Source organism: Micrococcus sp. KRD012 (assembly GCF_017168555.1).
GTDB lineage: Bacteria > Actinomycetota > Actinomycetes > Actinomycetales > Micrococcaceae > Micrococcus > Micrococcus luteus.
In genome coordinates this window covers 141,584-192,960 of sequence record NZ_JABFBB010000003.1, presented here as the reverse complement: position 1 = coordinate 192,960, position 51,377 = coordinate 141,584, and the positions used below count along the sequence as shown (strand labels likewise).

Genomic DNA, 51,377 nt, shown 5'->3' with positions numbered 1-51,377 from the left:
GTGGTGGGGGCCAGGCTGGTGTCGCCGAGGTCGACGACCTGCTCGCCCCGGTCGAGGAGGCGGACTCCGCGGACGTGCCGCGGCGTCTGCGGTACTTCAACAGCGGGGTCCTCCGGGAGGTGCGGCGGCGCCTGTACCACGCCCGTCGCGCCCCTGCACGGGCGGTGTCCACACGGCTCGCCCGGTCGGTCACGGCGGTGGACCGCTGGGCCGTCCTAACCCGAGAACGCGTGCTGTCCCTGGTCGCGGCGGCCCGGGCGGGTCGCGGCGGTCCCGCGGCCGAGTCGGTGCCGACGGTGCCCGCCGACGTCCCCGACTCGGCAGAGGCGGAGGGCGCCGCTCTCACCCTCGCGGATCGGCGGCAGGCTTGGGCGGACCACGCGGATGCCCCCGCATTGACGGCTCTGATCAAGGCCCTCTACGACGACGGCGCCCTGCGTGAACCTGCGGAGCTCATCAGGTCCCACGCCGACCTCGTGGCCGAGGGGTCGGCGGGCCAGCGTCGGCTGGCGGTCACCATCACCGAGCAGGCCGCCCTTCTGGATGCCCTGCCCACGGTCCCGATGCGCGGCGCCTCTCCGGCCCACCGACCTGAACGCGGGCGCATCCTGTATTGCGCGCACGGCGTCCACCCGTACCAGTCCAACGGATACGCGATCCGCACCCGCGGCATCGTCGGGGGCCTGCTCGACGCCGGTCATGACGTGGTGGTGGCCGCCCGGCCCGGATTCCCCTGGGACGCGTCGGTGGTCCGCCGCGCGCCGAAGAAGCACGCGTTCGCCCAGCTCGTGGATGGGGTCGAGCACGTGTTCTCGTACGGGCCCTCGCTCCGCACACAGGGGCTAGCTGCGTACCTGGAGAGCGCGGTGGACTCCTACGGTGCGGTGATCTCCCGGCAGCGCCCGGAGCGTGTGCACGCGGCGTCGAACCACATCACCGCCCTGCCCGCGTTGATCGCCGCTCGCCTTGCCGGCATCCCGTTCACCTACGAGGTGCGCGGGTTCTGGGAGTACGGACTGCCGGCGGGGGAGGAGGGCGTGGACGAGCGGCGGGAGCTGGCCACTGCCCTGGAGGACCTCGTGATGGCCGAGGCGGACCACGTCTGCGTCCTCACGGAGGAGATGCGGGACGAGCTGGTCCGCCGCGGGGTGCCGGCAGACCGGATGACCGTCACGCCGAACGGGGTGGACCCGCAGCAGTTCCAGCCCCTCCCGGCGGTCGGTGACATGCACCGCAGTCTGGGGTTCGACGCGGACCGGGTCGTGATCGGCTACGTCGGCTCGTTCGTCGACTACGAGGGACTGGACGACCTGGTGGAGGCGTGCCTGCGACTGGCGCGTCGTCGAGACGACTTCCAGCTCGTCCTGGCGGGAGACGGACCGTCTCTGCCACGGATCCGCGAGACCCTGGCAGAACGGGGCGGGGAACTCGTCCACCACGTGCTGGGTCGGATCGACGCGGACCGCATCCCGGCGCTGCTCGACGAGGTGGACGTCATCGCCTGCCCGCGCACGTCCACCCCTGTGACGCGTCTCGTGAGCCCGCTCAAGCCGCTCGAGGCGGCCGCCGCTGGGATCCCCGTGGTGCTGTCCGACCTTCCCGTCTTGCAGAGCCTCGCGCGCGAGAGCGACGGCGCGGTGACCTTCCCAGCCGGGGATGTGGAGGCGCTCGCCGCCGCCCTGGAGAGTCTGATCGAGGATCCCGAGCGCCGGGCCGAGCTGGGCCGCATCGGGCGCCGGTGGGCCCGTACCCGTCGGCGGTGGGACGTCCTCGGCGCGGAGCTGGGAGACGCGATCCAGGCGGCCGGGTCGTCGGAGCCCCGGCGGCAGGCGGCGCGGCCCCTGGACCGGATCCGTCTCGGGCTCATCGCCGACACGTTCACCACCTCCACCCTGATGCTGCAGATGGACGTGACACCCCTGGATCGTGCCGGCTGGCGGGAGCAGCTGCGGACTCGGCAGCTGGACGCGGTGTTCGTCGAGTCCGCCTGGAGCGGCAATGACGGCCAGTGGACCCGGGGAGTGGGCCACTACTCGGATAAGGAGTCGGCCGATCTGCGCGCCCTCCTGGCGGAGTGTCGCTCCCTCGGTGTGCCCACGGTCTTCTGGAACAAGGAGGACCCGGTCCACTTCGCCCGGTTCATCGACAACGCCGCCCTGTTCGACCTCGTCCTCACCACCGACAACCGGTCCATTCCCCGCTATCAGGCGCGGGTCGAACGTGGCCGCCAGCAGGTCGCCTCCCTTCCGTTCTTCGCCCATCCGGCCCTCCACCACCCGGTGACGGACGAGCCCGCTGTGACGGACCGGCCCGTGATGTATGCGGGCTCGTACTACGGAGACCGATACAAGGACCGTTCCCGGGACCTGGAGATGCTCCTGTCGGCGGCCCGCCCACACGGCGTGACCATCTACGACCGCCAGGCTGACCTCCCCGACTCCCCGTACCGGTTCCCGGAGGAGCTGCGGCCGTTCGTGGAAGGAGGCCTGCCCTACAACGAGATGGTGCAGGCCTACCGCCGCTTCCCCGTCCACGTGAACGTCAACTCCGTGACACAGTCCGAGACCATGTTCTCCCGCCGGGTCGTGGAGATCGGCTGCTCGGGCGGTGTGGTGGCCTCCGGCCCGTCCGCCGCGGTCAACCACATGTTCCGCGGTCTGGTGCCCACCCTGGGTCGGAGGCGCAACGCCGAGGAGGCCTTCCAGGCCGTGACCGCGGACCCTGAACTCCGCAACATCCAGGGGTGGAACCTGCGGCGCCTCGTCCGGCGTTCCCACGTTCTGGAGCACCGGATGCTCGTCGTGCTGCGCCGCCTCGGACTCGACGTCCGCGCCGCCGACGTGCCCGAGGTGCACGTGCGTTTGTCGGGCGACCCCGCCGCGGCGCACTGGCCCTCCCTGGTCGACCAGACGGCGCGGCCGACGGCCGTGATCGCGGATGCCGTCCCGTCTCCGGCACGCCGGCTGCTGGAGGACGCTGGCATCGGCCTCGTCGATACGAACGGATGCGCAGGGGGCATCGAGGCCACATGGTCGGGAGACCCGCTGGATCGCGTCGTGCTCGAGGACCTGGTGGACGTCCTGCTCGACGCCGGGCACAGCAGCGCTGTGCTCGACACGTCCGCCGTCGCGGACCTCAGCGTGCCGCTGGCATGCGTGCTGCCCGAGGACGCCGTCTCCACGGGGCCGGCACCGGTCGCCGTGCGCCGCACGGACGGTGGTGGGGACGGCCGTCACGTGGTGGTCCGTCGCGGACTCTTCACGTCGGCATCGGGCGATGCTCCCGCGGTCGAGGCCTGCCGCGCGGCGACCGGACCGCTGCGGGTCGCAGTGGCGGGCCACGACCTCAAGTTCGCGGGAGAACTCCTGGACCGGCTCGCTGAGGACGGGCACGAGGTGCGTCTCGATCAGTGGGCGTCGCACCAGGACCATGATGAGGAGACCAGCCTCGCCCTGGTCGACTGGGCTGATGTCGTGATCTGCGAGTGGGGTCTCGGCAACGCGGTCTGGTACTCCCGTCACAAGCGTCCCGGCCAGGGCCTCATCGTCCGCGTGCACTCGCAGGAGCTGTTCCGGCCGAACTTCGCGCGCATGGCACTGTCCCAGGTGGACCGGTTCGTCTTCGTGGCCCCGCACATCCGGGACGCGGCGCGCCGCTTCCGTGGGGTCGGCGACCGGCCACACGAGGTGATCGCCAACATCGTTCGGGAGGGGTCTGAGGCGGAGCGGTCGCCGGAGTCGCGCTTCGTCCTCGGCCTGGTCGGCGTGGTCCCGCGGGGCAAGCGGCTGGACCGTGCCCTCGACGTGCTGGCCCGCCTTCGCGCGGAGGACGACCGCTACAGCCTGCGCATCAAGGGGCGCATGCCGAGCGACTATCCGTGGATGCTCGCCCGCGAGGACGAGATGGCCTACTACGAGCGGCAGTGGCGCCGCATCGAGACCGATCCGGCGCTCGCCGGGGCGGTGCATCTGGACGGCTTCTCGGCTGACCGAGACGAGCTCGATCGGTGGTACTCCGGGATCGGAGTCGCCCTGTCCGTCTCGGACTTCGAGTCCTTCCACTTCACCCTCGTCGACGGTGCCCAGAACGGTGCCGTACCGCTGGCGTTGGCGTGGCCGGGGGCCGATCGGCTCTTCCCGGAGACCTGGGTGCATGCGACGGTGCCGGAGATGGCCGCTGACATCCTCACCCTGCGGGAAGCCGACGCCTTCGAGGCGAGGGCCGCGGCGGCGCGCAGGGAGGTGGCCGAGCGATTCGATGGGGGCACCGCTCTGGAGCGCTGGTCCCGCATGGTGCGCGAAGTCGCCTCGGACGACACGCAGTGCTGACGGCGGGCCGGGCCCCGTGGCGGTTCTGCAGATCCGCACTGCGTGTCGCCTCGGCCTGCTTCCGGGCGGGCGCTGGGCCGCTGCGCTGGAACCTGCTCGCGGTCGACGGTGCGCGGATGTCCGGCCCTGTCGAGGGGGCGTCCGGCCTCGTGGTCCCCGCCGGTGCCGAGGTGGAGCACGGAGCCTCAGTGACGATGGCGGACTGCCGCTTCACCGAGGTCGTGGTGCAGGGCCCCGGCAGTCGCGTCGTCGCGGTGGGCACCACGGTCACCGGCCTTCTCCAGGTGGGGCAGCGGACGGACGTCCGTCTGCGCCGATGCCGTGTCGGGATGCTCGTCTCCCATGCGGGGCACACGCAGCTGCGGGCCACGGACCTCCGCGCGCGGCGGGTGGACGTTCGCAAGGGAGGGACCACCGCCCTCCTCCGTGGGGAGCTCGGTGCGGTACGCGTGCGGGACACCGGCGGCTCGGTGTCGCTGAAGGGGGTCGCGGCGACTTCGATCGCGGTCGCGGGCGCCCGTGCGGGCACTGTCCTCGCGATCGTCGGGTCGCGGGTGACGGGCGACATCCGCCTGGAGAACGCCGCTCATGCGGTCGTGGAGGACTCCGTGGTGTCAGGCGACGTCACCGTCGCCGACACCCGTGGCCGCCTGCAGGTGTCAGGGAACCGGCTGGGAGGGCGTCTGCGGTTCCAACGCAACGTCCGTCCGGTGCGCGTCCCGCGTCCGAACCTGGTCCTGCACAGGGCGGACGCGGGCAGCCGCTGAGGGCGTGCCGCGGTCGGACGGCGGCGGTCAGGCGCCGTCGAAGGCCGGGAGGCGCTCGCCGACACCCAGCAGCTGTGCGATGCCGGACACCGTCCGCGCTGCGGCGCGGCCATCGCCGTAGGGGTTCACGGCATTGGACATCGCCGCGTACGCGTCGTCGTCGGTGAGGAGCCGGTGGACCTCGGCCACGACGACGTCCTCGTCCGTGCCGATCAGCCGCACCGTGCCGGCCGACACCGCTTCGGGCCGCTCCGTGTTGTCACGCATCACGAGTACGGGCTTGCCCAGGGACGGCGCCTCCTCCTGGACGCCGCCGGAGTCGGTGACCACCACGTGAGCGACGGACAGCAGGTGCGTGAACTCGCCGTACGCCAGGGGCTCGGTCACCAGGACGTTCTCGAGGCCCTCCAGCGCGGGGAGGATGGCCTCCCGCACCACGGGGTTGCGGTGCGCAGGGAGGATGAAGATCGCGTCGTCGTGGTCGCGCGCCAGGCGGGCCAGCGCGCGCCCGACGCCGCGCATGGCATCGCCCTGGTTCTCCCGACGGTGCGTGGTCACCAGCACGATCCGCCGACCGGTGCCGACCGCCTGGGCCAGCGCCTCGTCCTCGAAGGGCACCCGGGCCTCGACGGCCTCCAGAAGTGCGTCGATGACCGTGTTGCCGGTGACGTAGACGTCCTCCGCGGCCACGGCCTCGCGGAGCAGGTTGTCCCGGCTGACGGAGGTGGGGGGGAGGTGCAGCGCCGCGATCTGGCTCGTGATCTTGCGGTTGGCTTCCTCGGGGAACGGGGAGGCGATGTCGAACGAACGGAGGCCGGCCTCGGCGTGCACCACGGGGATGCCGAGGTTGAAGGCGGCGACGGCGGCGGCCGTGGACGTGGTGGTGTCGCCCTGCACCACGACCGCGTCCGGGCGCTCGTCCTGAAGCACCGTGTCGAGGCCCTCGACGGTCCGGGCGAACACGCCGTTGAGGGTCTGGCGCGGACGGATGATGTTGAGGTCGTGGTCCGGGACGATTCCGAACAGCTCGTTGACCTGGTCGAGCATCTGCCGGTGCTGGCCGGTCACCGTCACCACACAGTGGAAGCGCTCGTCCTGCTGCAGCGCTTTCACGATCGGCGCGACCTTGATGGCCTCCGGGCGGGTTCCGTAGATGGGCATGACCGTCAGCACAGCGACTCCTCTGGGATCCTCGGACGTGTCCGCGCGGGGCACCGAGGGCCCGCACGGGGGAGTCTACCGGGGCTATGCCTACCGTCCAGTTGAGAATGGAGGCTCTCGAGGGCTCTGGCGCGATTGCTAGAGTGGTCAGTCGTCGCGTGTGCCCTCGCCGCGTATGTCCTGCATCAGGAGGCTGTCCCCATGGCTCGAAACGGTCCAGCGCTCGGGGCAGTTGCCGCACCCGTGGTCGTGGAGGGGTCGCAGCTGACGCCCGTCGGCGCACGCCCCTCGATCGGTGCGTATCTGCTGTCGATCTGGCGGCACCGCGCGTTCATCCTCTTCGACTCGCGATCTCGCATCGCCGGGGCCAACTCGACCAACGCCCTGGGCCGACTCTGGATGATCCTCAACCCCATCCTGGACGGCGCAGCCTACTATCTGGTGTTCGGTGTCCTTCTGGGCACGGGCCACGGGGTGCCGAACTTCGTTGCCTATCTGATCATCGGCGTGTTCTTCTTCCGCTATTCCTCGCAAGCGATCACGGCCGGCTCCAGGGCCATCTCAGGCAACCAGACAATCGTCCGCGCCTTCCGCTTCCCGAGGGCCACGCTGGTGGTGGCGGCCAACATCCGGGCGTTCCTGGAGTTCCTCCCCACGCTCGCAGTGATGATCGTGCTCGTCCTCGCGTTTCCGCCAGCCGAGGTGCTCACCTGGAGGTGGCTCCTGATCGTGCCCCTGCTGTTCGTGCAGTCGCTCTTCAACACGGGGCTTTCTCTCGTCCTGAGCCGCTACGTCGCCCACTGGCCGGACCTCGGCAACCTCATCGCCTTCGGGATGAGGATCTGGTTGTACCTCTCTGCGGTCTTCTTCGGCGTGGACAGGTTCGAGGGTCAGCCGACGATTCTCGCCGTCATGCATCTCAATCCGCTCTACTGCGTGCTGGACATCGCACGTCAGTCGATGCTGTACGGCACGGACGCGGACCCCGCCCGGTGGCTCGTCCTCGGCGTGTGGACGGCCATGTTGCTGGTGGTGGGCACGCTCGTGTTCTGGGCGGCTGAAGAGACCTACGGGGAGGACCAGTGAGCGAGTCCAGCGCGCCCCACCTGCCGCGCCGGTCCAGCCCCAGGCCCCGCCGTGCGCTGACGACCCGCCCCGATGGCAGCGGCCACGATGACGCACGCGGAGGGCCTGCTCCCCTCGGGACGGCCGGTGAGGACGTCGTGGCCGCCGACCGCGCTGCTGTCGTCCTTGACGAGGTCGGCATGACCTACACGGTCCGTTCGGCAGACACGCGGCGTGTCCACAGAGGTGGGCGTGCCTTGTTCGACGGGGCGCGGGGAGTCCGCACGGACCGAGTCGAGGCATTGAAGCCGTTGTCACTCGTCGTCGAGCGTGGTGAGTCCGTGGGGGTGATCGGCACCAACGGCTCGGGCAAGTCGACGCTCATGAAGCTGATCACCGGTCAGGCGCGTCCCACTCATGGGCGTGTCTATGCGACCAGTACCCCCGTGATGCTCGGCGTCAACGCGGCGCTGGTCCGGCAGGTGTCGGGTGAGGACAACATCCTCCTGGGGTGCCTGGCCATGGGCATGAGCCGGGCTGAAGCCGTGCAGCGGCGTGATCAGGTGGCACGTCTGTCCGGACTCGACGACGATGCGCTCCAACTGCCCTTGCGGGCCTACTCATCGGGGATGGCGTCCCGGCTGCAGTTCGCCATCGCCACGTCCGTCGACCCGGACATCCTCGTGATCGACGAGGCGTTGAACACCGGTGACGCCCAGTTCCGCGCAAGGACGAGGCGTCGCCTGGACGAGCTCCGCGCTCAGGCCGGTTGCGTCTTCTTGGTCAGTCATTCCCTGAACACCATCAAGGAGATGTGCTCGCGAGTCGTGTGGATCGAGCAGGGGCAGCTCACCATGGATGGCTCTCCCACGGTGGTCACGGGCAACTACGCGAGGTACACGCGCCATCGGTCCCGGGGTGAGGACACCGCGGCGGAGCGACTTCTGCAAGAGGCCCGCGATGCCGTGCGCCGGATCCGCGTCGACTGGGCAGGGGGGGAGCCGCCCTCGCGCCGGCACTGAGCCGGTCACGACTCAGTATCGGGATGCGCGTGGGCTCCAAGGTCGCTACGCGTGCTCGCGGGCGCCGGTCGCTGGCCCGGACACGTCCGGGTCGACCTTCGGCAGGGACCCGGTCCGCGGGCCGCCCGGGGCGACCGGCAAATTGGTCTCGGGGGCCCGCAGCCACACGAGTGCGGCCACCGCGATCACGGCGCCCGTCGCGACGAAGCCCCACCCGTAGCCGGCTGCGTCCACCACGAGGCCCACGAGCAGCGGGCCGAGGATGGCCCCCAGGTCACCGGACATCTGCGCCGCGGACATCACCGGACCGGCCTTGCGGTCCTGGCCCACGAGGTCCGCGACGGCGGCCTGCTGCGGGGCGTTCAGGGTGCCCGTTCCGGCGCCGGCCAGCGCGCAGGAGACGAGGAACAGCAGGGGCGACTCCAGCCAGCCGATCGCTCCGGTGAACACCGCCATCACGGCCAGGCCGACGAGGATCAGCGGCTTGCGCCCGTGGAGGTCGGAGAGCCGGGAGCTGAAGGTCACCGCGAGGACGTTGCCGGCCGCGAACACGGAGAGCGCCAGGCCGGCCATGAGCTGGCGGTTCTCCTCGGTGATGCCCCACCCCAGGAGCGCCGTCCCGGTGAAGGCGCTCGCGGCGAACAGCGGCGTGATGGCGTTGCGCACGCCGAAGGTCGCCCACCCGTTGGCGAACATCGAGGTCAGGGCCGCGCGGTAGGAGCGGTGGCCCAGCGCCTCGCGCAGGGGCATGACAGGCCGCGTCTCCCCGCGGGCCCGGTCCTGCAGGCGGGTGTCCCGGAGCATGACGAACACGATCCCGGCGGCGATCAGGAGCGAGGTCCCGTAGATCAGGAACGGGACTCGGAAGCCGAAGACGGCCAGCACGGAGCCGACGATCGGCCCCACGATGTTGCCGATCAGGAACGCCGACGCGTAGGCGCCCGAGACCCGCCCGCGAATGGTGGGCGGGGACTTGCTGGCCAGGAACGCCATGGCGGACACCGTGAACAGCGTGGAGCCCACGCCGCCGAGCGCGCGGTACAGCAGCAGCTGGGTGTAGTCCTGGGCGAAGGCGATCAGGAACATCGAGGCGGCCACGATCAGCACGCCCGCCATGTACACCGGCGTCTCGCCGAGCCGGTTGGTGAGCCGGCCGGAGACGGGCGCGAACAGCAGGCGGGTGAGGCCGAACGCGGAGACCACGGCGGCGACGGCGGTGGCCGGGCTGGCGAAGTCGGACGCGAACATCTCCGCGTACTGGGGCAGCAGGGGCGCGATGATGCCGAAGCCGATCGCGATCACGAACGCCGCCGCCACCATGACCTTGATCTCGCGCGGCACGGGCACGCGGACGGCGGGAGAGGGGGAGGGCATGGTCGACATCCTCCCACCTCAGGGCCCGCCCCGGTCGCCGCCCCGGTCCCCCCGCGGGCCGTTGTGGGAGACTGGGCACGTGGAAATCGTGCTCATCATCTCCCTGGTCCTGGCCCTGCTGCTCGGCGCCGTGCTGGTCGGTCTCCTCGACCGCCCCGTCGCCCCGCCGAAGGGCACCTACACCGAGCTGCGCGACGCCGACGATCCGGCACCCGCCCCGGGCGGCCTCGTGGCCGACCCGGCCGCCGCCGATGTCCCGGAGTCCCGTCCCGCACCCCGCCACGCCGCCGAGGCCCCGACGGTCGAGGAGGACGTCCAGGAGGCGGAGGTCATCGAGACCGCCCCGCAGCTGGACCGCCCCGAGGCCGCCGGCACCCGCCTGCAGCGCCTGCGCGCGCGCCTGCTGAAGTCCAACAACGTGCTCGGCCAGGGCCTGCTGGCTCTGCTCTCCCGTGACCGGATCGACGACGACGTCTGGGACGAGATCGAGGAGAACCTCCTCATGGCGGACCTGGGCACCGAGCCCACCATGGAGCTCGTGGACCGCCTCAAGGCCCGCGTCACGGTCGAGGGCACGCGTGACCCCGAGCAGGTGCGCACCCTGCTGCGCGAGGAGCTCGTGGCGATGGTGGACCCCTCGATGGACCGCCGTCTCGCCGCGACCCGCAAGGGCGACCGCCCCGCCGTGACCATGGTCGTGGGCGTCAACGGCGTCGGCAAGACCACCACCGTGGGCAAGCTCGCCCGCGTGCTCGTGGCGGAGGACCGCACCGTCGTGCTCGGCGCCGCGGACACCTTCCGCGCCGCCGCCGCCGAGCAGCTCGCGACGTGGGGTGCCCGCGTGGGCGTCGAGACCGTCCGCTCCGAGAAGGAGGGCGCCGACCCGGCATCCGTCGCCTTCGAGGCCGTGGAACGCGGCATCGCCGAGGGCGTCGACGTCGTGCTCGTGGACACCGCGGGCCGTCTGCAGAACAAGGCCAACCTCATGGACGAGCTCGGCAAAATCAAGCGCGTCATCGAGAAGCAGGCCGAGGTGGACGAGGTCCTGCTCGTCCTCGACGCCACCACCGGCCAGAACGGCCTGACCCAGGCGAAGGTGTTCGCCGAGGTCGTGGACGTCACCGGCATCGTGCTGACCAAGCTGGACGGCACCGCCAAGGGCGGCATCGTGATCGCCATCCAGCGCCAGCTCGGCGTGCCCGTCAAGCTGATCGGCCTCGGCGAGGGCCCCGACGACCTCGCGCCGTTCACCGCCGAGGGCTTCGTGGACGCGCTGCTGGCCGAGTGAGGCTCCCCGCCGGGGCTCGGCGTCCCGGCCCCGCACGACGACGGGCCGCCCCTGCCCCCGGGGGCGGCCCGTCGTCGTCGGTGGGGGGCACTTCACACGGTGACGGTCAAGGCCTGTCGGCCATCACCTCACAGGCCGGCGCATTGGCCCCACTTCTCCCAGGCCGTGTTGTTGCCGCCGGTCGGCTGATACTGGTTGTTGAAGCAGCTGAGGTAGGAATCGATGGTGTTGCCCTCGATGTACATCGTTCCGCGGTTGGCATCGGCCCAGATGGACCCGCCCACGATGTTGCGACCGATCAGGACATGACCGGAGTTGTACACATTGATATCCGACCCGACGTGCGAGGAGCGCACCATGATGCGGTTGCGCGTTGAGTCGGCCTGGGTCACTGCGCCTGCGATGCGTCCCCACGAGTGGGACACGGTGCCTCCCATCTTGTAGAAGGTGGCATCCTCGCGGACCTTCATCCGCGTGGTCGTCACCGTTCCACCTTCGGCCGCGTACATGGACGTGACGGTGGTGCCGTGCATGCGGATGAGCTTCTGACGGTCAGCGATGACGTCGCCGAAGGACCCGCCCGTGGCTCGCAGGGTTGCACCACGGTCCAGGTGCGTATAGGCGCCCGTGGTCGAGTCCTCGGTGATCAGGGTGGCGTTGGGCTCGACCCAGAGGAAATCACCGATCACCGTCGAGTCGACCAGTGTGCAGGTCGCACCGGACGGCACGGTGAGGTCGCCGGAGATGGTTCGCTCGGTGACGGTGCCGGTGCAGGTGGTGGCAGCCTGAGCGGCGGGGGCTGCGACGAGGCCGGTCAGGGCGACGGCGGCCGCGGCACCAAACGAGGCGATGGAGCGAGCAAGGGACTTCACTGAGGAATCCGATCTGTGTGGTGGGGCTGCCCAAGGGGACAGCGTGTCTCGATGAGCCACGCGATCATTATGCGTGGGATCGCGGCGACTGCCGAGGCTTTTCTGCAAGCGTTGGCGGCTCTGATTCGGCCTACGACGTACGTCCGGGGGGCGGCGCCGAAGCTACCATCGCAGGACTGGCGGAGCTCCAGTACTCTGACGATGGATGCACTGGCCGACCTGTTGTCGGTGCGTCGTCACTAATCGATAGGACCCCACACCATGGCATCCTTCTCTCGCCGCCTGACCTCGACTGTCGCCGCACTCGCCCTGTCCACCGCTGGAGTCGCCGCAGCCGCGCCGGCTCACGCCGTTGAGATGTGCACCGGAACCAAGACGAACTGGACCCCGGCCGCCGAAGTGGTCGTGCCCGCCGGTGCCACCTGCACGCTCGCCAATGCGAATCCGACCCAGGCCTATCGTTGGAATGCCTCGGATGTACAGGTGGGTCAGGGCGCGACCCTCATCGTCAGCGACGGACTCGTCGACGCGATCAACGCACAGACTCTCGGCTCACGTGTGGTCATTAAGAGCGGGGCCGTCGTTGGCGACGTCCGACTCGGGAAGCGGTCGACCCTCGAGGCCTACAACAGCGACCTGGAGACCGTCACCAGCCATGACGGCCATTCTCTCATCCGCATGAACGACGTCGATCTCTACGCCCTGAATGCCAGAGCGGGCGGGACAGTGACGACGACGCGTGCCCGTGCCGAATGGCGGTTCGACTTCGACGACATGGGAGGGACCACGACGCTGTCCCGCGCTTCGGCCGGTTACGTTGAGTTCACCAACGCGCGCGCGGGGAGCCGCTTCGAGATGCGCGGCAGCACCACGTCCTACCGGTCGGACAGCTCAGTCGAGGTGCGGGGCAACGCGCATGTCGTCCTCAACGGCAATGTCACCGAGGGAGGTGTCCAGGTGATCAGCAACCGCGGAAACTTGTTCGTGTCGGCCAACAGCATCGCCGGCACGCTGGACTGCTACAGCAACACCAATGTGCCCACCTACGCCACCAAGAATTACGCCCTGATCAAGACGGGACAGTGTCGGGGAATCTGACCCAGGGGTGACGAGAATCCTGTGCGCATCGTCACATTGACTCCGTCGGCGGGCTGCTCCTCCTGAGGGGCGGCCCGCCGTCATCCCTGGGGAGGGGCGGACCCGTGGCACGACTGCAACGGGCGTTCACGCGCCAGAAATACCTCCGCGCCGCGACGGGATACACGCCCCCGGCAGACTCGGCGTCAACGACGCCCCGGTGCCGGGTGGGAGTCCTGATTCCTTTCGGGATGCTTGGTGCGGCCCCGCTGTGGTTCGCCTGGTTCGGCTTCAACAGCGGCGCCGCTCCGATGTGGAGACCACCGGCATGATCTGGGTGAACACCCTAGACCACCCTAACCACCTCCGCCGCCGCGATGCCGGGCACGATGCTCGCCGAAGTCGTCCGCCACGGTCGGCCGACCTCGCCCGGCACGGCTGGGCAGGTGAACGGCGCGGACGGCTGGGCCGGTCGAGCAGCCCGGCCTCGCCTTCGGCGCGGTAGCGGGCCACCCAGGTGGCCACCGTGGGCCGGCTCACCCGGAACTCGGCGGCCACGTGCGCTTGTGGGATCCCGTCGTGCAGGTGGCGGTGGACCATCCTGAGACGGCCGGTGGGGGTCAGGGGTGCGTTAGCGTGAGTCATGAGCGGGTCTCTTCTGGCAGGTGGGTTGTTGAGGAACTTCCATCCTGCGGGAGGGGCCCGCTCGTCTCATCTCAGCCCGGGCCTCGTGCCAAGAACCTCATGACCCACAACAGCTAGTCTGGTCGGGCGCCGCCGTCGGCGGGACCTCCCCTGCGGGGCGGTCCGAGCCGGGGCGGCGCCTGACCCAGGCGAAGGTGTTCGCCGAGGTCGTGGACGTCACCGGCATCGTGCTGACCAAGCTGGACGGCACCGCCAAGGGCGGCATCGTGATCGCCATCCAGCGCCAGCTCGGCGTGCCCGTCAAGCTGATCGGCCTCGGCGAGGGCCCCGACGACCTCGCACCGTTCACCGCCGAGGGCTTCGTGGACGCGCTGCTGGCCGACTGACGTCCCGCACCCCGGTCCAGGGCCCTTCCCGACGACGTCGGGAGGGGCCCTTCGCTGTCACGGAGACGTCATCGACGTGTGGTCCGTCCCACTCCTCCGGTATCTTCCTTGCATCGGCCCCGATCGGGGCCGGGCAGCGACGCCGCGGGACGGGCGTTCGCCCCCGGCTCGCGGCCCGGACCGAAGGAGACCCCCATGGAGGAGTCGAACGTCCTGGACGCAGGGACAGTGTGGATGGTGACGAGCGCGGCGATGGTCCTGCTCATGACACCCGGACTGGCCATCTTCTACGGCGGCATGACCCGCGCGAAGTCCTCGCTCAACATGATCATGATGTCCTTCGTCTCGATGGGCCTCGTCGGCGTCGTCTGGGTCCTGTGGGTCCACGGGATGACCGGCGGCGACGGGTGGGCCGGCGTGGTGGGGAACCCCGCCGGTGACCTCGGACTGACCGGCACGATGGCCGAGGGCGGGCTCGTCGCGGCGGCCTACGGCGCCACCTTCGCGATCATCGCGGTCGCCCTCATCTCCGGCGCGGTGGCCGACCGCTTCAAGTTCGTCACGTGGTGCGTCTTCGTGCCCGTCTGGACCACCGTCGTCTACGCCCCCCTGGCCTACATGGTGTGGGGCGGCGGGCTCCTCTCCGCGGACGGCGCCATCGGCGCCCGCCTGGGGGAGGCCCTCGACTTCGCCGGCGGGCTCGTGGTGCACATCAGCGCCGGCGTGGCCGCCCTCGTGCTCGCGCTGCTGCTGGGCAAGCGCCACGGCTTCGGCGTGGACCCCGGCCACCGGCCGCACAACGTCCCGTTCACCATGCTCGGCGCGGCCCTGCTGTGGTTCGGCTGGTTCGGGTTCAACGGGGGCGCGGCGGGCGGTGTCGACGAGCTCGGACTGATCTGGGTGGACACCCTCGCCGCCGGCGCCGCCGGCATGCTCGGCTGGGTGTTCGTGGAGTGGCTGCGCCGCGGCCGGCCGACCTCGATCGGCACCGCCTCCGGGATCGTCGCGGGCCTGGTCGCCATCACGCCCGCGTGCGCCTATGTGAGCCCCCTGGGGGCCGTGGTGATCGGCCTGGTCTCCGGTGCGGCCAGCGCGCTCGCGGTCAACCTCAAGTACCGCCTCGGCTTCGACGATTCGCTCGACGTCGTCGGCGTGCACCTCACCGCCGGCATCCTGGGCACCGTGCTGATCGGCTTCTTCGCCCTGCCGGACGAGGGCCGGGCGGGCCTGTTCTACGGCGGAGACGCCGGTCTCCTGGTGGCCCAGACGGTGGCCGTGCTCGTCGCCGTGGTCTTCACCGCCGTGGTGACCACGGTCATCGCCCTGGTCCTGCGCGGGACCATGGGCCTGCGGGTGAGCAAGGAGGACGAGGAGCGGGGCGTCGATCTGACCCTGCACGACGAGTCGGCCTACGACGTCGGCTTCGGCGGGGTGCCCGTCCCCGCGGAGGCGCGGTGAGCCGCCGCGGACGGGTGAGGCCGGTCGGTTGCTAGGCTTGGCGGGCGCCGCGGTGGATGCCGCGGCGCCCGCGACCGACCGCGTCCGGATCAGTCGACCCCGCTTCGAAGGATCACACCCGCCGTGTTCAACTCCCTGTCCGACCGCCTCACAGCCACCTTCCGCAGCCTCAAGGGCAAGGGGCGGCTGAGCGAGGCGGACATCGACGCCACCGCACGCGAGATCCGCCGCGCCCTCCTGGACGCCGACGTCGCCGTGCCCGTGGTCCGCCAGTTCATCGCGCAGATCAAGGAGCGCGCCCTCAGCGCCGAGGTGGCCCAGGCCCTGAACCCGGGCCAGCAGGTCGTGAAGATCGTCAACGAGGAGCTCGTGGGCATCCTCGGCGGTGAGACCCGGCGCATCCAGCACGCCAAGACGGGCACCACCGTCATCATGCTCGTGGGCCTGCAGGGCGCCGGCAAGACGACCCTCGCCGGCAAGCTCGCCCACCTGCTCAAGTCCCAGGGCCACACCCCGCTGCTCGTGGCCTGCGACCTCCAGCGCCCGAACGCCGTGAAGCAGCTGCAGGTCGGCGGCGAGCGCGCCGGCGTCCCGGTCTACGCGCCGCACCCCGGCGTCTCCTCCGAGTTCGAGGCCGCCTCCGGCGACCCGGTGCAGGTGGCCCGCGACGGCGTCGCCGAGGCCAACACGAAGTACCACGACGTGGTCATCATCGACACCGCGGGCCGCCTCGGTGTGGACGCCGAGCTCATGCAGCAGGCCGCGGACATCCGCGCCGCCGTGGACCCGGACGAGGTGCTCTTCGTCATCGACGCGATGATCGGCCAGGACGCCGTCGCCACGGCCCAGGCGTTCAACGAGGGCGTCGGCTTCACCGGCGTCGTGCTCACCAAGCTCGACGGCGACGCGCGCGGCGGCGCCGCCCTGTCCGTCCGCCACGTGACCGGCAAGCCGATCATGTTCGCCTCCACGGGCGAGGGCCTGAAGGACTTCGAGGTCTTCCACCCGGACCGCATGGCCTCGCGCATCCTCGACATGGGCGACGTGCTCTCCCTGATCGAGCAGGCCGAGCAGAACTGGGACCGCAGCGAGGCCGAGAAGATGGCCCGCAAGTTCGCGGACCAGGAGGACTTCACCCTCGACGACTTCCTCGCCCAGATGCAGCAGCTCAAGAAGATGGGCTCGCTGAAGAAGATGCTCATGATGATGCCGGGCGCCCAGGGCATGCGGCAGCAGCTCGAGCAGTTCGACGAGTCGTCGATCGGCCGCGTCGAGGCGATCATCCACTCGATGACCCCGCACGAGCGCGTGGCCCCCAAGATCATCAACGGTTCGCGCCGTGCCCGCATCGCCCGCGGCTCGGGTGTGAGCGTGTCGGAGGTCAACGGCCTGCTCGAGCGCTTCGCCGAGGCGCAGAAGATGATGAAGCGCATGGCCGCCGGCGGTGGCATCCCGGGCATGCCCGGGATGCCGGGCGGCGCCTCCCGCAAGGCGAAGGGCAAGGGCAAGAACGCCAAGCGCGATCGCGTGAAGTCCGGCAACCCGGCCAAGGCCGCGGCCGAGCGCAAGGCGATCGAGGAGCGGCGCGCTCGCGCCGCCCAGGCACAGGCCGGGGCCGTGTTCGGCCGCGACGGCGCGGGGATGGACGGCTTCGACCCGTCCACCCTCAACCTGCCGGCGGGCTTCGAGAAGTACCTCAAGGACCGCTGAGTCGCCCGCTGCCCGGTCGCGGCGCGCCGGGTGTGCGCCGGCCCGCCCGATCTGGCAGAATGGCACGGTACTGAGCGTGAGCCCGGACGACCCTCTATCCTCCGCTGCGCTCCGTTCCGTGTGCCAGGTCGTCGACGCCCGCTGCCCCCACGCGGCGTCGTGCCCCGGCCCCCCAGATCCACTGAAGGAGAACCACACTCGTGGCTGTCAAGATTCGTCTGAAGCGGTTCGGCAAGATCCGCGCCCCGTTCTACCGCGTCGTCGTCATGGACTCGCGCACCCGCCGCGATGGCCGTGCCATCGAGGAGATCGGCAAGTACCACCCCACCGAGGAGCCCTCGTTCATCGAGATCGACTCGGAGCGCGCCCAGTACTGGCTCTCCGTCGGCGCCCAGCCGACCGAGCAGGTCGCCGCGCTGCTGAAGGTCACCGGTGACTGGCAGAAGTTCAAGGGCGAGTCGGGCGCCGAGGGCACCCTGAAGTCCAAGTCCGAGAAGGAGGCCTTCGTGGCCCCCGAGAAGGGCTCGGTCATCCTGCCGGAGGAGCCGAAGCAGGAGGAGGCCCCGGCCGAGTCCGAGCAGGCCGCCGAGGCTCCGGCCGAGGAGGCCGCGGAGGCTCCGGCCGAGGACGCCGAGAAGTCCGAGTGACCATGCTGACCGAGGCCCTCGAGCACCTGGTGCGCGGCATCGTGGACACGCCCGAGGCGGTCCGCGTGGACGCCCGCTCCCAGCGGCGCGGCGACATGCTGGAGGTCCGCGTGGCCCCCGAGGACCTGGGTCGCGTGATCGGCCGCCAGGGTCGCACCGCCACCGCGCTGCGCACCGTGCTGGACGGCCTGGCCGGCCACCCCGTCCGCGTGGACGTGGTGGAGACCGACCGCCGCTCCTGACGGCCCGTGACGCACGGCCCGCCCGCCCCTCACCGGGCCGGCGGGCCGTCGTCGTCTGCGGTCCCGCCCGTCCCACCCAGGAGAGCCCATGAGTCCCGCAGCCCAGGACGACCTCGTCCGCGTCGCCCGCATCGGCAAGCCGCACGGCATCCGCGGCGAGGTGACCGTGCAGGTCTTCACCGACGACCCGGACGCCCGCTTCGCCCCCGGCGAGCGCCTCGTGGTGCGCGACGGCGCCCCGGGCCTGCCGGCGGAGCTCACCGTCACCCGCGCCCGGTGGAACAAGCAGATCCTCGTGGTCGGCTTCGCCGAGTCGCCGGACCGCAACGTCGCCGAGACCCTGCGCGGCGCCCAGCTGTTCGCCGTTCCCGCCGCGCCCGAGGAGTCCGACGAGTGGTACGAGGAGGACCTCGTGGACCTCGAGGTGCGGGTCGAGGGCGAGCGCGTCGGCGTCGTCACGGCCCTGACCACCGGGGCGGTCCAGGATCTGCTGCACGTCGCGTTGGACGGCGTCGAGGAGGAGGCCCTGGTGCCCTTCGTCGAGGAGATCGTCCCGGAGATCGACTCCGAGGCCGGCGTGCTCGTGCTGACCCCGCCGCCGGGGCTGCTCGAGCTCGCCACCGGCGAGGACGACGACGCCGCTGACGGGCCCGCCGCGGCGCGCCCCGCCGATGCGGATCCGGAGGACTGAGCGGTGCGCTTCGACGTCGTCACGATCTTCCCCGAGTACCTCGCGGTGCTCGACGTCTCGCTGCTGGGCCGTGCCCGCCGCGAGGGCCTCGTGGACGTGCACGTCCACGACCTGCGCGACTTCACCTTCGACCGGCACCGCACCGTGGACGACACGCCCTACGGCGGCGGCGCCGGCATGGTGATGAAACCGGAGCCGTGGGCGCTCGCGCTCGAGCACGTGGCGGCCCAGGGGCCCGTGTCACCGGCCCCCGCCGAGTCGTCGTCGGCGGAGCCGGGGGACCGCCCCGTGCTGCTCGTGCCGACGCCCTCGGGGGAGCGCTTCACCCAGCGGTTCGCCCGGGAACTGGCGGGCCGGGAGCACGTGGCGATCGCGTGCGGCCGCTACGAGGGGATCGACGAGCGCGTCTTCGGCTGGGCCGAGGAGCTCTTCGAGGTGCGGCTGGTCTCGCTGGGCGACTACGTGCTCAACGGCGGCGAGGTCGCGGCGCTGGCGATGATCGAGGCCGTCGGCCGCCTCGTGCCGGGCGTCGTGGGCAACCCGGCCTCGCTCGTCGAGGAGTCCCACGAGGACGGCCTGCTGGAGTACCCGGTCTACACCAAGCCCGCGGACTGGCGGGGCCGTGCGGTGCCGCCCGTGCTGCTCTCGGGCGACCACGGCAAGGTCGCGGCCTGGCGTCGGGCCCAGCAGGAGGAGCGCACGCGCGAGCGGCGACCGGACCTGTGGGCGGCGTACGACTCCGAGGACTGACCCGCCGCGCCCGACGGGCCGGAGGGGCGTCGCGACGTCGTCGGCTGTGGCATAATGGGTCCTCGTGTCCGCCGGACGCCCGACCTGCCACAGGGGGCGCGCGTCAACGGATCGGACCCCGGGACCGCACCCCACGTGCGGAGCCCGGCCCTCGGCTCGGGACCCGGCCCCCTCGTCATGCGGACGTGGACGGGCCGTGCGCCCGCATACCACGCGGTTGACCTGTGGCATCCGCCAGGAGAGACGACATGCACATTCTCGACTCGTTCGACAAGAAGACGCTGCGCGACGACATCCCGGAGTTCGCCCCCGGCGACACCGTCAAGGTGCACGTGAACATCATCGAGGGCAAGACCGCCCGCGTCCAGGTGTTCCAGGGCTACGTCATGGGCCGTCAGGGCTACGGCGTGCGCGAGACCTTCCGCGTCCGCAAGGTGTCCTTCGGCATCGGCGTGGAGCGCGTGTTCCCGGTGCACTCCCCGGTCATCGACAAGATCGAGGTCGTCACCAAGGGCGACGTGCGCCGCGCGAAGCTGTACTACATGCGCGACCGCCACGGCAAGGCCGCCCGCATCCGCGAGAAGCGCGCCGACGCCAAGTGATCATCCCGGTCGGCCCCGCCGACCGGTGATCGACCCATGCGCACCTCGGAGCCCCGTGACCCCCGCCGGTCACGGGGCTCCGTCGCGTCCGGGGCCGGCTCCTCCTCGGGCCCGACGGCGGCCCCCGCCTCCGGCACGAGCCGCTGGTGGGCGTGGCTCGGCCTGACCGTGGTGGCCGCCGTCGTGGTGGCCGCGGTGCTGCGAGCCCTCACCGGCCCCGTCTACCTCATCCCCTCCGGGTCGATGGAGCCGACCCTGCAGCCCGGCGACCGCGTGCGGGTGGACGCCGCCGCGGCCGGCGGGCAGGGCCTGCACCACGGCGACGTGGTGGTGTTCGACGGCGCCGGCAGCCTGGCGCCGTACCGTTCGGCCGGATCGCTCGAGCGCGGCCTCGAGGACGTCGCCCGGTGGTGGGGCGTCGGCGCGGCCGAGGACGTCTTCGTCAAGCGCGTGCTGGCCCTGCCGGGGGACCGCCTCGAGTGCTGCGCCCCGGACGGCCGGCTGCTGCGCAACGGCGAGCCGCTGGACGAGCCGTATCTCGGCAGGCCCGTGACCGCAGACGAGCCGGCCGCGGCGGGGACCTGGTCCTTCGAGGTGCCCGACGGGCGCATGGTCGTCCTGGGCGACCACCGCGCCGCCTCCCGGGACTCCCGCGCACTGCTGGGCGCCCCCGGCGGCGGGCTGATCCCGCTCGAGCGGGTCGAGGGCCGGGCCGCGGAGATCGTGTGGCCCCTGTCCCGCCGCGGGACCGTGGACGCCCCCTCCGGGGACACGCCGTGACGGGGCGCCGCACCGCGCTGATCGCGGCCGCCGTGACCGTACTCGCCTGCGTGCTGGCGTGGGCCTTCCTGGCGCGCATGTACGCCATCCCGTCCTCGTCCATGGAGCCCGGGCTGCGGGCCGGCGACCGCGTGGTCGCCACGCTGCTCACCCCGGATCCGTTCCCGGTGCGCCGCGGTGACGTGGTGGTGTTCGAAGACACGAAGGGCTGGCTGCCCGGGGGCGGCCACGTGATCAAGCGGGCCGTCGGGCTGCCGGGGGACATCGTCTCCTGGACACCCGGCGAGGAGACGCTGCGCGTGAACGGGGTGCCCGTGGAGGAGCCGTACCTCGCGCCGGGGGAGACGCCCGCGCAGGAGGCGTTCGAGGTGACCGTGCCTGCGGGGCGACTGTGGGTGCTCGGTGACCATCGCTCGGCGTCGGCGGACTCCCGCGCGCACCGCGCCGGGCCCGGGGGCGGGTTCGTGGCCCTCGACGACGTGGTGGGCCGCGCCCGGTTCGTGGTCTGGCCGCTGGACCGGATCGGCGGCGCCGGCACCGACCCCGACGCGTTCGCCACCGTGCCGGACGCGCCCGCGCCGGAGGCTCGCACGTGACCGCCCGCCGGGGCGGTGGCCGGCCGACGGTGCGCGCCGGCCTGGACGTCGAGGCGGGGCTGGCCGCGCCGGCCCTCGCCGCGCGGGGAGCGGACCGGGTGCTGGTGGCGGGCATGGACGAGGTGGGCCGGGGCGCGCTGGCCGGGCCCGTCGTCGTCGGGGTGTGCGCCGCGTGGCTGCCCGCCGCCGGGCAGATCCCTCCGGTGCGCGACTCCAAGGCGCTCACGGACCGACGCCGGCGCGCCCTGGTCCCGCAGATCGAGGACTGGGCGGCCGGGGTGGCGCTGGGCGAGGCCGGCCCCGCGGAGATCGACGCGCTGGGGATCTCGGCGGCCCTCGGCCTCGCCGGGCGACGGGCGTGGGCGGCGCTGTGCGCCGCGGTGGGGCAGGAGCCGGTCGCCCTCGTGCTCGACGGCCGGGACGACTGGCTGAGCCGCTCCGATCCCGACGCCGGCCCCGCGCCCGCGCCGCGCCCGCTGCCGCCCGAGCCCACGATGCTGGTGCGGGCCGAGGACCGGTGCGCGACGGTGGCGGCCGCGTCGATCGCCGCGAAGGTGGCCCGCGACGACGTCATGATCGCCCTCGACGCGGCGCACCCGGGGTACGGATGGGCCGGGAACAAGGGGTACGGCTCAGCCGCGCACCGGGCCGCCCTGGCCGAGCGCGGGGCGAGCGAGCAACACCGGCGCAGCTGGAACCTCGGGCTGCCGGGCGCGCCCGCGCAGGCGCCGCCCACGCTGTTCGACTGAGCCCCCGGGGCCGGGCGAGGCCGCCCGTTCGACGTGCGACCCCCGGACGGGGGAGGATGGAGGCCGTGCGTGCCCGGACTGTCGCGGGTGCGCGGGGAACACTGAGGAGGCATGTCATGAGCGCAGACGACGTCGAGGACTTCGAGGCCGAGGCCGAGCTGCTGCTCTACCGCGAGTACCGGGACGTGGTGGGCCTGTTCCGCTACGTCGTGGAGACCGAGCGGCGCTTCTACCTCGCCAACGACGTGCGGCTGACGCCCCGCCAGGCGGACGGGGACGTGTTCTTCGAGATCCTGCTCGAGGACGCGTGGGTGTGGGACGTGTACCGCACGCAGCGGTTCATCAAGCGCGTGAAGGTGCTGACCTTCAAGGACGTGAACATCGAGGAGCTGCCCACCGAGGACCTGACGGTCCCGCCGGACGGCCAGCTGCCGAGCTGACCCACCCCTGATCGGCCCCGAGGGCGGGACGCCGACGTCCACTCCTGCACAGGCGTCCGGCCCCGCACAATCCCCGCCGCCACCCACCCGGCGACCCCGCCCGGGACCACCCTGGTGCCCAGGAGGTGGTCGGGATGACGGGGACCGCGGAACGGATCGGGGCGCAGCCGCCCGGAGACAGGCGCGCCAGCCGCGCGCACACGGCACTGGGCCGGTTCGGCGAGGACGCCGCCGCGCGCTGGCTCGCCGAGCGCGGTTACGTGATCGCCGACCGCAACTGGCGGGGCGAGGCCGGAGAGCTGGACATCGTGGCCCACCACGCGGGCTGGTGGGTGGGCGTCGAGGTGAAGACCCGCTCGGGCCTGGCCTTCGGCGACCCGTTCGAGTCGATCGACCGGCGCAAGCTCACCCGGCTGCACCGCCTCACCGCGGCGTGGGTGCGGGCCCACGCCGCGGACCGCCGGGGGACGCCCTGGCGCGTCGACGCCGTCGCCGTGCTGGTGCCGCGCACGGGCGGGATCCGCTTCGATCTGCTGCAGGACGTGCGGCCGTGAGCGGCATCGGACGCACCCGCTCCATCACGCTGGCGGGTCTGCGCGGGGAGGTCGTGCACGTCGAGGCGGACATCGCCCAGTCCCTGCCCGGGTTCACCCTCCTCGGCCTGCCGGACCAGGCGCTGCAGGAGAGCCGGGACCGCATCCGCTCCGCCGCGCGCAACGCCGGACTGCCCCTGACCCGGCGGCACCTGACCGTGAACCTGCTGCCGGCGGGGGTGCACAAGCGGGGCGCCTGCCACGACCTGGCGATCGTCCTGGCGGCCTACGCCGCGGACGGGCGGGTGCGGAACGTCGAGGGGCCCGTGTTCCTGGCCGAGCTCGGCCTCGACGGCGCCCTGCACCGCTCGCCGGAGACCGTGGCGATGGTGATGGCCGCCGTCGACGCGGGGTGCTCCGAGGTGGTCGTCGCCGAGGATGCGGAGGCCGAGGCCCGACTGGTCCCCGGCGCCGAGGTCCGCGGCTTCGCCCATCTGCACGACGTCATCCGCGCCTTCGGCGGGGAACCGGACGGAGAGCCGCCCCACCGCCCGGCCCGACGGCAGGTGACAGCCCCGGAACCGGAGCCGGCCCGTGCGGTGCCCGACCTCGCCGAGGTCGCCGGACAGGCCGAGGCCCGGTTCGCGCTCGAGGTCGCAGCCGCCGGCGCCCACCACCTGCTGCTCATGGGCGCCCCGGGGGCGGGCAAGACCATGCTCGCCGAGCGCCTGCCCGGAATCCTGCCTCCCCTGGACCGGCGCACCGCGCTCGAGTGCGCCGCCCTGCGCTCCCTCCGCGGCGGCGACGCCCGTGTCCGGCGCAGGGGCGGGACGGCCCAGGGGTTCGACGGTGACATCGACCGGACCCCGCCGTTCGAGGCACCCCACCACTCGGCGTCCCGCTCGGCCCTCGTGGGCGGCGGCAGCGGCCTCGCCCGGCCGGGAGCGGCCTCCCTCGCCCACGGCGGCGTGCTGTTCCTGGACGAGGCCCCCGAGTTCGAACGGCGCACCCTCGAGGCGCTGCGCCAGCCCCTCGAGTCCGGGGAGGTGCTGCTGCACCGGGCCCTCGGCGCCGTCGTCTACCCGGCCCGGTTCCAGCTCGTGCTGGCCGCCAACCCCTGCCCGTGCGGCAAGGGCGGTGGCACGGGCGTCGAGTGCCGGTGCAGCGTGCCCGAACGCCGCCGCTACGCCCAGCGGCTCTCCGGGCCGCTGCTGGACCGCGTCGACCTGCAGGTCACCGTGCGGCCCGTCGAAGCGCGGCAGCTCACGGGGGCGCCCGCGTCCGAGACCACGTCGCAGGTGGCCGCCCGGGTCGCCGCGGCCGCCGACCGCCAGGCCCGGCGCTGGGCCACCGCCGCCGAGCGCGGGCTCGCCCCGTCCGGGCTGCGCCGCAACGCGCACGTCCCCGCCGGGGTGCTGCGGCACGGCCCGTACGCCGTGCCCCGGGCGGCCCGCCGGCCCGCGGACGACGCCGTCGACCAGGGCCTGCTGAGCGCGCGCGGCCACGCCCGCGTCCTGCGCCTCGCCTGGACCCTGGCAGACCTGCGCGGCGCCGAACGGCCCGCACCCGAGGACACCGACGTGGCACTCACGCTGCGCCACCAGAACGAGGAGGACGCATGACCACCTACGTCACCCCGGCGGCAGACCACGTCGCCGGGCCGCGCCGGCCGGACGCCGCCCGGCTCGCCCGCGCCGCCCTGACCCGGCTGGTCGAGCCCGGGGACGCGCTCGCGGTGCAGACCGTCACGGCGCTGGGGCCGGAGCGGGCGCTCGCCCTGCTCACGGGCTGGGAGACGATCCAGCCCGCCGAGCGCGATCTGCTCGCCGATCGCGCCGGCGCGCCCGACACGCTGCCCCGGCGCTGGGCCGCGGGGCTGGCCCGCTGGGCGCCCCGGGCCGCCCGGCTGGAGCCGGAGCGTGACCTCGTGACTCTGCACCGGCTCGGGGGAGGCCTGCTGATCCCCGAGGACGACGCCTGGCCCGCCGCCCTGGCGGACCTGGGCGAGGAGGCGCCCCTGGGCCTGTGGTTCCGCGGCTCCGGAACGCTGCCTCCCGCGGACCGGATGCTCGCCGTCGTCGGCAGCCGGGAGGCGACCGCGTACGGACGGACCGTGACCGCCCGCTGCGCCGCTCACGCCGTCCAGCAGGGCGCGTGCGTGATCTCCGGCGGTGCGTACGGCATCGACGGCGCCGCCCACCGGGCCGCGCTGCAGGCGCCCGCCGCACCGGAAGACGCGGCGGATCGCGACGGCGTCCCGCCCACGGTGGCGGTGCTGGCCGGCGGCCTCGACCGGTTCTACCCGGCCGGCCACGAGGACCTGCTTCGCGCGGTGATGGCCGCCGGGCTGCTCGTGTCCGAGATGCCGCCCGGTGCGAGTCCCACGCGGTACCGGTTCCTGCAGCGCAACCGGGTCATCGCCGCGCTCGCGGGGGCCGTGCTGGTGGTCGAGGCGCGCTGGCGGTCGGGAGCGCAGAACACGGCGGGCCACGCGTTCGGCCTCGGCCGCGAGGTGGGCGTGGTCCCCGGCCCCGTGACCTCGCCCAGCTCCGCCGGTTGCCACCGTCTGCTGCAGGAGAGCCCCGCCCGTCTCGTGACCACCGAGCAGGAGGCCCTCGCCCTGCTCGGCCAGGGGCCCGCCCGGAGCGGCGGCGCGGGCGGGAGGACCTCCACCCGGGCAGCTCCCGAGTCCGCCGCGCGGCCCACCGACGGGCTCACGATGGAGGAGGCCCTCGTCCACGAGGCGCTGCCCCTGCGCCAGGCGGTGCCCGTCGACCGGATCACCGTCAGCGCCGGGCTCGCGCTGCCCACCGTCCTGGCGTGCCTGTCCCGGCTGCAGCGGGCGGGCCTGGCCGAACGGGTCGAGGACCGGTGGCGGCGGGGATGACCTCCGGCCGCGTGCTCCCGGGCGGCGCCGCCCTGGGGCGGATGGCAGAGTGGGGGGATGACCCCGTCGTCCTCCGTCCGTCCCGTCCCGGTCCCGCGCGCCCCCTCGCCCCGGGACACGGCCTGGCTCGAGGCGTTCGAGGAGCACCTGCGCCACGAGCGGAACCGCAGCCCCCAGACCGTGCGCGCGTACCTCGCCGATCTGCGCGCCCTCATCGACCACGTCGCCGGCACAGCCGGCACCGCGGCGGCGCCCGCCGTGGATGACGACGCCCCCGCTCGCGACGTGCCCAGCGCACCGGACGTCCTCGCCGAGCTGGACATCGAGGACCTGCGTGGCTGGTTGGCGGCCATGAGCGGGGCCGGCCTCGCCCGCGCGACCCTGGCCCGCCGGGTGGCCGCCGTCCGCACCTTCACGGCCTGGCTGCGCCGGGAGGGCCTGCGCTCGGACGACCCCGCCCTGCGGCTGCGCTCGCCCCGACCCGAGGGGACGCTGCCCCACGTGCTCCAGGAGCAGCAGGCGACCCGGCTCCTCGCGGCTGCCCAGGAGCGTGTGGACGCCGCCGCCGCGGGCGACGACCCTGCCGCCCACGCGCTGGCCCTGCGGGACGCCGCCCTGCTCGAGCTGCTCTACGCCACCGGCGCCCGGGTGGCCGAACTCTCCGCCCTGGACGTGGACGACCTCGAGGCCGGCCGCGGCGTCGTCCGGCTGACCGGCAAGGGAGACCGGCAGCGCACCGTCCCCTACGGCGCACCCGCGGGCCGCGCCCTCCAGGAGTGGCAGCGGCTCGGTCGCCCCCGCCTGGCCCGGCCGGACTCCGGCCCCGCCCTCTTCCTCGGCGCGCGCGGCGGCCGGCTGGGGGTGCGCCAGGCGCGCACCGTCGTCGACCGGGCACTCGAGGGCCTGGGGGACACCGCGGCGCGCGGGCCGCACGCGCTGCGCCACACGGCCGCGACCCACCTCCTCGACGGCGGCGCCGACCTGCGCAGCGTGCAGGAGCTGCTGGGGCATGCGTCCCTGCGCACCACGCAGGTCTACACACACGTCTCGATCGATCGCCTCCGCGAAGGCTACCGGCAGGCCCACCCACGCGCCTGACGCCTCCCCGGAGCACCCCCGGCCCGTCCCCTGCGCCGCCACGACACGCAGGGCGCCGCGCCGCCTCGTTGCCGGCCCAGCATCCCTGGTGCACAATGGCCCCAGGATCCACCGGAGCCGCGACGTGGTCGTAGGGGAAGACGCACCGCATCGCACCCTCGGAGGCATCCATGACCAGCACCCATACCCGCGGCGTGGTCCACATCCTCTCCGCCCCCACCGCCCTCTGCCCCCACGTGGAGTGGGCGCTGAGCTCCGTGCTCGGCCCCGCGACCTCGGTGGAGTGGGAGGGTCAGCCGGTCGCGCCCGGCCAGCACCGCGCCGAGGTGCACTGGACGGCGCCCGCCGGCACCGGCGCGCGTCTGGCCTCCGCCCTGCGTGGCTGGCCGCACCTGCGCTTCGAGATCACGGAGGAGCCGTCCGCCGGGGTCGACGGCTCGCGCTGGTCCCACACCCCGGACCTCGGCATCTTCCACGCCACCACGGACGTCTCCGGCAACATCATGGTCTCCGAGGACCGCATCCGGTACGCCTACGAGGCCGGTGCGGGCGACCCCAGCGTGCTGATGCACGAACTCTCCCTCGCGCTCGGCGAGGCCTGGGACGATGAGCTCGAGCCGTTCCGGCTGGCCGCCGCCCACGCCAACGTGCGCTGGCTGCACCGCGCTGTCTGAGCCTTCGCCCGGCCGGCGGCGCTCCGGCTCAGACGCTGCGGAACACGGCCACCGCGTTGTGGCCGCCGAACCCGAACGAGTTCTTCACGGCCACGCGCGGCCCCTCGGGCAGGCGGGCGGGGGAGCCGGTGACCACGTTCAGCGGGATCTCCGGGTCCTGGTGGTCCAGGTTGATGGTCACGGGCGCCTGGCCGTGGTGCACGGCGAGCACGGACAGGATCGACTCGATCGCGCCTGAGGCGCCCAGCAGGTGGCCGGTCTGGGACTTCGTGGCCGAGACCTGCACCTGGTCCAGGTGGTCGCCGAACACGGCCCGCATGGCCAGGTACTCCGGGGCGTCGCCCTTGGGTGTGGACGTCGCGTGGGCGTTCACGTGGCACACGTCCTCGGGGGTGATGTCGGCCGACCTCAGGGCGGCGCGCATCGCACGGGTCGCGCCCAGGCCCTCGGGCTCGGGCGCGGTGATGTGGTGGGAGTCGGAGCTGACGCCCGCGCCGGCCAGCTCGGCGTACACGCGCGCGCCGCGGGCCTTCGCGTGCTCCTCCGACTCGATCACCATGACGCCGGCGCCCTCACCGAGGACGAAGCCGTCGCGGTCCACGTCGTAGGGGCGGGACGCGGCCTGTGGGTCGTCGTTGCGCTTGGACAGCGCCTGCATCGCGGCGAACGCGGCCATCGGCAGCGGGTGCACGGCGGCCTCGGCGGCGCCGCAGATCACGACGTCGGCCTGGCCGGAGCGGACGAGCAGCAGCGCGGTCTCGAGCGCCTCGGTGCCGGCGGCGCACGCGGACACCACCGTGCGGGCGCCGGCACGGGCGCCGAACTCGAGGGAGAGCGCGCCGGCGGCGCCGTTGGGCATGAGCATCGGGACGGTCATGGGCAGCACGCGGCGCGGGCCGCGCTCGCGCAGGGTGTCCCAGCCGTCCAGGAGGGTCCACACGCCGCCGATGCCGGTGCCGAAGGCCACGGCGAGCCGGTCGCCGTCGACCTCCGCGCCCTCGAGGCCGGCGTCCTTCCAGGCCTCGCGCGCGGCGACGGTCGCCATCTGGGTGGCCGGGTCCTGGCGTTTCTGCTCCACCTTGGAGAGGACCTCTGAGGTGGGCACGGCCAGCTCGGCCGCGAAGGTGACGGGCAGCTCGTACTTCTCCACCCAGTCGTGTTCCATGGTGCGCGCACCGGAGACGCCCTGCAGGGCGTGGGACCAGAAGGTGGGCACGTCGCCGCCGATGGGCGTGGTGGCGCCGAGGCCGGTGATCACTGCGGTGCGGGTCATGGGTCTGCTGCCTCTGGGTCTCGAGTGGGGATCGGGCGGAGGGGTGTCGTCGGCACGATGCGCGGCGCTCGCCGGGGTGCCGGAAGTCGAGGGTGTCGGGGGCCGGGGGCGCTCACGCGCCCCCGGCGCTCACCGAGGGGACGGGGCGGGCCGGGCCCGCCGCCGTCGTGGGCCGATCAGGCCTGGGCGCCGTCGATGAAGTCGACGGCGTCCTGGACGGTCTTGAGGTTCTTGACCTCCTCGTCCGGGATCTTCACGCCGAACTTGTCCTCGGCGTTGACCACGATGGTCATCATCGAGATCGAGTCGATGTCCAGATCGTCCGTGAAGGACTTCTCCGGCTGCACCTCGGCGGTGTCGAGGCCGGTCTCCTCGTTCACGATCTCGGCGAGGCCGGCGAGGATCTCTTCCTTGGAAGCCATGGGGCGTCTCCTTCGGTAGGGGTGTGGGGTGTACGTGATCAGTGAATCAGACGGCGCCGCCTCAGGGGAGGCGGACCACCTGGGCGCCGTAGACCAGCCCGGCGCCGAAGCCGATCTGCAGGGCCAGGCCGCCGGAGAGCTCGGGGTTCTCCTCCAGCAGACGGTGCATGGCCAGCGGGATGGACGCGGCCGACGTGTTGCCGGCGTCCGCGATGTCCCGGGCCACGACGACGGACTCCGGCAGCTTCAGCTGCTTGGCGAACTCGTCGATGATCCGCATGTTGGCCTGGTGCGGGATGAACGCGGCGAGGTCCTCGGGCTCCACGCCCGCGGCGTCGAGGGCCTCGCGGGCCACCTTCGCCATCGACCACACGGCCCAGCGGAAGACGGAGGGCCCGTCCTGGCGCAGCGTGGGCCAGAGCATCCCCTCCGCGCCGGTGATCGCCGAGGCGTCGCCCGTGGTGCGGGCGTGCTCCACGGCATCGCGGAGCTCCAGCTGCGAGTGCGTCATGGAGATCGTGGACCAGCGCTCCCCGTCCGAACCCCACACCGAGGGGGAGATGCCCGGCTCGTCCGAGGCCGACACGATCACGGCGCCCGCGCCGTCGCCCAGCAGGAAGGAGATGGAGCGGTCCGTGGGATCCACGACGTCGGAGAGGCGCTCGACGCCGACCACGAGCACGTGCCGCGCGGTGCCGGAACGCACGAGCGCGTCGGCCTGGGCCACGCCGTAGCAGTAGCCGGCGCACGCGGCGGAGACGTCGTAGGCGGGCGCCGGGGTGGCCCCGATCTCGTGCGCCACGAGGGCCGCGGCCGAGGGGGTGGCGTGCGGGAAGGTGACGGTCGAGACGATCACGGCGTCCAGGTCCGAGCCCTGCAGGCCGGCCCGCTCGAGGGCCTCCCGGGCGGCGCCCACGGCCATGACGGGCACGGTCTCCTCCGCCGTGGCGCGCTGGCGCGTGACGATGCCGGTGCGCTGGCGGATCCACTCGTCCGACGAGTCGATGGGGCCGATGAGGTCCTCGTTCGGGACCAGGTTCGCCGGGCGGTAGGCGCCCACGGCCACGATGCGGCTGGCCGCGGGGCGCTCGTGCTGCTTCAGGGTGACGGTCATGGTGCCTCTCTCTGCCGGGCGGTGCGCGGGATTCAGGCCGAGTGCTCGGCCAGGAACGCCCGCGCGGCGTCCAGGTCCTCGGGGGTCTTCACGGCGAGCTGCGCGGTGCCCTTGAGACCGCGCTTGGCCAGTCCGGTCAGTGTGCCACCGGGCAGCAGCTCCAGGACGCCCGTGACCTGCCGCGTGGCCATGGTCGCCATGCACAGGTCCCAGCGGACCGGGCGGGTGACCTGGTCCACGATCCGGGCGAGCACGTCCGTGCCGGACTCGACGGCCTCGCCGTCCCGGTTGGACAGCAGGGGCAGGCGCGGGTCCGAGGGGGAGAGGTCGGCGACGTGGGCCGCGAGGTCGTCCACGGCGGGGCGCATGTGCTCCGTGTGGAACGCGCCGGCCACCTTGAGCGGGATCACGCGGGCGCGGGCGGGGGCGGACTCGGCGAGCGCGCCGAGGGCCTCCGCGGTGCCGGCGGCGACGATCTGGCCGGCGCCGTTGACATTGGCGGGCGTCAGGCCCGCCGCGTCGATGGCCGCGAGGACCTCGTCCTGGTCCCCACCCACGACGGCGGCCATGCCCGTGGGCGTGGCCGCGGCGGCCCGGGCCATGCCGGTGGCGCGCACGCGCACCAGGGAGAGGGCGTCGGCGGGGGACAGCACGCCGGTGACGGCGGCCGCGGTGACCTCGCCCACGGAGTGGCCGGCCACGACGGTCGACTTCGGTGCGGCGGCGTCCGCCTCGAGGGCCGCGGCGGCCACGAGGCCGGCCGCCACGATCAGCGGCTGGGCGACGGCGGTGTCCTTGATGGTCTCCTCGTCCGACTCAGTGCCGTGGCGGATCAGGTCCACGCCCGCGGCGTCGGAGAGGGATGCGAGCAGGTCGCGGGTCCCGTCCAGCTCGAGCCAGGGGGCGAGGAAGCCGGGCGTCTGGGACCCCTGTCCGGGGCACACGATGGCAAGCATTCCTCCATCGTGTCAGGATCGGCCGCCATCCCGGGCAGATCGCGCCACGAAGCACGGCGAGTCGGTTTGGAGGGTTTCTACAAGCGGGGGTGTGCGCCGCCCCGGCTCAGTCCGACCCGTCCCCGGTCGTCTGCCGCGCCCCCGCGAGCCGGCCCAGGGTGATCGCGGTCTGCAGGACGTACGCGTCGCGGGGGACCAGCGGGTCCCAGCCGGTCACCTCAGCCACCCGCTTGAGGCGGTACCGCACGGTGTTCGCGTGGACGAACAGCTCGCGGGCCGTACCCTCGAGCGAGTGGCCCAGCGCGCCGTACGCGTCCACGGTCTCCAGCAGGGAGGTGCCGGCGTCGGCCAGGGGCGTGAACACCCCGTCCACGAGGGCCTCCCGGGCCGTGGGGTCGCCCAGCAGCGCCCGCTCGGGCAGCAGGTCCTCCGCCGGGGTGGGCCGGCTCGCCCGGGGGTGGGCGGCCGCGGCGCTGAGCCCGGCGAGGGTGTGCCGCGCCGAGACGTGCGCCGAGACCAGCGAGTCCACGACGGGTCCCACGATCACCGGTCCCGGCGCGAACCAGGGCGCGAGCGCCTCGCCCACCGCCCGCGCGTCCCGCACCGAGCCGACCACGAGGACGAGCCGTTCGGACTGCACGCCCACGAGCAGGTCGCAGTCGAGCCTCGCCGCGGCCCGCCGCAGGTCCGGGATGAACGCGGGCTTGTCCTGCCCCGGGGCGAGACCCGCCATGACCATCACGTCGTGGTCCCCACGCCAGCCCAGCGCGGTGGCCCGGTGCCGGATCTCGTCCGGGTCCTGCCCGCGCAGCACCGCGTCCAGCAGGACCGACTCGAGCCGCGAGTCCATCGCTCCGCGCATCTCCGCGGCCCGGGCGTACACGTCTGCGAGCGCGAACGCGACCTCGCGCGAGTAGTGGAGGATGTGCTCGCGGACGGGCGCCTGGTCGCGCTCGGCCAGCAGCTCCGGCACCCGCGTCTCGACGACGTCCACCATCGTCCGGATGAGCTGGAGGGCCCGCTGCAGCGAGATCGCCCCGGTGAGATCGGTGGGCGCGGGCCCGAAGACGTCCTGCAGGACGTGGCCCGTGGAGGTGGGCCGCTCGAACCACGTGAGGAAGCCCTGCAGGGCGCGCTGGGCCACGAGCCCGAGGGCGCTGCGCTCGTCCGGGGTGAGTCGGCGGTACCAGGGCAGGGTGGCGTCCAGCCGCTGCAGCACCGCCGTGTTCAGGGCCCCCAGGTGGCTCCTGAGGCGGGCCAGCCCGTCGGTGCTCACGGGGCGAGGGGCGGCTGGGCGGGGCTCGGGCATGCGCTTCATCCTAGGCGCGTGTTGTGGGGTTCCTACAGCGACGACGCCGGCCGCTCGCCTCCCTGGCGGAGGCGAGCGGCCGGCGTCGGGACGGGAGGGCGTCGGCCTCCCCGCGGCATGCGGGTCAGGCGTCGCCGCCCGCGATGCCGGTGGTGCCGGCGTTGACGTCGTCCAGGCGGTACTTCTCGTGCGCCTTCGCGGCCGTGCCCCGCTCGACCTCGCCCTCCTCCTCGAGGAGCTGCAGCGCGCGGACCACCATCGAGTGGGTGTCGATGAGGAAGTACCGACGGGCGGCGGCGCGGGTGTCCGCGAAGCCGAACTCGTCGGCACCGAGCGCCGAGAAGCGGTTCGGCACGAACGGGCGGATCTGGTTCGTCCACGAGGTGGAGTAGTCCGAGGTGGCCACGATCGGGCCCTCGGCCCCCTGCAGCGCCTGCGTCACGTAGGGCACGCGCGGGGTGGCGGACGGGTCCTTCAGGGCGTCCTTCTCCGCCGCGACGGCGTCGCGGTACAGCTCGTTGTAGGAGGTCACCGACCACACGGAGGCGTTCACGCCCCACTCCTCGGAGAGGATCCGCTGGGCGTCGAGCGCCCACGGCACGGAGACGCCGGAGCCCAGGAGCTGGACCTTCGGGCCGTCGCCCTGGCCCTCGGAGAGGTGGTAGATGCCCTTGAGCAGGCCCTCCACGTCGAGGCCCTCGGGCTCCTCGATGTGGGTGATCGGCTCGTTGTACACCGTGAGGTAGTAGATGACGTTGCGGACGTCGTCCCCGCGGTCGTGGTCGCCGTACATGTCCTCCAGGCCCTGGCGCACGATGTGGGCGATCTCGTACGAGTACGCCGGGTCGTAGTGCTTCACGGCCGGATTCGTGGACGCCAGGACGGGGGAGTGACCGTCCATGTGCTGGGTGCCCTCGCCGGCGAGGGTGGTGCGCCCGGCGGTGGCGCCGATCATGAAGCCGCGCGCAAGCTGGTCGGCTCCGGCCCAGATGTTGTCCGCGGTCCGCTGGAAGCCGAACATCGAGTAGAAGATGTAGACCGGGATCATCGGCTCGCCGTGCGTGGAGTACGCCGTGCCGACCGCGTTGAATGCCGCGGTGGCGCCGTCCTCGTTGATGCCGACGTGGTAGATCTTCCCCTGCGGGGACTCCTTGTAGGACAGGAACAGGTCCCGGTCCACGGACAGGTAGTTCTGGCCCTTGGGGTTGTAGATCTTCGCGGTCGGGAAGAACGAGTCCATGCCGAAGGTGCGGGCCTCGTCCGGGATGATCGGCACGAAGCGCGGTCCCATGTTCTTGTCCCGCATCAGGTCCTTGAGCAGGCGCACGAACGCCATGGTCGTGGCGGCCTGCTGCTTGCCCGATCCCTTGCGGGCCTGCTTGTACGCGGACTCCGGGGGCAGCGGGATCGCGTGGTAGTCGCTGCGCCGCTCCGGCACGAAGCCGCCCAGCTCCTTGCGCCGCTCCATCATGTACGTGATCTCCGGGGCGTCGGCGCCCGGGTGGTAGTACGGGATGTTGTAGGGGTCCTTCTCGATCTGCTCGTCCGAGATCGGGATGCGGTGGCGGTCCCGGAACACCTTGAGGTCGTCCACCGTCAGCTTCTTCATCTGGTGCGTGGCGTTGCGGCCCTCGAAGGACTTGCCCAGGCCGTAGCCCTTGATGGTGTGGGCCAGGATCACGGTGGGCTGGCCCTTGTGCTCCATGGCGGCCTTGTAGGCGGCGTAGACCTTCTTGTAGTCGTGGCCGCCGCGCTTGAGGCCCCAGATCTCGTCGTCGGTCATGTCCGCCACCATCTCCTTGGTGACGGAGGACCGGCCGAAGAAGTGGTCGCGCACGAAGCCGCCGGACTCGGCCTTGTAGGTCTGGTAGTCGCCGTCGAGCGTCTCGTTCATGATGCGCACGAGCTCGCCCTCGTCGTCGGCCTCGAGCAGCGGATCCCACTCGCGGCCCCACAGGACCTTGATGACGTTCCAGCCGGCGCCCCGGAAGTAGGACTCCAGCTCCTGGACGATCTTGCCGTTGCCGCGCACCGGCCCGTCGAGACGCTGCAGGTTGCAGTTGATCACGAAGGTGAGGTTGTCGAGCTTGTCGTTGGCCGCGACGTGCAGCTGGCCGCGCGACTCGGGCTCGTCCATCTCGCCGTCGCCGAGGAAGGCCCACACGTGCTGGTCGGAGGTGTCCTTGATGCCGTTGTTGTGCAGGTACCGGTTCGTCTGCGCCTGGAAGATGGCGTTCATCGGCCCCAGACCCATGGACACGGTGGGGTACTGCCAGAAGTGCGGCATCATCCGCGGGTGCGGGTAGGAGGGCAGGCCGTGGCCCTGGCGGGACTTCTCCTGGCGGAAGCCGTCGAGGTCCTCCTCGGTCAGGCGGCCCTCGAGGAAGGCTCGGGCGTAGTTGCCCGGCGAGGAGTGGCCCTGGAAGAAGATGTGGTCGCCGCCGCCCGGGTGGTCCTGGCCGCGGAAGAAGTGGTTCAGGCCCACCTCGTAGAGGGTCGCCTGGCCTGCGTAGGAGGAGATGTGGCCGCCGACGCCGACGGCGTCGCGCTGGGCGCGCTGCACGAGGGCCATGGCGTTCCACCGCAGGTAGTTGCGGTAGCGGCGCTCGAGCTCCTCGTCGCCCGGGTACTCCGGCTCCTGGTCCGCCGGGATCGTGTTCACGTAGTCCGTGGTGGTCACGTAGGGCAGGGCGACGGACTGGGCGCTCGCGCGCTGCATGAGGGAGCGCATGATGTACTGCGCCCGCTCCGTGCCGCGCTCCTCGATGAGTCCGTCGAGGGACTCGATCCACTCCGACGTCTCCTGGGGATCCTTGTCCGGGAGCTGGTCGGTCAGACCGCTGCGGATCTGCGAGCTCTCTTCGGCTGCGCTCACGGTGCCTCCTGGTTCTCGTGCGGAGGGGTGCTCCGCGGTGGGCTGCGGGCAGACGATCCGGTCCGGGCCCGCGACGCCGAGCCGGGCGCGTCGCCCGGAGAGTGCGTCTGTTCCTCCCCAGAGTAGACCGGAGCCGCCGCGTCCGCCCGGCCGGAGGCCCCGGAACGGCGGCGTCCACGGCGTATGGTGGTCATCATCACCCGCTCGACGGCGCGGGCCGCAGTGCCCGCCACCATCAAGGAGGACCGGACACTATGCAGGCTGGGTCGACGCCGACCTCGACGGACAGCGCCCTGCTGGCGGAGCTCGCCCTCTCGAGGGGCGACCTGGTGCAGGAGTGGGGGTACGACGACGACGTCGACGTCACCTTCCGTGACGCGCTCGAGGACGCGCTCGGCGAGGAGCTGCTGACCGAGGAGGATCAGGAGCCGGCGGACGCGGTCCTCTTCTGGTGGCGCGCGGACGACGGCGACGTTATGGATCTCGCGGACGCCCTCGTGGACGCCCAGCGCTCCCTCGATGCCGGCCCCGTCTGGATCATGACCCCCCGCAAGGGTCGCGCCGGCCACGTCAGCCCGGCGGACGTCGCCGAGGCCGCCTCCACCGCGGGCCTGCACGCCACCACCGGGGCCGGTGCCTCCGAGGACTGGGCCGCTCAGAAGCTCGTCCAGAAGCGCGGTGGCTGAGGCTCCGTCCGGCGGGACGCGGGGCGCCGACGTCGTCCCCGCGCTGCGCGACGACCACGGCCAGACGTGGCCGTGGCCGCCGACGCGCGGGCCCCAGGACGCCGCCGGGCCGCGGGGCACGTGGCTCGTCTTCCTGCCCGGGGCGTTCACGCCGGTGTGCACGGACGAGCTCGGCTGGCTCGGGGCGCTCGCCGAGGACGTGGCGGTCGACGATGTGGCTGTCCGCGTGGTCTCGTGTGATGCCGCCCCCGTGCTGCGCCGCGTCCGCGAGGAGCTGGCACTGCCGGAGCCGCTCACCCTGCTCTCCGATTTCTGGCCCCACGGCGCGGCCTGCCGTGCCCTCGACGTCTTCGACGTGGAGACCGGGCGGCCCCGCCGCGTCTCCGTGCTGCTCGACGCGGACGGGGTCGAGGCCGCGCGCGTGGTCGCCGCCCCGGGACAGGCACGCACCCGGAGCGAGCACGAGGCGGCGACGCGCGACCTGCTCGCTCACCGGTAGCCTGGACGGACACCGGCACCCGTAGCTCAGTCGGTCAGAGCATCTCGTTTACACCGAGAGGGTCGGGGGTTCGAGTCCCTCCGGGTGCACCGATCGCGGGGCCATGACACGGCGTGACGCCGCGGCTCCGTCATGCCGACCGCCCGTCAGGCGCCTATGAGAGCATGCTCACCATCATGGGCTCCTCGTCAGCGTCCTCGCGCGCCTCCGCTCCGCCCTCGCGGTGGGCCGAGGTGCGCTCCGGCGTCGCCGTGACGTTGGGCGCCGGCCTCGGCCTGTTCCCTCTGGGCATGGCCTTCGGGATGCTCGTGGTCCAGGCCGGGCTGCCCGCGTGGGTCGCACCCCTGTTCTCCGTGGTCGTGTTCGCCGGGTCCGTCGAGCTGCTGCTCGTCCCGCTGGTGGTGGCGGGCACGCCGCTGCTCACGATCGCCGTGACGGTGTTCCTGGTGAACTTCCGCCACGTGTTCTATGCGTTCAGCTTCCCGCTGCGCGTGGTCCGGGGGCGCCTCGCGCGGATCTACTCGATGGGTGCCCTGATCGACGAGGCCTACGCCATCGCCGCCGCCCGGCCCCGCGGCTGGACCGGCCCCCGACTGGTGGCCATGCAGGTCGCTTTGCAGGCGTACTGGGTGCTCGGGGGCCTCGCCGGGGTGGCCGTGGCCTGGCTGCTGCCCGGGCCGGTGGAGGGCCTGAAGTTCGCGCTCGTCGCCCTCTTCATCGTGCTCGCCATGGACGCCGCCCGCACACGCGCCCAGCTGCCCCTCGTGCTGGCGGCCGCGGTCGCCGTCGGGGTGGCCCTGCTGCTGGCACCGGCACAGGTGCTCGTCGTCGCGTTCGCCCTCTACGCCGCGGTACTGATCGCGTTCCACGTGCTCGCCGCACGCGGGACCGCCCTGCCGCTGCCCGAGCCCGTGCCCGTCACCGGACCGGTGCCCGTCGTCGCCGCGGTGGGGGAGCGGGCCGTCACGGATGCCGAGCCCGACGCCGAGGAGGATCCCCGATGACCGGCGCCGCCTACCTGGTGGCCGCGGCCGTCGTCGCGGGCCTCGTGACCTTCTGCCTGCGCGCGGTGCCGTTCGCCCTGCTGCAGCCGCTGCGGGAATCCGTGCTCGCGGCGCGGCTGGCGGTGTGGATGCCCGCCGGCGTGCTGACCATCCTGGCCCTGGTGATGCTGCTCGACGCCGCGGCGCTGGCCCCCGGAGAGCCCGTGGACGGGACGCGGGTGGCCCACGCGCTGTTCGCGGCTGCGGTGACCGTCGTCGTGCATCTGCTGGCCGGGCGGCGGACCCTTGTCTCGATCGCCGCCGGCACGCTGGCCTACGTGCTGTTGGTCAACCTGGCCTGACCGGCGGCGGGGCGGGCTCGCCCAGGCGTTCGGCCCATGCGCGGCTCGCCGCGGCGAGGCGCCGGCCGTAGGCGGTGACCCCGTCGGACAGCGTCCCGGCGTTGTAGAGCGTCCCCGCCCGGGCGATCCCCTCCGCGGAGAGGTCGCCGCGCAGGTGACCGCGCAGGATCTCCAGCCCGAAGGCCAGGTTGTCCTCCGGCTCCCACAGGTGGAGACCGCGCTCCGCCGCCTGCGCGAAGTACGGCGGCCACGTGATCTGCGCGGGCCCCACGCCGTTGGACTTCTCCCCCTGCGCCACCCGGGCCACGAGCTCCTCATAGCGCTCCCGGGTCACGAGGACGTCCGTCCCGCGCGGGGCGCTGTGCACGCCGCCGGCGTCGTGCCCGAAGACGTTCCGGCCACCGGACTCGAGCTCGGCCAGGGCCGCCGCCACCGCGAGGGGAACGTCCGCCCGGCGTGCGGCGGCCACGATCGCCGCGGCGTTGTCGAGGTGTCGGCCGAGCGTCGCCGGCGGGTCGGAGGAGCGGTCGCGGGCGGAGCGGCGGGTGAGGAGGTCGCGGAGCAGGCCCATCGGCCCACCCTCCCGCATCCCGGGTTGAGTTGTCGCGGGTGACGGGCCCGCGCACCCGCGACAACTCAACCCGGGATGCGGGGCAGGGGCCGGGCGGCGGCGCGTCGTCAGCATCCGGGCGCACTAGGGTGGAGCGCATGTCCGCGACCCCCCTCGGCTTCTGGAAGCTGCCCGCACGTCCCGACGGCGCCGCCCGTCACCTCGCCGTCATCACCGGGGGCGAGGCGCAGCAGACCATGCTCTTCCTCCAGGACGGGCAATGGTCCATCCTCGCCCTCTTCCAGGACGAGCTGGCCGGCAAGGCCGCCGCCCGCACCCTGGACGCGCTCCTGCAGTCCGTCACCTGTCTGCGCATGGGCGGCCGTGACGTCCTCGACGGTGCCGACACCCCGCGGCCCGGTATCGAGTGGGCCGGCTACGACCGCGAGTTCGAGGAGGCCGACGTGGCCGAGCAGCGCGACGTCGAGCCGCGCGGCCGGATCTGGATCCTCCCCGCCACGGACGGCGCCTCCGTCGGCCTCAAGCTTCCCGGGCACCGCCGGTACGACGACGCCGTCGCCCAGTTCGCCGACGTCGACGCGGCGCGTGCCGCCGTCGCGGCGATCGACGAGCTCCTGGGCGTCGGCCCGCGCGGCTGAGCCGGCCGGCGTTCGTCGGCCCGGGGTCGTGACCGTTCGCCTCCCAGGGTTCACCTGCTGTTCACCCGGCTGCGCTGCCGGGCCCGGCTTCCTCGTCCGCCGCCCACCCATAATGGTGTGAAGAGCACAGGCCGCGGCCCGCCTCCGTCGTACCGAGGAGGGGACGGGCGGGCACGGTGACGCACCCAGTGAAGGAGACGGTCCATGGAGCTGCTGCAGCCCGACGCCCCCCGCGAGAACCTGCGCGAGTTCATCGACAAGCTGCGCGACGGCGGCTACACCGTCTCGGACGGCCACACCAACGATCCCGACCTGATCGATCCGCAGGGCCGTGCCGTGGAGACGTGGAAAGAGGACTACCCGTACGAGACGCGCATGACGCGCGAGGAGTACGAGCTGGAGAAGTACCGCCTGCAGATCGAACTGCTCAAGCTGCAGTACTGGGGCGAGGACACCGGCCAGCGCCACATCATCGTCTTCGAGGGCCGCGACGCCGCCGGCAAGGGCGGCACCATCAAGCGCTTCACCGAGCACATGAACCCCCGCACCGCCCGCGTCGTGGCCCTCAACAAGCCCTCGGACCGCGAGCTCGGCCAGTGGTACTTCCAGCGCTACATCCAGCACTTCCCCACGGCGGGCGAGATCGTGCTGTTCGACCGATCGTGGTACAACCGCGCCGGCGTCGAGCGCGTGATGGGCTTCGCCACGGACGAGCAGTACCGCCGCTTCATGAACCAGGTGCCGCTGTTCGAGAAGATGCTCGTGGACGACGGCATCCACCTCACCAAGTTCTGGTTCTCCGTGACACAGACCGAGCAGCGCACGCGCTTCGCGATCCGCCAGATCGACCCGGTCCGCCAGTGGAAGCTCTCGCCCATGGACCTCGAGTCCCTGGACCGCTGGGAGGCGTACACGGAGGCCAAGGAGGCCATGTTCCTCCACACGGACACGGACCACGCCCCGTGGATCTCCATCCGCTCCAACGACAAGAAGCGGGCCCGCCTCAACGCGATGCGCTACTTCCTGTCCCAGTTCGAGTACGAGGGCAAGGACCACGAGGTCGTCGGCACCCCGGACCCGCTGATCGTGCGCCGCGGCCGCGACGCCGTGGGGGACTGACCGCGGTCGACGTAGGCTGGGGGCGGGTCCGTGTCCGGCACGGCCCGTCCCACCGTCCGAGCCACAGGAGGCCCCCGCGATGACCGAGCAGACCACCACCGTCCCCGTCGGCGCCGCCGACATCGGCGTCACGGGACTGGCGGTGATGGGCGCGAACCTCGCGCGCAACTTCGCCCGCCACGGCTACACGGTGGCCCTGCACAACCGCAGCCGGGCCCGCACGGACCAGCTCGTGGCCGAGCACGGTGACGAGGGCGCGTTCGTGGCGACGGAGACGCTCGCCGAGCTCGTGCAGTCCCTCGCCGTGCCGCGCCGGGTGCTCATCATGGTCAAGGCGGGCGCCCCCGTGGACGCCGTCATCGACCAACTCGTCCCCCTGCTGGACGAGGGCGACATCGTCATCGACGCCGGCAACTCCCATTTCGAGGACACCCGCCGCCGCGAGGCGGCCCTCGCCGAGAAGGGCCTGCACTTCGTGGGCGTCGGTGTCTCCGGCGGCGAGGAGGGTGCCCTGCACGGTCCGGCGATCATGCCCGGCGGTCCGGAGAAGTCCTACGAGGCCCTCGGCCCGATGCTCGAGAAGATCGCCGCGCAGTTTGAGGGGGAGCCGTGCTGCGCCTGGGTCGGCACGGACGGCGCCGGCCACTACGTGAAGATGGTCCACAACGGCATCGAGTACGCGGACATGCAGGTCATCGGCGAGGCCTACGACCTGCTGCGCCGTGTGGGCGGCCTCGAGCCCGCCGAGCAGGCCGAGGTGTTCACGGCGTGGAACCAGACCGACCTGGCCTCCTACCTCATCGAGATCACGGCCGAGGTGCTCGCGCAGGTGGACGCGGCCACGGGCCGCCCGCTCGTGGACGTGATCGTGGACGAGGCCGGGCAGAAGGGCACCGGCCGCTGGACCGCGATCTCGGGTCTCGACGTCGGCTCCCCGGTGGCCGCGATCGCCGAGTCCGTCTTCGCCCGCTCGCTGTCCTCCCAGCGCGCGGTGCGCGAGGCCGCCCGTGAGACCCTCGCGGCCGGCATCGACGAGGACGCGCAGCGCGTCCCGCAGGACACGGACGCGTTCGTGGAGGACGTGCGCCAGGCGCTGTTCGCCTCCAAGCTCGTGGCCTACGCGCAGGGCATGGACATGCTCGCCGCCGCCGCCGAGGAGTACGGCTGGTCGCTGGACCTGGGCACCATCGCCTCGCTGTGGCGGGACGGCTGCATCATCCGCGCCGACCTGCTCGACGTGATCATGCAGGCCTTCGGCGGCCGCGACACCTCCCGCCATCCGGCGCCGGGCACCCGCGCCCCCGGCCAGCCGCTCAACCTGCTCTTCGCCCCCGAGTTCGCCCAGGCGATCGCCGAGGCCCTGCCGGCCTGGCGCCGCGTGGTCGGCACCGCCGTCGCCGCGGGCGTGCCGGTGCCGGTGTTCTCCTCGGCCCTGGCGTACTACGACGGCCTGCGGGCCGACCGCCTGCCGGCCGCCCTCGTGCAGGGCCAGCGCGACTACTTCGGCGCCCACACCTACCTGCGCGTGGACCGCGAGGGCTCGTTCCACACGCTGTGGTCCGGCGACCGCACCGAGGTCGACGGCGAGGGCGTGCCCGTGGTCATGCCGCAGCCGACCGAGGGCGACCCCACGCAGGACTGACCCGGCGTGGACCCGGCCCTCAGATCCAGAGGGCCGGGTCCACGTACTCCGCGGGGTCCACGAGCGGCTTGCCCTCGGACGGGCCCTTGCGCGGGCGGACGGTGGCCGGCACGCCGGTGGCGATCGCGTCGGCGGGGGTGTCCTTCACGACGACGGCGTTGGCGCCCACCGCCGTTCCCTCCCCGACCTCGACGGGTCCGAGGATCTTGGCGCCGGCCCCCACCACGACGCCGTCGCGCAGCGTGGGGTGCCGCTTCACCTTGGCCAGGGAGCGGCCGCCGAGGGTGACCCCGTGGTACAGCATCACGTCGTCGCCGATCTCCGCGGTCTCGCCGATCACGACGCCCATGCCGTGGTCGATGAAGAACCGACGACCGATCGACGCGCCGGGGTGGATCTCGATGCCCGTGGCCGCGCGCGTGACCTGCGAGAGCACGCGCGCGGGCATCTTCAGCCGGTCGTGCCGCCACATCCGGTGCGCGACGCGGTGCGCCCACACGGCGTGCAGACCCGAGTAGACGAGGGCCACCTCGAGGTCACCGCGCGCCGCCGGGTCATGGCTGCGGACGGTCGCGATGTCTTCCTTGATGCGGGAGAACAGTCCCACGGGCGGCCCCTTCGGGTCGGTGCGGTCGGTGAGCGGGCGGCGGTCAGCCGCGGATGTCCTCGAAGAGGGCGGTGGAGATGTAGCGCTCGCCGAAGTCACACACGATGGCGACGATCAGCTTGCCCTCGGACTCGGGCTTGGCGGCCTCCTTGAGGGCGGCCGAGATGATCGCGCCGGTGGAGATGCCGCCGAGGATGCCCTCCTCGGTCCCGAGCCGACGGGCGGTCTCGATGGACTCCTCGAAGGTGGCCGGGTAGACCTCGTCGTAGAGGTCGGTGTCCAGGATCTCCGGCACGAAGTTCGCGCCGATGCCCTGGATCTTGTGCGGGCCGGCCTGGCCGCCGGAGAGGATGGGGGAGTCGGCCGGCTCGACGGCGATGAGCTTCACGTCCGGCTTCTGCTCGCGCAGGTACCGGCCCGCGCCCGTGATGGTGCCGCCGGTGCCGACGCCGGCGATGAACACGTCCACGGCACCCTCGGACGCGTCCCAGATCTCCGGGCCGGTGCCCGTGTAGTGGGCCTGGATGTTGGCCTGGTTCGCGAACTGCTGGGCCCAGATGGAGTTCGGGGTGCTGCGGACGATCTCCTGGGCGCGCTCGAGGGCCCCGCGCATGCCGTCTGCACCGGGGGTCAGCACGATCTCGGCGCCGAACGCCTTGAGCATCACGCGGCGTTCGGTGGACATGGTCTCGGGCATGGTCAGGATCACGCGGTAGCCGCGCGCCGCGCCGACCATGGCCAGGGCGATGCCGGTGTTGCCCGAGGTGCCCTCCACGATGGTGCCGCCGGGGGTCAGCTCGCCGGCCGCCTCCGCGGCGTCGACGATGGCGGTGCCGATGCGGTCCTTCACCGAGTTGGCCGGGTTGTAGAACTCGACCTTCACGGCGACGTCGCCGGGCAGGTCCTTCGCGAGGCGGTTCAGCCGGACCAGGGGCGTGCCGCCGACCGCCTGGGTGATGTCGTCAAGGATGCGGGCCATGGTGGTACCTCCGGGGGGTGGTGGTGCGCCTCGGGGCGCGGGCGATCTAGTGGGTGTTCCTGCGTCAGGCTATCGAGCCGCGGCGCCGCTCAGGCGTCCACGAGCCACGCGGAGTAGTTCCGGCGCACCTTCGCGAGCTTCGGATCGATGACCACACGGCAGTATCCATTGGAACGGCGCCGCGCATAGAAGTCCTGGTGAATGTCCTCGGCCGGGTGCCACGCGGACGCCGGCTCGACGCGTGTGACGATGGGGCTGTCATAGTTCGCCTGCGCCCGGGCGATCTCGTCCGCGAAGAACCGGGCCTCGGCCTCGTCGTGGGCGAAGACGGCCGAGCGGTACTGGGTGCCGACGTCGGCCCCCTGGCGGTTCAACGACGTGGGGTCGTGGCCGGTGAAGAACAGGTCCATGATCACCTCGGGCGGCACGACGGCGGCGTCGAAGCGCACACGGACCGCTTCGGCGTGGCCGGTGGTCCCGGTGCACACGGACTCGTAGCTCGGGGCGGGGTCGTCGCCTCCGGTGTAGCCGGACTCGACGGCGAGCACGCCCCGCACGCGACGGTAGACGGCGTCGAGGCACCAGAAGCAGCCGCCGGCGAGCGTCAGCTCGCGGACGTCGGCGGGCGCGCCGGAGGCGCCGAGGGGCTCGGTACGGGGGGAGTCGGTCATGGCAGGCACAGCAACGCTGCCCGCGCTTTTCATTCCCGACGACGCCGCCCCGTGCCGTCACCCAGGGCCGCCGGGTCGTGCGTGCCCGGGCCAGGTGGGCCATCATGGCCGGTATGACCGTGTCCCGTCCCGCCGTCCCCGCCTCGCCGGAGCACGCCCTGGCCCCACCGACGCTCGGGCAGGTCCTCGAGGTCGTCCAGGGGCTGTGGCCGCGGGAGCTGGCGGAGCCGTGGGACGCCGTCGGGCCGGTGGCCGGGCGCCCGGAGGCGCCGGTGCGGACCGTCCTGTGGGCGCTGGACCCCGTGCAGGCCGTGGCCGACGAGGCCGTCGCCCGCGGGGCCGATCTCGTGGTCACCCACCACCCGCTCCTGCTGCGCGGCACCTCGTCCGTCGCCGCCGTCGGGCATGCCGCCGCCGCCAAGGGACGCCTGCTGCACACCCTGATCGAGCACCGCATCGCCCTGCTCGCCGCGCACACCAACGCCGACGCCGTCGTGGGCGGCGTCTCGGACGTGCTGGCCCGTGCCGTCGGCGTCACCGGAGCGCTCTCGCCCCTGACGACCTCCGCCGCCGGCACCGGGGCCGAAGGCATCGGCCGGGTGGGCGATCTGCCCGAGGAGACCGACCTGGCCGCCTTCGCCTGCGCCGTGCACGCGGCGCTGCCCGCCACGGCCGGCGGCGTGCGCGTGGCGGGCGACCCCGCCCAGGGCATCCGCCGCGTCGCCGTGTGCGGCGGCGCCGGAGACAGCCTCTTCGACGCGGTCCGCGCGTCCGGCGCGGACGTCTACGTGACCGCCGATCTGCGCCACCACCCGGCCTCGGAGGCCCGGGAGACGGCAGCGTCGGGGGATGGACGTCCCGCGCTCGTGGACGTCTCGCACTGGGCGAGCGAGTCCCTGTGGCTCGAGCACGGCGCCCGCGCCCTGGAGGCCGCCCTGGCGGAGCGGGGACTGGGCGTCACCACCCTGTTCTCAGATCACCGCAGCGACCCCTGGGACTTCCTGGTCGGGGGAGAGCGGGCCGACGAGGGGAGTCACGCATGAGTGAGGTCACCGCACCGCCGGCCGTCCAGGCCCGGCTGCTGGAGTTGCAGGAGCTCGACACGGCCCTGGACCAGGCCCGCGCCGCCGTCCGTCGGCTCAAGGCGGACCCGGAGCACGCCCGGCTGCGCGCCCGCGCGCTGGAACTCGAGGAGGCGTTGCCCGGCCTCGAGGATGCCGCCGGCACCGCCGACCGGGCGGGAGCCGAGGCCACCGAGAAGGCCGCCGCCACCCGCGCCCGTCGGGACCGGACCCGGGAGCGGCTCGAAGCGGGCCAGGGCGGGTCCAAGGAGCTGCAGGCCATGCAGCACGAGGACGACACGCTCACCGCACTGCTCGATGACCACGAGGCCGCGGCGCTCGAGGCCATGGAGGCCGCCGACGCCGCCGAGTCCCGGCTCGCGAAGGGCCACGCCGCCCTGGAGCGGGCGCGGGCCGAGGTCGAGGCCCGCGCGGCGGAGGTGCGCCGCGAGGGGCAGGCCGTGACCCAGCGTGGCCGGGACCTCATCCAGCGCCGGGCGGCGTTGGCCGCGGAGTTCCCCGCGTCGTTGCTGGCCCTGTACGAGCAGGCGCGGGAGCGCAACGGCGGCATCGGCGCGGCCCGGCTCGTCGGGAACCGGTCCGCGGCCGCGGGCACGGAGCTGTCTCCCGCGGAGGTCGCGCGCATCCGGGCCCTCCCGCCGGCCGCCGTCGCCCGCTGCCCCGAGTCCGGCGCCATCCTCATCCGGGACTGACCCCGGGCCCCGCCCCTGGCGCGGTCAGTAGAGTGGGGGGCCGCGTCGGACGGCGCGACCACGGACACGAGGAGGCGCACGGTGAGCGGACGAGTCCTGCAGGTGGAGGCCGACGGCGGGTCGCGGGGCAACCCCGGCGTCGCCGGCTACGGCGCCCTGGTGCGCGACCCGGCCACGGGCGAGATCCTCCGGACCGACGCCGCCCCGCTGGGGAAGGCGTCCAACAACGTGGCGGAGTACTCCGGACTCGTGGCCGGGCTGCGGATGGCCCGGGAGCTCGACCCGGAGGCCCGGGTGCACGTGCTGATGGACTCCAAGCTCGTGGTGGAGCAGATGTCCGGGCGGTGGAAGATCAAGCACGAGGACATGCGGCGCCTCGCGGCCGAGGCCCGGGCCGTGCTGCCCCCCGAGCGCGTCAGCTACGAGTGGATCCCGCGCAACCGGAACAAGGACGCCGACCGCCTCTCCAACGAGGCCATGGACGCCGGCGCGCGGGGCGGGCAGTGGGACGCCGGCGCCTCAGAGGTGCCCGTTGCGGCCCCCGCGGCCGCGGGGTCGACCGCCGCGGAGGTGTCCACGACCTCCACGTCGGCGGTGGCCGAGTCCGGCCTCGACGCCGACGCGGACGTCCGGGCCGTGGAGGCGGACGGGTCCGACGTCGTCGCTTCGCCGGATGATGCGACCCCGGCGCCCGCGCCCACGGGACGGCTGCACCACGTGGAGATCTGGGTCGCGGATCTGGCGGCGGCCGAGGCGAGCCTCGGCTGGCTGTTCGGCGAGCTCGGCTACGTGCCCGGGGAGGGGTGGGCCGAGGGCCGGACCTACCAGGGCGCGGGGGAGTACCTCGTGCTCGAGGCCGGGCCCGACGTCGCCGCGGGCGCCCACGAGCGCACCCGCCCGGGCCTGAACCACCTTGCCTTCCGGGCCGGATCGCGCGCCCGCGTGGACGAGCTCACCTCCGCCGCGCGCGGCCGGGGGTTCCGCCTGCTCTTCGAGGACCGCCACCCGCACGCCGGAGGCGCGGACCACTACGCCGCCTACCTCGAGACCGCGGACGGCTTCGAGGTGGAGCTGGTGGCCGTCGAGGACTGAGGCGGCGTCCGGGCAGACGGCGACCTGTCCGGGATCATCCCTCGGGCAGGATCACCCGCAGCGCGCCGGGCTTCGCGCCGGACGGCCGGACCAGCTCGACCTCCCAGCCGGGGCCGTCCCCGGCCCGCGCGACCACGTCCGCGACGCGGTCCAGCGTCGAGGTCTCCCGCGCCCCCGCCTCCAGGAGCGCGCGGGCCACGAGGCCGCGGGTGTGCTTGGCGAAGTGCGAGACGACGGTCCGCTCGCCGTCGCGCAGCTGGAACACGTCGACCGCGAGGGTCCGCTCCGCCGGTGCCCGCCACTGGGCCGCGTAGCCACCGGAGCGGCAGTCGACGACGGGCCCGCTGTCCCGTGCGGCGAGCGCGTCGAGGGCGGGGGTCAGGACGGGGCGCCAGTGCGCGGCCAGCCCGGGCAGCCCCGGCAGCTTCGCGCCGACGGACAGCCGGAAGGCGGGGATCCGGTCCGCCAGCGCGGTGGCGCCGAACAGCGCGGAGAAGACCAGCACGGACAAGCGCGCGCGGCGCTTCGCCGCCGCGGACAGGGAGGCGTGGTCGAGCGCATCGAAGAGCACGCCCGTGAACACCCGGTGACCGGGCGCGGCGGGGGCGACGGCCAGGCGCGTGTTCGCCTCGACCTCGCCGGTGAGCGACGCCCCGACGCCGAGAGCCGCCAGGGCATCCGGGGCGGCCGAGACCGCGGCGAGCCGCGTGAGCAGGTCCGCGCGGGCGCCCGTCACCGCGGCGTCATCGGCCAACGCGAGGGCATCGAGGTCGAGCGGGGCCCCGGAGCGGGGCGCGGTCTTGCCCTCGGAGGGCGGCAGCAGGATCAGCACCGGGCCAGCCTAGCCAGGCGCCCCGGGCCGACGTCGTCGTCCGGACCTGGCACAGTGGTGGGGTCCGCACAGCCGCCCCGCATCCCAGGAGCCGCCCGATGACCGCCATGAACGTGTTCGGCGTGGTGTACCCGTTCGTCCTGCTCGTGATCGCGGCCGCCGTGTGGCTCGGGATCCGCTCCAGTGGGCGGGAGCGCACGCACGCCTCGGCCGTGGAGCAGCGCCTGCGGGAGCGCACCTTCACGGGGCAGGACCGGGTGACGCTCGAATGGCCGCGGGACCGGCGACGCCCGAGCCTGGCGAAGGTCGTCTCGATCGGCGAGTCGTACGGGTACCGCCTGCTGGACAAGCGGGAGCGCGAGCACGTGGTGGAGCTCGAGTTCGAACGGATCCTCGACGACGAGGGGTTCTGACCCCAGCCGGGGGCCGTGAGGTGGGACGGACCGGCTGTAAGCCGGGTTCTGTGCCTCGCGCGCGTTGCCCCGCGCGAGGTGACGGCCATCCATCTGGGCCCGCCATCGCTGACGGGCTCGAGCGGCCAACCCGGACGCTGGGGCGAGCAGCCCTCGTGACGCGTCCTGTTCGGCCTTGCACCGGATGGGGTTTACCGAGCCGGCCCCGTCACCGGGGCCGCTGGTGGTCTCTTACACCACCCTTTCACCCTTACCGCCGCGCACACGGCGCGGAGGCGGTCTTCTCTCTGTGGCACTGGCCCGCGGGTCGCCCCGGGTGGATGTTGTCCACCATCCTGCTCTGCGGTGCCCGGACTTTCCTCGCACCCCCGCAGGGGCACGCGGCCGTCCGCCGATCCGTCCCGACCGACCAGTGTACGCCCCGTCGCGACCGCAGGGCCGCTCCGGACGTGTCCTCGCCTAGAATGGCGGAGTCCGCCGACAACGAGGTCGGGGGATGGGGCCTGCCCAGGACGGCCCCGCCAGGTTTCAAGGAAGGACTCCCGTGGCAGACACCGCCTCGACCCAGACCCCCGAGTGGAACACGCAGCAGAAGCTCGCGGAGAAGATGGTCCCCCTGCTGGGCACCCTGTACCGCGAGCACAACGTGGTCACCTCGATCTACGGGCGCTCCCTCGTGAACCGCGGCGTGATCGACATCATCAAGGCCCACCGTTACGCCCGCCGCGTGCAGGAGGCCCCGCTGAGCGTCGAGTCCACCTACCCCCTGGTCGAGGCCATGGCTGCGATGGACCTGGGCGCCGCCACCATCGACCTGGCCGAGCTGGCCGCCAAGCACAAGGCCTCGGGCCAGGACGTCCAGGCCTTCCTGGACGCCGAGCTCGCCGAGGTCAAGGGCAAGGCCGGTGAGGGCCTGGGCGAGACCCAGGACGTCGTGCTCTACGGCTTCGGTCGCATCGGCCGCCTGCTGGCCCGCATCCTCCTCGACCACGCCGGCGGTGGCTCCAAGCTGCGCCTGCGTGCCGTCGTCGTGCGCAAGAACTCGGAGGACGACCTGATCAAGCGCGCCTCCCTGCTGCGCCGCGACTCGATCCACGGCCCGTTCGACGGGACGATCGTGGTGGACGAGGACCGCGACGTGATCACCGCCAACGGCACCGAGATCCAGGTCATCTACTCAAACGATCCGACCACGGTGGACTACACCTCCTACGGCATCAAGGACGCGCTGGTCGTCGACAACACCGGTCGCTGGCGCGACGACGAGGGCCTGTCCCAGCACCTGCAGGCCAAGGGCGCCGCGAAGGTCCTGCTGACCGCCCCGGGCAAGGGCGAGATGAAGAACATCGTGTTCGGCGTGAACTCGGACGACATCACGCCCCAGGACACGATCGTCTCGGCGGCCTCCTGCACCACCAACGGCATCACCCCGGTGCTCAAGGTCATCCAGGACGACTACGGCATCGACCACGGCCACGTGGAGACCGTGCACGCCTACACCAATGACCAGAACCTCGTGGACAACTTCCACAAGGGCGCCCGTCGTGGCCGTGCCGCCGGCATGAACATGGTGCTCACCGAGACCGGTGCCGCCAAGGCCGTGGCCAAGGCCCTGCCCGAGCTCAAGGGCAAGCTCTCCGGCAACGCCATCCGCGTCCCCACCCCGGACGTGTCCATGGCCATCCTGAATCTCGAGCTGACCAAGCCCACCTCGGTGGAGGAGCTGAACGCCCGCCTGAAGCAGGAGTCCCTCACCGGCCCCCTGCGCGGCCAGGTCGGCTACGTGGACTCCCCGGAGGTCGTGTCCACCGACTTCGTCGGCTCGGACCGCGCCGGCGTCGTGGACGGCCTGGCGACCCTCGTGAACAACGACGGCAAGAACGCGATCCTCTACGTCTGGTACGACAACGAGTACGGCTACTCGCACCAGGTGATCCGCGTGGTGGAGAAGATGGCGGGCCAGCAGGTCCCCGCCTTCCCGCAGGCCTGACCCGCCGATGACCGATGGCCCGTCCCCGCGGAGGGGACGGGCCGTCGTCGTGTGCCGACCGGGTCGGACGTGGAGCCGAGGCTCAGGCCTCGTCGTCCCCGTGGTCGCCGTCGGGGCCGTGCTCGTGGTCTTCGTGGTCGTCGGCGTCGTGGCCGAAGGGGTCCTCGTCCGTGCCGGGCAGCCACGTCACACCGGGCACGTTCAGACGCTCGGCCCGCTGCGCGCGCTTCCAGCGCCGCTGCCATTTGCCCTCGAGCCGGTTCACGTAGAGGGTGCCGTTGAGGTGGTCGTACTCGTGCTGCATGATGCGCGCGAACCAGCCCTCGGCCTCGAACTCGAACATCTCGCCGTCCACGCGCTGGCCGGACAGGCGCACGCGGGTCGGGCGCTGCAGGGGGAAGCCGAGCCCGGGCACCGAGAGGCAGCCCTCGGTGTGCTCGTCCGGGTGAGGCTCCTCCCGCGGCGCCTTGTCCAGGTGCGTCAGCACCGGGTTGATCACGTGGCCCACGTTCGGCGCGTCGCCGGAGTCCGGGAACGTCCACGTGAAGATCCGCAGCCCGACCCCGACCTGCGGGGCGGCCAGGCCCACGCCGTGCGCGGCGTCCTGCGTGACGTACATGTCCTCGATCAGCTCGCGGATCTCGTCGTCGATCACCTCCACCTCGGCCGCGCGCCGGTGCAGCACGGGCTCGCCGTAGACGGTGATGGGACGGATGGAGGCCATGGCA

The 51,377-nt window shown here is 72.9% G+C and carries 49 protein-coding genes, 1 tRNA gene, 1 other RNA gene and 2 pseudogenes; 36 read left to right on the top strand and 17 right to left on the bottom strand.

From position 1 onward, the window contains the following. Both J1M37_RS01320 and J1M37_RS01315 read left to right on the top strand, forming a co-directional pair. Positions 1 to 4,328: glycosyltransferase (locus tag J1M37_RS01320; protein WP_206451981.1), on the top strand; the 4,328-nt coding region annotated here is incomplete at its 5' end. A gap of 116 nt (positions 4,329 to 4,444) precedes the next feature. Continuing rightward, a complete protein-coding gene (locus J1M37_RS01315) occupies positions 4,445 to 5,095 on the top strand; it encodes a hypothetical protein (protein ID WP_206451980.1) in 651 nt (216 codons plus the stop codon). A gap of 27 nt (positions 5,096 to 5,122) precedes the next feature. Here J1M37_RS01315 and wecB read toward each other — a convergent pair whose 3' ends face one another. Further along, on the bottom strand, positions 5,123 to 6,268 hold the full coding sequence (gene wecB / locus J1M37_RS01310) for a non-hydrolyzing UDP-N-acetylglucosamine 2-epimerase (RefSeq protein ID WP_206451979.1): 1,146 nt from the start codon (positions 6,266 to 6,268) through the stop codon (positions 5,123 to 5,125). A gap of 189 nt (positions 6,269 to 6,457) precedes the next feature. Here wecB and J1M37_RS01305 point away from each other — a divergent pair, with 189 nt between their 5' ends. Both J1M37_RS01305 and J1M37_RS01300 read left to right on the top strand, forming a co-directional pair. Next, entirely contained in the window at positions 6,458 to 7,342 is an 885-nt protein-coding gene (locus J1M37_RS01305) for an ABC transporter permease (protein ID WP_102708320.1), read from the top strand. Positions 7,343 to 7,479: 137 nt separating this feature from the next. Continuing rightward, positions 7,480 to 8,343, top strand: a complete 864-nt coding sequence (locus J1M37_RS01300) for an ABC transporter ATP-binding protein (protein WP_102708319.1) — start codon at positions 7,480 to 7,482, stop codon at positions 8,341 to 8,343. A 45-nt stretch (positions 8,344 to 8,388) separates the two neighbouring features. On the opposite strand, the gene J1M37_RS01295 is transcribed toward J1M37_RS01300, so the two are convergent. Beyond that, positions 8,389 to 9,717, bottom strand: coding sequence for an MFS transporter (locus J1M37_RS01295; RefSeq protein ID WP_206451978.1), 1,329 nt, complete (start codon positions 9,715 to 9,717; stop codon positions 8,389 to 8,391). Between the two features lie 88 nt (positions 9,718 to 9,805). Here J1M37_RS01295 and ftsY point away from each other — a divergent pair, with 88 nt between their 5' ends. Continuing rightward, positions 9,806 to 11,005 carry a signal recognition particle-docking protein FtsY gene (ftsY, locus tag J1M37_RS01290; RefSeq protein ID WP_446724881.1) on the top strand — a complete coding sequence of 400 codons (1,200 nt, stop codon included), beginning with the start codon at positions 9,806 to 9,808 and terminating at the stop codon, positions 11,003 to 11,005. A gap of 128 nt (positions 11,006 to 11,133) precedes the next feature. On the opposite strand, the gene J1M37_RS01285 is transcribed toward ftsY, so the two are convergent. Beyond that, positions 11,134 to 11,877, bottom strand: coding sequence for a hypothetical protein (locus J1M37_RS01285; protein WP_102708316.1), 744 nt, complete (start codon positions 11,875 to 11,877; stop codon positions 11,134 to 11,136). A gap of 261 nt (positions 11,878 to 12,138) precedes the next feature. Here J1M37_RS01285 and J1M37_RS01280 point away from each other — a divergent pair, with 261 nt between their 5' ends. Beyond that, complete coding sequence (locus tag J1M37_RS01280) at positions 12,139 to 12,975, top strand: hypothetical protein (protein WP_102708315.1); 837 nt, start codon at positions 12,139 to 12,141, stop codon at positions 12,973 to 12,975. A 417-nt stretch (positions 12,976 to 13,392) separates the two neighbouring features. Here the strand turns inward: J1M37_RS01280 and J1M37_RS01275 are convergent. Further along, positions 13,393 to 13,599: pseudogene (locus J1M37_RS01275) on the bottom strand (helix-turn-helix domain-containing protein); the annotation flags it as partial. 179 nt (positions 13,600 to 13,778) lie between these two features. On the opposite strand from J1M37_RS01275, the pseudogene J1M37_RS01270 reads away from it, so the two are divergent. The 17 genes and pseudogenes from J1M37_RS01270 to J1M37_RS01190 all read left to right on the top strand — a co-directional run. Next, a pseudogene (locus tag J1M37_RS01270) lies at positions 13,779 to 13,985 on the top strand (signal recognition particle-docking protein FtsY); the annotation flags it as partial. A 195-nt stretch (positions 13,986 to 14,180) separates the two neighbouring features. Beyond that, a complete protein-coding gene (locus tag J1M37_RS01265; protein WP_135019447.1) occupies positions 14,181 to 15,443 on the top strand; it encodes an ammonium transporter in 1,263 nt (420 codons plus the stop codon). A 123-nt stretch (positions 15,444 to 15,566) separates the two neighbouring features. Beyond that, positions 15,567 to 17,153, top strand: a complete 1,587-nt coding sequence (ffh, locus tag J1M37_RS01260) for a signal recognition particle protein (RefSeq protein ID WP_206451976.1) — start codon at positions 15,567 to 15,569, stop codon at positions 17,151 to 17,153. Positions 17,154 to 17,353: 200 nt separating this feature from the next. Further along, the gene (gene rpsP, locus J1M37_RS01255; RefSeq protein ID WP_020628324.1) at positions 17,354 to 17,800 is read left to right on the top strand and encodes a 30S ribosomal protein S16; all 447 of its coding nucleotides are present in this window, start codon (positions 17,354 to 17,356) and stop codon (positions 17,798 to 17,800) included. Positions 17,801 to 17,802: 2 nt separating this feature from the next. Continuing rightward, on the top strand, positions 17,803 to 18,042 hold the full coding sequence (locus J1M37_RS01250; RefSeq protein ID WP_029248213.1) for an RNA-binding protein: 240 nt from the start codon (positions 17,803 to 17,805) through the stop codon (positions 18,040 to 18,042). A gap of 88 nt (positions 18,043 to 18,130) precedes the next feature. Then, positions 18,131 to 18,733 carry a ribosome maturation factor RimM gene (rimM, locus tag J1M37_RS01245; protein WP_206451975.1) on the top strand — a complete coding sequence of 201 codons (603 nt, stop codon included), beginning with the start codon at positions 18,131 to 18,133 and terminating at the stop codon, positions 18,731 to 18,733. A gap of 3 nt (positions 18,734 to 18,736) precedes the next feature. After that, entirely contained in the window at positions 18,737 to 19,483 is a 747-nt protein-coding gene (gene trmD / locus J1M37_RS01240; protein WP_020625067.1) for a tRNA (guanosine(37)-N1)-methyltransferase TrmD, read from the top strand. A gap of 248 nt (positions 19,484 to 19,731) precedes the next feature. After that, positions 19,732 to 20,085 carry a 50S ribosomal protein L19 gene (rplS, locus tag J1M37_RS01235; protein WP_002853821.1) on the top strand — a complete coding sequence of 118 codons (354 nt, stop codon included), beginning with the start codon at positions 19,732 to 19,734 and terminating at the stop codon, positions 20,083 to 20,085. A 36-nt stretch (positions 20,086 to 20,121) separates the two neighbouring features. Continuing rightward, positions 20,122 to 20,865 (top strand): signal peptidase I, encoded by a 744-nt coding sequence (gene lepB / locus J1M37_RS01230; RefSeq protein ID WP_069941905.1) that lies wholly within the window; start codon positions 20,122 to 20,124, stop codon positions 20,863 to 20,865. Further along, positions 20,862 to 21,461 carry a signal peptidase I gene (gene lepB / locus J1M37_RS01225; RefSeq protein ID WP_036312832.1) on the top strand — a complete coding sequence of 200 codons (600 nt, stop codon included), beginning with the start codon at positions 20,862 to 20,864 and terminating at the stop codon, positions 21,459 to 21,461. Before lepB (J1M37_RS01230) ends, lepB (J1M37_RS01225) begins: the two co-directional genes overlap by 4 nt. Then, a complete protein-coding gene (locus J1M37_RS01220) occupies positions 21,458 to 22,210 on the top strand; it encodes a ribonuclease HII (protein WP_036312829.1) in 753 nt (250 codons plus the stop codon). Before lepB (J1M37_RS01225) ends, J1M37_RS01220 begins: the two co-directional genes overlap by 4 nt. Before the next feature lie 116 nt (positions 22,211 to 22,326). Beyond that, positions 22,327 to 22,650: a DUF2469 domain-containing protein gene (locus J1M37_RS01215; RefSeq protein ID WP_002853817.1), complete on the top strand. Its 324-nt coding sequence runs from the start codon at positions 22,327 to 22,329 to the stop codon at positions 22,648 to 22,650. A gap of 134 nt (positions 22,651 to 22,784) precedes the next feature. After that, entirely contained in the window at positions 22,785 to 23,204 is a 420-nt protein-coding gene (locus J1M37_RS01210) for a YraN family protein (protein ID WP_002853815.1), read from the top strand. Beyond that, on the top strand, positions 23,201 to 24,805 hold the full coding sequence (locus J1M37_RS01205) for a YifB family Mg chelatase-like AAA ATPase (RefSeq protein ID WP_101965521.1): 1,605 nt from the start codon (positions 23,201 to 23,203) through the stop codon (positions 24,803 to 24,805). The genes J1M37_RS01210 and J1M37_RS01205 overlap by 4 nt, the downstream gene beginning before the upstream one ends. Continuing rightward, positions 24,802 to 26,070 carry a DNA-processing protein DprA gene (locus J1M37_RS01200; RefSeq protein ID WP_241250736.1) on the top strand — a complete coding sequence of 423 codons (1,269 nt, stop codon included), beginning with the start codon at positions 24,802 to 24,804 and terminating at the stop codon, positions 26,068 to 26,070. Before J1M37_RS01205 ends, J1M37_RS01200 begins: the two co-directional genes overlap by 4 nt. 57 nt (positions 26,071 to 26,127) lie before the next feature. Continuing rightward, positions 26,128 to 27,168: a tyrosine recombinase XerC gene (locus tag J1M37_RS01195; protein WP_206451974.1), complete on the top strand. Its 1,041-nt coding sequence runs from the start codon at positions 26,128 to 26,130 to the stop codon at positions 27,166 to 27,168. Between the two features lie 170 nt (positions 27,169 to 27,338). After that, a complete protein-coding gene (locus tag J1M37_RS01190; protein ID WP_036340144.1) occupies positions 27,339 to 27,842 on the top strand; it encodes a DUF3145 domain-containing protein in 504 nt (167 codons plus the stop codon). A 28-nt stretch (positions 27,843 to 27,870) separates the two neighbouring features. On the opposite strand, the gene fabF is transcribed toward J1M37_RS01190, so the two are convergent. The 6 genes from fabF to aceE all read right to left on the bottom strand — a co-directional run bounded on the left by fabF (position 27,871) and on the right by aceE (position 35,791). Beyond that, a complete protein-coding gene (gene fabF / locus J1M37_RS01185) occupies positions 27,871 to 29,115 on the bottom strand; it encodes a beta-ketoacyl-ACP synthase II (RefSeq protein WP_041103123.1) in 1,245 nt (414 codons plus the stop codon). Between the two features lie 176 nt (positions 29,116 to 29,291). Continuing rightward, positions 29,292 to 29,537 (bottom strand): acyl carrier protein, encoded by a 246-nt coding sequence (locus tag J1M37_RS01180; protein ID WP_010078906.1) that lies wholly within the window; start codon positions 29,535 to 29,537, stop codon positions 29,292 to 29,294. Between the two features lie 61 nt (positions 29,538 to 29,598). Next, positions 29,599 to 30,651, bottom strand: a complete 1,053-nt coding sequence (locus J1M37_RS01175; protein ID WP_070709699.1) for a beta-ketoacyl-ACP synthase III — start codon at positions 30,649 to 30,651, stop codon at positions 29,599 to 29,601. 32 nt (positions 30,652 to 30,683) lie between these two features. Continuing rightward, on the bottom strand, positions 30,684 to 31,607 hold the full coding sequence (locus tag J1M37_RS01170; RefSeq protein ID WP_206451973.1) for an ACP S-malonyltransferase: 924 nt from the start codon (positions 31,605 to 31,607) through the stop codon (positions 30,684 to 30,686). Between the two features lie 106 nt (positions 31,608 to 31,713). After that, positions 31,714 to 32,916 carry a PucR family transcriptional regulator gene (locus tag J1M37_RS01165; protein ID WP_044659134.1) on the bottom strand — a complete coding sequence of 401 codons (1,203 nt, stop codon included), beginning with the start codon at positions 32,914 to 32,916 and terminating at the stop codon, positions 31,714 to 31,716. Positions 32,917 to 33,040: 124 nt separating this feature from the next. Beyond that, positions 33,041 to 35,791 carry a pyruvate dehydrogenase (acetyl-transferring), homodimeric type gene (aceE, locus tag J1M37_RS01160; RefSeq protein ID WP_206451972.1) on the bottom strand — a complete coding sequence of 917 codons (2,751 nt, stop codon included), beginning with the start codon at positions 35,789 to 35,791 and terminating at the stop codon, positions 33,041 to 33,043. Positions 35,792 to 36,045: 254 nt separating this feature from the next. On the opposite strand from aceE, the gene J1M37_RS01155 reads away from it, so the two are divergent. The 5 genes from J1M37_RS01155 to J1M37_RS01135 all read left to right on the top strand — a co-directional run bounded on the left by J1M37_RS01155 (position 36,046) and on the right by J1M37_RS01135 (position 38,321). Then, positions 36,046 to 36,477: a DUF3052 domain-containing protein gene (locus J1M37_RS01155; RefSeq protein ID WP_044659132.1), complete on the top strand. Its 432-nt coding sequence runs from the start codon at positions 36,046 to 36,048 to the stop codon at positions 36,475 to 36,477. Further along, the gene (locus tag J1M37_RS01150) at positions 36,470 to 36,976 is read left to right on the top strand and encodes a redoxin domain-containing protein (RefSeq protein ID WP_206451971.1); all 507 of its coding nucleotides are present in this window, start codon (positions 36,470 to 36,472) and stop codon (positions 36,974 to 36,976) included. Before J1M37_RS01155 ends, J1M37_RS01150 begins: the two co-directional genes overlap by 8 nt. Positions 36,977 to 36,991: 15 nt before the next feature. Beyond that, positions 36,992 to 37,065 (top strand) — tRNA-Val (locus tag J1M37_RS01145). Positions 37,066 to 37,140: 75 nt separating this feature from the next. Then, complete coding sequence (locus J1M37_RS01140; RefSeq protein ID WP_206451970.1) at positions 37,141 to 37,980, top strand: AzlC family ABC transporter permease; 840 nt, start codon at positions 37,141 to 37,143, stop codon at positions 37,978 to 37,980. Next, positions 37,977 to 38,321, top strand: coding sequence for an AzlD domain-containing protein (locus tag J1M37_RS01135; RefSeq protein WP_036312787.1), 345 nt, complete (start codon positions 37,977 to 37,979; stop codon positions 38,319 to 38,321). The genes J1M37_RS01140 and J1M37_RS01135 overlap by 4 nt, the downstream gene beginning before the upstream one ends. Here the strand turns inward: J1M37_RS01135 and J1M37_RS01130 are convergent. After that, entirely contained in the window at positions 38,308 to 38,892 is a 585-nt protein-coding gene (locus J1M37_RS01130) for a hypothetical protein (RefSeq protein WP_041105378.1), read from the bottom strand. The genes J1M37_RS01135 and J1M37_RS01130 overlap by 14 nt on opposite strands. 137 nt (positions 38,893 to 39,029) lie before the next feature. Between J1M37_RS01130 and J1M37_RS01125 the strand changes: the two genes are divergently transcribed. The 3 genes from J1M37_RS01125 to gndA all read left to right on the top strand — a co-directional run bounded on the left by J1M37_RS01125 (position 39,030) and on the right by gndA (position 42,291). Further along, complete coding sequence (locus J1M37_RS01125) at positions 39,030 to 39,530, top strand: hypothetical protein (protein WP_036312781.1); 501 nt, start codon at positions 39,030 to 39,032, stop codon at positions 39,528 to 39,530. 204 nt (positions 39,531 to 39,734) lie between these two features. Continuing rightward, on the top strand, positions 39,735 to 40,649 hold the full coding sequence (ppk2, locus tag J1M37_RS01120; RefSeq protein WP_036340172.1) for a polyphosphate kinase 2: 915 nt from the start codon (positions 39,735 to 39,737) through the stop codon (positions 40,647 to 40,649). Positions 40,650 to 40,728: 79 nt separating this feature from the next. Then, positions 40,729 to 42,291 (top strand): NADP-dependent phosphogluconate dehydrogenase, encoded by a 1,563-nt coding sequence (gndA, locus tag J1M37_RS01115; RefSeq protein ID WP_206451969.1) that lies wholly within the window; start codon positions 40,729 to 40,731, stop codon positions 42,289 to 42,291. A 19-nt stretch (positions 42,292 to 42,310) separates the two neighbouring features. Here gndA and epsC read toward each other — a convergent pair whose 3' ends face one another. From epsC to msrA, 3 genes are all read right to left on the bottom strand, one after another. Then, on the bottom strand, positions 42,311 to 42,898 hold the full coding sequence (gene epsC, locus J1M37_RS01110) for a serine O-acetyltransferase EpsC (protein WP_206451968.1): 588 nt from the start codon (positions 42,896 to 42,898) through the stop codon (positions 42,311 to 42,313). Between the two features lie 43 nt (positions 42,899 to 42,941). Beyond that, positions 42,942 to 43,877, bottom strand: a complete 936-nt coding sequence (gene cysK / locus J1M37_RS01105) for a cysteine synthase A (RefSeq protein ID WP_010078892.1) — start codon at positions 43,875 to 43,877, stop codon at positions 42,942 to 42,944. An 89-nt stretch (positions 43,878 to 43,966) separates the two neighbouring features. Then, a complete protein-coding gene (gene msrA / locus J1M37_RS01100) occupies positions 43,967 to 44,548 on the bottom strand; it encodes a peptide-methionine (S)-S-oxide reductase MsrA (protein WP_012750832.1) in 582 nt (193 codons plus the stop codon). Between the two features lie 113 nt (positions 44,549 to 44,661). Here msrA and J1M37_RS01095 point away from each other — a divergent pair, with 113 nt between their 5' ends. From J1M37_RS01095 to J1M37_RS01085, 3 genes are all read left to right on the top strand, one after another. Next, positions 44,662 to 45,591 (top strand): Nif3-like dinuclear metal center hexameric protein, encoded by a 930-nt coding sequence (locus tag J1M37_RS01095; RefSeq protein WP_170747668.1) that lies wholly within the window; start codon positions 44,662 to 44,664, stop codon positions 45,589 to 45,591. Continuing rightward, a complete protein-coding gene (locus tag J1M37_RS01090) occupies positions 45,588 to 46,322 on the top strand; it encodes a zinc ribbon domain-containing protein (RefSeq protein WP_170747658.1) in 735 nt (244 codons plus the stop codon). Before J1M37_RS01095 ends, J1M37_RS01090 begins: the two co-directional genes overlap by 4 nt. A gap of 81 nt (positions 46,323 to 46,403) precedes the next feature. Then, entirely contained in the window at positions 46,404 to 47,414 is a 1,011-nt protein-coding gene (locus J1M37_RS01085; protein ID WP_095353770.1) for a reverse transcriptase-like protein, read from the top strand. Between the two features lie 34 nt (positions 47,415 to 47,448). Here J1M37_RS01085 and J1M37_RS01080 read toward each other — a convergent pair whose 3' ends face one another. Beyond that, positions 47,449 to 48,246 carry a YaaA family protein gene (locus tag J1M37_RS01080; RefSeq protein WP_095353771.1) on the bottom strand — a complete coding sequence of 266 codons (798 nt, stop codon included), beginning with the start codon at positions 48,244 to 48,246 and terminating at the stop codon, positions 47,449 to 47,451. A 98-nt stretch (positions 48,247 to 48,344) separates the two neighbouring features. Between J1M37_RS01080 and J1M37_RS01075 the strand changes: the two genes are divergently transcribed. Then, a complete protein-coding gene (locus J1M37_RS01075; protein ID WP_002856827.1) occupies positions 48,345 to 48,659 on the top strand; it encodes a hypothetical protein in 315 nt (104 codons plus the stop codon). Positions 48,660 to 48,680: 21 nt separating this feature from the next. On the opposite strand, the gene rnpB is transcribed toward J1M37_RS01075, so the two are convergent. Further along, positions 48,681 to 49,059, bottom strand: an RNA gene (rnpB, locus tag J1M37_RS01070) — RNase P RNA component class A. 144 nt (positions 49,060 to 49,203) lie between these two features. Here rnpB and J1M37_RS01065 point away from each other — a divergent pair. Then, a complete protein-coding gene (locus J1M37_RS01065; RefSeq protein WP_095353772.1) occupies positions 49,204 to 50,649 on the top strand; it encodes a glyceraldehyde-3-phosphate dehydrogenase in 1,446 nt (481 codons plus the stop codon). 82 nt (positions 50,650 to 50,731) lie between these two features. Here the strand turns inward: J1M37_RS01065 and def are convergent, their stop codons facing one another. Then, complete coding sequence (gene def, locus J1M37_RS01060) at positions 50,732 to 51,373, bottom strand: peptide deformylase (protein WP_044659107.1); 642 nt, start codon at positions 51,371 to 51,373, stop codon at positions 50,732 to 50,734. Positions 51,374 to 51,377: the final 4 nt, after the last annotated feature.

Excerpts from the sequence above, each read along its gene's own strand:
- J1M37_RS01130 (WP_041105378.1), bottom strand. The coding sequence starts at position 38,892 with ATGGGCCTGCTCCGCGACCTCCTCACCCGCCGCTCCGCCCGCGACCGC.
- cysK (WP_010078892.1), bottom strand. The coding sequence starts at position 43,877 with ATGGCCCGCATCCTTGACGACATCACCCAGGCGGTCGGCGGCACGCCC.
- J1M37_RS01180 (WP_010078906.1), bottom strand. The coding sequence starts at position 29,537 with ATGGCTTCCAAGGAAGAGATCCTCGCCGGCCTCGCCGAGATCGTGAAC.
- def (WP_044659107.1), bottom strand. The coding sequence starts at position 51,373 with ATGGCCTCCATCCGTCCCATCACCGTCTACGGCGAGCCCGTGCTGCAC.
- J1M37_RS01140 (WP_206451970.1), top strand. The coding sequence starts at position 37,141 with ATGCTCACCATCATGGGCTCCTCGTCAGCGTCCTCGCGCGCCTCCGCT.
- msrA (WP_012750832.1), bottom strand. The coding sequence starts at position 44,548 with ATGACCGACTCCCCCCGTACCGAGCCCCTCGGCGCCTCCGGCGCGCCC.
- rplS (WP_002853821.1), top strand. The coding sequence starts at position 19,732 with ATGCACATTCTCGACTCGTTCGACAAGAAGACGCTGCGCGACGACATC.
- J1M37_RS01170 (WP_206451973.1), bottom strand. The coding sequence starts at position 31,607 with ATGCTTGCCATCGTGTGCCCCGGACAGGGGTCCCAGACGCCCGGCTTC.
- J1M37_RS01265 (WP_135019447.1), top strand. The coding sequence starts at position 14,181 with ATGGAGGAGTCGAACGTCCTGGACGCAGGGACAGTGTGGATGGTGACG.
- J1M37_RS01195 (WP_206451974.1), top strand. The coding sequence starts at position 26,128 with ATGACCCCGTCGTCCTCCGTCCGTCCCGTCCCGGTCCCGCGCGCCCCC.
- gndA (WP_206451969.1), top strand. The coding sequence starts at position 40,729 with ATGACCGAGCAGACCACCACCGTCCCCGTCGGCGCCGCCGACATCGGC.
- J1M37_RS01090 (WP_170747658.1), top strand. The coding sequence starts at position 45,588 with ATGAGTGAGGTCACCGCACCGCCGGCCGTCCAGGCCCGGCTGCTGGAG.
- J1M37_RS01210 (WP_002853815.1), top strand. The coding sequence starts at position 22,785 with ATGACGGGGACCGCGGAACGGATCGGGGCGCAGCCGCCCGGAGACAGG.
- J1M37_RS01155 (WP_044659132.1), top strand. The coding sequence starts at position 36,046 with ATGCAGGCTGGGTCGACGCCGACCTCGACGGACAGCGCCCTGCTGGCG.
- J1M37_RS01295 (WP_206451978.1), bottom strand. The coding sequence starts at position 9,717 with ATGCCCTCCCCCTCTCCCGCCGTCCGCGTGCCCGTGCCGCGCGAGATC.
- J1M37_RS01175 (WP_070709699.1), bottom strand. The coding sequence starts at position 30,651 with ATGACCGTCACCCTGAAGCAGCACGAGCGCCCCGCGGCCAGCCGCATC.
- rimM (WP_206451975.1), top strand. The coding sequence starts at position 18,131 with ATGAGTCCCGCAGCCCAGGACGACCTCGTCCGCGTCGCCCGCATCGGC.
- ppk2 (WP_036340172.1), top strand. The coding sequence starts at position 39,735 with ATGGAGCTGCTGCAGCCCGACGCCCCCCGCGAGAACCTGCGCGAGTTC.
- J1M37_RS01315 (WP_206451980.1), top strand. The coding sequence starts at position 4,445 with ATGTCCGGCCCTGTCGAGGGGGCGTCCGGCCTCGTGGTCCCCGCCGGT.
- J1M37_RS01165 (WP_044659134.1), bottom strand. The coding sequence starts at position 32,916 with ATGCCCGAGCCCCGCCCAGCCGCCCCTCGCCCCGTGAGCACCGACGGG.
- J1M37_RS01200 (WP_241250736.1), top strand. The coding sequence starts at position 24,802 with ATGACCACCTACGTCACCCCGGCGGCAGACCACGTCGCCGGGCCGCGC.
- J1M37_RS01190 (WP_036340144.1), top strand. The coding sequence starts at position 27,339 with ATGACCAGCACCCATACCCGCGGCGTGGTCCACATCCTCTCCGCCCCC.
- J1M37_RS01280 (WP_102708315.1), top strand. The coding sequence starts at position 12,139 with ATGGCATCCTTCTCTCGCCGCCTGACCTCGACTGTCGCCGCACTCGCC.
- J1M37_RS01075 (WP_002856827.1), top strand. The coding sequence starts at position 48,345 with ATGACCGCCATGAACGTGTTCGGCGTGGTGTACCCGTTCGTCCTGCTC.
- fabF (WP_041103123.1), bottom strand. The coding sequence starts at position 29,115 with ATGACCCGCACCGCAGTGATCACCGGCCTCGGCGCCACCACGCCCATC.
- lepB (WP_069941905.1), top strand. The coding sequence starts at position 20,122 with ATGCGCACCTCGGAGCCCCGTGACCCCCGCCGGTCACGGGGCTCCGTC.
- J1M37_RS01215 (WP_002853817.1), top strand. The coding sequence starts at position 22,327 with ATGAGCGCAGACGACGTCGAGGACTTCGAGGCCGAGGCCGAGCTGCTG.
- J1M37_RS01250 (WP_029248213.1), top strand. The coding sequence starts at position 17,803 with ATGCTGACCGAGGCCCTCGAGCACCTGGTGCGCGGCATCGTGGACACG.
- J1M37_RS01095 (WP_170747668.1), top strand. The coding sequence starts at position 44,662 with ATGACCGTGTCCCGTCCCGCCGTCCCCGCCTCGCCGGAGCACGCCCTG.
- J1M37_RS01135 (WP_036312787.1), top strand. The coding sequence starts at position 37,977 with ATGACCGGCGCCGCCTACCTGGTGGCCGCGGCCGTCGTCGCGGGCCTC.
- J1M37_RS01125 (WP_036312781.1), top strand. The coding sequence starts at position 39,030 with ATGTCCGCGACCCCCCTCGGCTTCTGGAAGCTGCCCGCACGTCCCGAC.
- J1M37_RS01305 (WP_102708320.1), top strand. The coding sequence starts at position 6,458 with ATGGCTCGAAACGGTCCAGCGCTCGGGGCAGTTGCCGCACCCGTGGTC.